Annotated in this window: 61 protein-coding genes and 1 tRNA gene (1 of these 62 running past the window's edge); 36 read left to right on the top strand and 26 right to left on the bottom strand. The window is 43.0% G+C overall.

The genetic code is table 11. From position 1 onward, the window contains the following. On the top strand, positions 1–530 hold the end of the coding sequence (speA, locus tag AC2VE5_RS04055) for a biosynthetic arginine decarboxylase (RefSeq protein ID WP_486886496.1). The gene continues 1,483 nt to the left of window position 1, outside the view; only the last 530 of its 2,013 coding nucleotides appear in the window; its start codon lies beyond the left edge, outside the window; its stop codon occupies positions 528–530. 56 nt (positions 531–586) lie between these two features. Here the strand turns inward: speA and AC2VE5_RS04050 are convergent, their stop codons facing one another. The 3 genes from AC2VE5_RS04050 to AC2VE5_RS04040 form a co-directional block, all read right to left on the bottom strand. After that, a complete protein-coding gene (locus AC2VE5_RS04050; protein ID WP_486886495.1) occupies positions 587–1,747 on the bottom strand; it encodes a nucleotidyltransferase family protein in 1,161 nt (386 codons plus the stop codon). A 285-nt stretch (positions 1,748–2,032) separates the two neighbouring features. Beyond that, the gene (locus tag AC2VE5_RS04045; protein WP_486886494.1) at positions 2,033–2,902 is read right to left on the bottom strand and encodes a segregation/condensation protein A; all 870 of its coding nucleotides are present in this window, start codon (positions 2,900–2,902) and stop codon (positions 2,033–2,035) included. 98 nt (positions 2,903–3,000) lie between these two features. Beyond that, entirely contained in the window at positions 3,001–4,098 is a 1,098-nt protein-coding gene (locus tag AC2VE5_RS04040) for an AI-2E family transporter (protein WP_486886493.1), read from the bottom strand. Between the two features lie 46 nt (positions 4,099–4,144). Between AC2VE5_RS04040 and pdxH the strand changes: the two genes are divergently transcribed. Continuing rightward, a complete protein-coding gene (gene pdxH, locus AC2VE5_RS04035; RefSeq protein ID WP_486886492.1) occupies positions 4,145–4,789 on the top strand; it encodes a pyridoxamine 5'-phosphate oxidase in 645 nt (214 codons plus the stop codon). A 5-nt stretch (positions 4,790–4,794) separates the two neighbouring features. On the opposite strand, the gene AC2VE5_RS04030 is transcribed toward pdxH, so the two are convergent. After that, positions 4,795–5,604 carry a DUF3153 domain-containing protein gene (locus AC2VE5_RS04030; RefSeq protein ID WP_486886491.1) on the bottom strand — a complete coding sequence of 270 codons (810 nt, stop codon included), beginning with the start codon at positions 5,602–5,604 and terminating at the stop codon, positions 4,795–4,797. A 63-nt stretch (positions 5,605–5,667) separates the two neighbouring features. After that, entirely contained in the window at positions 5,668–6,186 is a 519-nt protein-coding gene (locus tag AC2VE5_RS04025) for a hypothetical protein (protein WP_486886490.1), read from the bottom strand. Between the two features lie 129 nt (positions 6,187–6,315). Here AC2VE5_RS04025 and AC2VE5_RS04020 point away from each other — a divergent pair, with 129 nt between their 5' ends. After that, a complete protein-coding gene (locus AC2VE5_RS04020; RefSeq protein WP_486886489.1) occupies positions 6,316–6,804 on the top strand; it encodes a hypothetical protein in 489 nt (162 codons plus the stop codon). An 11-nt stretch (positions 6,805–6,815) separates the two neighbouring features. On the opposite strand, the gene argB is transcribed toward AC2VE5_RS04020, so the two are convergent. Both argB and AC2VE5_RS04010 read right to left on the bottom strand, forming a co-directional pair. Then, positions 6,816–7,709, bottom strand: a complete 894-nt coding sequence (gene argB / locus AC2VE5_RS04015; RefSeq protein ID WP_486886488.1) for an acetylglutamate kinase — start codon at positions 7,707–7,709, stop codon at positions 6,816–6,818. 110 nt (positions 7,710–7,819) lie between these two features. Beyond that, on the bottom strand, positions 7,820–8,386 hold the full coding sequence (locus tag AC2VE5_RS04010; protein ID WP_486886487.1) for a shikimate kinase: 567 nt from the start codon (positions 8,384–8,386) through the stop codon (positions 7,820–7,822). A 320-nt stretch (positions 8,387–8,706) separates the two neighbouring features. Between AC2VE5_RS04010 and AC2VE5_RS04005 the strand changes: the two genes are divergently transcribed. After that, positions 8,707–8,961 carry a hypothetical protein gene (locus AC2VE5_RS04005; RefSeq protein WP_486886486.1) on the top strand — a complete coding sequence of 85 codons (255 nt, stop codon included), beginning with the start codon at positions 8,707–8,709 and terminating at the stop codon, positions 8,959–8,961. Between the two features lie 176 nt (positions 8,962–9,137). Here AC2VE5_RS04005 and sigC read toward each other — a convergent pair whose 3' ends face one another. After that, positions 9,138–10,481, bottom strand: a complete 1,344-nt coding sequence (sigC, locus tag AC2VE5_RS04000) for an RNA polymerase sigma factor SigC (protein WP_486886485.1) — start codon at positions 10,479–10,481, stop codon at positions 9,138–9,140. Between the two features lie 1,044 nt (positions 10,482–11,525). Here sigC and AC2VE5_RS03995 point away from each other — a divergent pair. The 3 genes from AC2VE5_RS03995 (at position 11,526) to AC2VE5_RS03985 (ending at position 12,304) form a co-directional block, all read left to right on the top strand. Further along, positions 11,526–11,900 carry a c-type cytochrome gene (locus AC2VE5_RS03995; protein ID WP_486886484.1) on the top strand — a complete coding sequence of 125 codons (375 nt, stop codon included), beginning with the start codon at positions 11,526–11,528 and terminating at the stop codon, positions 11,898–11,900. Positions 11,901–12,044: 144 nt separating this feature from the next. Further along, positions 12,045–12,134, top strand: a complete 90-nt coding sequence (gene petN / locus AC2VE5_RS03990) for a cytochrome b6-f complex subunit PetN (protein ID WP_106368834.1) — start codon at positions 12,045–12,047, stop codon at positions 12,132–12,134. 5 nt (positions 12,135–12,139) lie between these two features. After that, positions 12,140–12,304: a hypothetical protein gene (locus AC2VE5_RS03985; protein ID WP_486886483.1), complete on the top strand. Its 165-nt coding sequence runs from the start codon at positions 12,140–12,142 to the stop codon at positions 12,302–12,304. Between the two features lie 76 nt (positions 12,305–12,380). Here the strand turns inward: AC2VE5_RS03985 and glgB are convergent, their stop codons facing one another. The 4 genes from glgB to AC2VE5_RS03965 all read right to left on the bottom strand — a co-directional run bounded on the left by glgB (position 12,381) and on the right by AC2VE5_RS03965 (position 16,234). Further along, positions 12,381–14,666, bottom strand: a complete 2,286-nt coding sequence (glgB, locus tag AC2VE5_RS03980; protein ID WP_486886482.1) for a 1,4-alpha-glucan branching enzyme — start codon at positions 14,664–14,666, stop codon at positions 12,381–12,383. 110 nt (positions 14,667–14,776) lie between these two features. After that, entirely contained in the window at positions 14,777–15,100 is a 324-nt protein-coding gene (locus AC2VE5_RS03975; RefSeq protein ID WP_486886481.1) for a hypothetical protein, read from the bottom strand. 45 nt (positions 15,101–15,145) lie between these two features. Continuing rightward, a complete protein-coding gene (locus AC2VE5_RS03970; RefSeq protein ID WP_486886480.1) occupies positions 15,146–15,820 on the bottom strand; it encodes a glutathione S-transferase family protein in 675 nt (224 codons plus the stop codon). 156 nt (positions 15,821–15,976) lie between these two features. Then, the gene (locus AC2VE5_RS03965; RefSeq protein WP_486886479.1) at positions 15,977–16,234 is read right to left on the bottom strand and encodes a hypothetical protein; all 258 of its coding nucleotides are present in this window, start codon (positions 16,232–16,234) and stop codon (positions 15,977–15,979) included. 365 nt (positions 16,235–16,599) lie between these two features. On the opposite strand from AC2VE5_RS03965, the gene AC2VE5_RS03960 reads away from it, so the two are divergent. The 3 genes from AC2VE5_RS03960 to clpP all read left to right on the top strand — a co-directional run bounded on the left by AC2VE5_RS03960 (position 16,600) and on the right by clpP (position 19,747). Then, a complete protein-coding gene (locus tag AC2VE5_RS03960; protein WP_486886478.1) occupies positions 16,600–17,094 on the top strand; it encodes a hypothetical protein in 495 nt (164 codons plus the stop codon). A 94-nt stretch (positions 17,095–17,188) separates the two neighbouring features. Further along, complete coding sequence (locus AC2VE5_RS03955; RefSeq protein ID WP_486886477.1) at positions 17,189–19,045, top strand: peptidoglycan D,D-transpeptidase FtsI family protein; 1,857 nt, start codon at positions 17,189–17,191, stop codon at positions 19,043–19,045. Positions 19,046–19,138: 93 nt separating this feature from the next. Next, positions 19,139–19,747: an ATP-dependent Clp endopeptidase proteolytic subunit ClpP gene (gene clpP / locus AC2VE5_RS03950; RefSeq protein WP_486886476.1), complete on the top strand. Its 609-nt coding sequence runs from the start codon at positions 19,139–19,141 to the stop codon at positions 19,745–19,747. Positions 19,748–19,806: 59 nt separating this feature from the next. On the opposite strand, the gene AC2VE5_RS03945 is transcribed toward clpP, so the two are convergent. Beyond that, positions 19,807–20,658 carry a hypothetical protein gene (locus AC2VE5_RS03945; RefSeq protein WP_486886475.1) on the bottom strand — a complete coding sequence of 284 codons (852 nt, stop codon included), beginning with the start codon at positions 20,656–20,658 and terminating at the stop codon, positions 19,807–19,809. A 463-nt stretch (positions 20,659–21,121) separates the two neighbouring features. Here AC2VE5_RS03945 and AC2VE5_RS03940 point away from each other — a divergent pair, with 463 nt between their 5' ends. From AC2VE5_RS03940 to AC2VE5_RS03915, 6 genes are all read left to right on the top strand, one after another. Beyond that, the gene (locus tag AC2VE5_RS03940; protein ID WP_486886474.1) at positions 21,122–23,467 is read left to right on the top strand and encodes a ribonuclease R family protein; all 2,346 of its coding nucleotides are present in this window, start codon (positions 21,122–21,124) and stop codon (positions 23,465–23,467) included. A 20-nt stretch (positions 23,468–23,487) separates the two neighbouring features. Further along, entirely contained in the window at positions 23,488–24,138 is a 651-nt protein-coding gene (locus AC2VE5_RS03935) for a flavin prenyltransferase UbiX (RefSeq protein WP_486886473.1), read from the top strand. A gap of 34 nt (positions 24,139–24,172) precedes the next feature. After that, on the top strand, positions 24,173–24,862 hold the full coding sequence (locus tag AC2VE5_RS03930; protein ID WP_486886472.1) for a LapA family protein: 690 nt from the start codon (positions 24,173–24,175) through the stop codon (positions 24,860–24,862). A 295-nt stretch (positions 24,863–25,157) separates the two neighbouring features. After that, complete coding sequence (locus AC2VE5_RS03925) at positions 25,158–25,658, top strand: GNAT family N-acetyltransferase (protein WP_486886471.1); 501 nt, start codon at positions 25,158–25,160, stop codon at positions 25,656–25,658. A gap of 334 nt (positions 25,659–25,992) precedes the next feature. After that, positions 25,993–26,985 (top strand): methyltransferase domain-containing protein, encoded by a 993-nt coding sequence (locus tag AC2VE5_RS03920; RefSeq protein WP_486886470.1) that lies wholly within the window; start codon positions 25,993–25,995, stop codon positions 26,983–26,985. A gap of 91 nt (positions 26,986–27,076) precedes the next feature. Next, positions 27,077–28,276, top strand: a complete 1,200-nt coding sequence (locus AC2VE5_RS03915) for an FAD-dependent monooxygenase (protein WP_486886469.1) — start codon at positions 27,077–27,079, stop codon at positions 28,274–28,276. Between the two features lie 119 nt (positions 28,277–28,395). On the opposite strand, the gene trxA is transcribed toward AC2VE5_RS03915, so the two are convergent. Continuing rightward, positions 28,396–28,713 (bottom strand): thioredoxin, encoded by a 318-nt coding sequence (gene trxA / locus AC2VE5_RS03910; RefSeq protein WP_486886468.1) that lies wholly within the window; start codon positions 28,711–28,713, stop codon positions 28,396–28,398. Positions 28,714–28,888: 175 nt separating this feature from the next. On the opposite strand from trxA, the gene fabG reads away from it, so the two are divergent. Next, complete coding sequence (gene fabG / locus AC2VE5_RS03905) at positions 28,889–29,653, top strand: 3-oxoacyl-[acyl-carrier-protein] reductase (protein WP_486886542.1); 765 nt, start codon at positions 28,889–28,891, stop codon at positions 29,651–29,653. Here fabG and AC2VE5_RS03900 read toward each other — a convergent pair. From AC2VE5_RS03900 to AC2VE5_RS03890, 3 genes are all read right to left on the bottom strand, one after another. Continuing rightward, on the bottom strand, positions 29,650–30,741 hold the full coding sequence (locus AC2VE5_RS03900) for an MraY family glycosyltransferase (protein WP_486886467.1): 1,092 nt from the start codon (positions 30,739–30,741) through the stop codon (positions 29,650–29,652). The two genes, fabG and AC2VE5_RS03900, sit on opposite strands and share 4 nt — an antisense overlap. Positions 30,742–30,862: 121 nt before the next feature. Continuing rightward, complete coding sequence (locus AC2VE5_RS03895; protein WP_486886466.1) at positions 30,863–31,729, bottom strand: methylated-DNA--[protein]-cysteine S-methyltransferase; 867 nt, start codon at positions 31,727–31,729, stop codon at positions 30,863–30,865. Between the two features lie 266 nt (positions 31,730–31,995). Next, positions 31,996–32,925, bottom strand: a complete 930-nt coding sequence (locus AC2VE5_RS03890) for a serine hydrolase (RefSeq protein ID WP_486886465.1) — start codon at positions 32,923–32,925, stop codon at positions 31,996–31,998. 52 nt (positions 32,926–32,977) lie between these two features. Here AC2VE5_RS03890 and AC2VE5_RS03885 point away from each other — a divergent pair, with 52 nt between their 5' ends. From AC2VE5_RS03885 to AC2VE5_RS03875, 3 genes are read left to right on the top strand one after another with little or no spacing between them, the layout of a single operon-like run. Beyond that, positions 32,978–33,661 (top strand): C40 family peptidase, encoded by a 684-nt coding sequence (locus AC2VE5_RS03885; protein ID WP_486886464.1) that lies wholly within the window; start codon positions 32,978–32,980, stop codon positions 33,659–33,661. Position 33,662: 1 nt separating this feature from the next. Continuing rightward, positions 33,663–34,670: a glycosyltransferase family 2 protein gene (locus AC2VE5_RS03880; protein WP_486886463.1), complete on the top strand. Its 1,008-nt coding sequence runs from the start codon at positions 33,663–33,665 to the stop codon at positions 34,668–34,670. A 45-nt stretch (positions 34,671–34,715) separates the two neighbouring features. Beyond that, positions 34,716–35,948, top strand: a complete 1,233-nt coding sequence (locus tag AC2VE5_RS03875) for an MFS transporter (RefSeq protein ID WP_486886462.1) — start codon at positions 34,716–34,718, stop codon at positions 35,946–35,948. A 33-nt stretch (positions 35,949–35,981) separates the two neighbouring features. Here the strand turns inward: AC2VE5_RS03875 and AC2VE5_RS03870 are convergent. Then, positions 35,982–36,055, bottom strand: a tRNA-Arg gene (locus tag AC2VE5_RS03870). Positions 36,056–36,091: 36 nt separating this feature from the next. On the opposite strand from AC2VE5_RS03870, the gene moaC reads away from it, so the two are divergent. The 3 genes from moaC to AC2VE5_RS03855 all read left to right on the top strand — a co-directional run bounded on the left by moaC (position 36,092) and on the right by AC2VE5_RS03855 (position 37,277). After that, positions 36,092–36,580: a cyclic pyranopterin monophosphate synthase MoaC gene (moaC, locus tag AC2VE5_RS03865; RefSeq protein ID WP_486886461.1), complete on the top strand. Its 489-nt coding sequence runs from the start codon at positions 36,092–36,094 to the stop codon at positions 36,578–36,580. 53 nt (positions 36,581–36,633) lie between these two features. Next, positions 36,634–36,894, top strand: a complete 261-nt coding sequence (locus AC2VE5_RS03860) for a 2TM domain-containing protein (RefSeq protein WP_486886460.1) — start codon at positions 36,634–36,636, stop codon at positions 36,892–36,894. A 74-nt stretch (positions 36,895–36,968) separates the two neighbouring features. After that, the gene (locus AC2VE5_RS03855; protein ID WP_486886541.1) at positions 36,969–37,277 is read left to right on the top strand and encodes a DUF3181 family protein; all 309 of its coding nucleotides are present in this window, start codon (positions 36,969–36,971) and stop codon (positions 37,275–37,277) included. A gap of 238 nt (positions 37,278–37,515) precedes the next feature. On the opposite strand, the gene murJ is transcribed toward AC2VE5_RS03855, so the two are convergent. Then, positions 37,516–39,162, bottom strand: coding sequence for a murein biosynthesis integral membrane protein MurJ (gene murJ, locus AC2VE5_RS03850; protein ID WP_486886459.1), 1,647 nt, complete (start codon positions 39,160–39,162; stop codon positions 37,516–37,518). A gap of 206 nt (positions 39,163–39,368) precedes the next feature. On the opposite strand from murJ, the gene ccmS reads away from it, so the two are divergent. From ccmS to AC2VE5_RS03835, 3 genes are all read left to right on the top strand, one after another. Next, positions 39,369–39,797 (top strand): beta-carboxysome assembly chaperone CcmS, encoded by a 429-nt coding sequence (ccmS, locus tag AC2VE5_RS03845; RefSeq protein WP_486886458.1) that lies wholly within the window; start codon positions 39,369–39,371, stop codon positions 39,795–39,797. 179 nt (positions 39,798–39,976) lie between these two features. Continuing rightward, entirely contained in the window at positions 39,977–40,147 is a 171-nt protein-coding gene (locus AC2VE5_RS03840) for a hypothetical protein (RefSeq protein ID WP_486886457.1), read from the top strand. A 45-nt stretch (positions 40,148–40,192) separates the two neighbouring features. After that, positions 40,193–40,339 carry a hypothetical protein gene (locus AC2VE5_RS03835; RefSeq protein ID WP_486886456.1) on the top strand — a complete coding sequence of 49 codons (147 nt, stop codon included), beginning with the start codon at positions 40,193–40,195 and terminating at the stop codon, positions 40,337–40,339. 49 nt (positions 40,340–40,388) lie between these two features. Here the strand turns inward: AC2VE5_RS03835 and cysE are convergent, their stop codons facing one another. Then, a complete protein-coding gene (cysE, locus tag AC2VE5_RS03830; protein ID WP_486886455.1) occupies positions 40,389–41,138 on the bottom strand; it encodes a serine O-acetyltransferase in 750 nt (249 codons plus the stop codon). Positions 41,139–41,194: 56 nt separating this feature from the next. Continuing rightward, the gene (locus tag AC2VE5_RS03825; protein WP_486886454.1) at positions 41,195–41,704 is read right to left on the bottom strand and encodes a hypothetical protein; all 510 of its coding nucleotides are present in this window, start codon (positions 41,702–41,704) and stop codon (positions 41,195–41,197) included. 175 nt (positions 41,705–41,879) lie between these two features. On the opposite strand from AC2VE5_RS03825, the gene AC2VE5_RS03820 reads away from it, so the two are divergent. Continuing rightward, the gene (locus tag AC2VE5_RS03820) at positions 41,880–42,041 is read left to right on the top strand and encodes a hypothetical protein (protein ID WP_486886453.1); all 162 of its coding nucleotides are present in this window, start codon (positions 41,880–41,882) and stop codon (positions 42,039–42,041) included. 1 nt (position 42,042) lies between these two features. Here AC2VE5_RS03820 and AC2VE5_RS03815 read toward each other — a convergent pair whose 3' ends face one another. Next, a complete protein-coding gene (locus AC2VE5_RS03815) occupies positions 42,043–43,713 on the bottom strand; it encodes a DUF3352 domain-containing protein (RefSeq protein WP_486886452.1) in 1,671 nt (556 codons plus the stop codon). Between the two features lie 121 nt (positions 43,714–43,834). On the opposite strand from AC2VE5_RS03815, the gene AC2VE5_RS03810 reads away from it, so the two are divergent. From AC2VE5_RS03810 to AC2VE5_RS03785, 6 genes are all read left to right on the top strand, one after another. Continuing rightward, positions 43,835–44,194: a rhodanese-like domain-containing protein gene (locus tag AC2VE5_RS03810; protein WP_486886451.1), complete on the top strand. Its 360-nt coding sequence runs from the start codon at positions 43,835–43,837 to the stop codon at positions 44,192–44,194. Between the two features lie 150 nt (positions 44,195–44,344). Then, the gene (gene hrcA / locus AC2VE5_RS03805) at positions 44,345–45,412 is read left to right on the top strand and encodes a heat-inducible transcriptional repressor HrcA (RefSeq protein ID WP_486886450.1); all 1,068 of its coding nucleotides are present in this window, start codon (positions 44,345–44,347) and stop codon (positions 45,410–45,412) included. A 105-nt stretch (positions 45,413–45,517) separates the two neighbouring features. Then, entirely contained in the window at positions 45,518–46,192 is a 675-nt protein-coding gene (locus AC2VE5_RS03800; RefSeq protein WP_486886449.1) for a DUF2834 domain-containing protein, read from the top strand. A 33-nt stretch (positions 46,193–46,225) separates the two neighbouring features. Continuing rightward, entirely contained in the window at positions 46,226–46,402 is a 177-nt protein-coding gene (locus tag AC2VE5_RS03795) for a hypothetical protein (protein WP_486886448.1), read from the top strand. A 51-nt stretch (positions 46,403–46,453) separates the two neighbouring features. Continuing rightward, positions 46,454–47,107, top strand: coding sequence for a hypothetical protein (locus tag AC2VE5_RS03790; RefSeq protein ID WP_486886447.1), 654 nt, complete (start codon positions 46,454–46,456; stop codon positions 47,105–47,107). Positions 47,108–47,137: 30 nt separating this feature from the next. Next, the gene (locus AC2VE5_RS03785; protein WP_486886446.1) at positions 47,138–48,964 is read left to right on the top strand and encodes an ABC transporter ATP-binding protein; all 1,827 of its coding nucleotides are present in this window, start codon (positions 47,138–47,140) and stop codon (positions 48,962–48,964) included. Positions 48,965–48,969: 5 nt separating this feature from the next. Here AC2VE5_RS03785 and AC2VE5_RS03780 read toward each other — a convergent pair whose 3' ends face one another. The 4 genes from AC2VE5_RS03780 to AC2VE5_RS03765 form a co-directional block, all read right to left on the bottom strand. Next, positions 48,970–50,205 carry a glycosyltransferase gene (locus tag AC2VE5_RS03780; protein ID WP_486886445.1) on the bottom strand — a complete coding sequence of 412 codons (1,236 nt, stop codon included), beginning with the start codon at positions 50,203–50,205 and terminating at the stop codon, positions 48,970–48,972. Between the two features lie 316 nt (positions 50,206–50,521). Beyond that, positions 50,522–51,517 (bottom strand): DUF1517 domain-containing protein, encoded by a 996-nt coding sequence (locus AC2VE5_RS03775; RefSeq protein WP_486886444.1) that lies wholly within the window; start codon positions 51,515–51,517, stop codon positions 50,522–50,524. 247 nt (positions 51,518–51,764) lie between these two features. After that, positions 51,765–51,977 (bottom strand): sulfur carrier protein ThiS, encoded by a 213-nt coding sequence (thiS, locus tag AC2VE5_RS03770; protein ID WP_486886443.1) that lies wholly within the window; start codon positions 51,975–51,977, stop codon positions 51,765–51,767. Further along, positions 51,970–53,067, bottom strand: coding sequence for a thiamine phosphate synthase (locus tag AC2VE5_RS03765; protein WP_486886540.1), 1,098 nt, complete (start codon positions 53,065–53,067; stop codon positions 51,970–51,972). The genes thiS and AC2VE5_RS03765 overlap by 8 nt, the downstream gene beginning before the upstream one ends. Before the next feature lie 422 nt (positions 53,068–53,489). Here AC2VE5_RS03765 and AC2VE5_RS03760 point away from each other — a divergent pair, with 422 nt between their 5' ends. The 3 genes from AC2VE5_RS03760 to AC2VE5_RS03750 all read left to right on the top strand — a co-directional run bounded on the left by AC2VE5_RS03760 (position 53,490) and on the right by AC2VE5_RS03750 (position 56,021). Further along, positions 53,490–55,202, top strand: coding sequence for a DUF1565 domain-containing protein (locus tag AC2VE5_RS03760; protein WP_486886442.1), 1,713 nt, complete (start codon positions 53,490–53,492; stop codon positions 55,200–55,202). Between the two features lie 70 nt (positions 55,203–55,272). Next, entirely contained in the window at positions 55,273–55,704 is a 432-nt protein-coding gene (locus AC2VE5_RS03755) for an AAA family ATPase (protein ID WP_486886441.1), read from the top strand. Positions 55,705–55,796: 92 nt separating this feature from the next. Then, the gene (locus AC2VE5_RS03750) at positions 55,797–56,021 is read left to right on the top strand and encodes a tRNA(His) guanylyltransferase Thg1 family protein (RefSeq protein ID WP_486886539.1); all 225 of its coding nucleotides are present in this window, start codon (positions 55,797–55,799) and stop codon (positions 56,019–56,021) included. The last annotated feature ends 99 nt before the right edge of the window (positions 56,022–56,120 follow it).

Raw genomic sequence — 56,120 nt, 5'->3', positions numbered from 1 at the left:
ATTACATCAATCTGTCGGTTTTTCAGTCAGCGCCAGATTGTTGGGCGATAGATCAGCTATTTCCAATTATGCCAATTCATCGTTTGGGAGAAGAACCAACTAGACGCGGGATATTAGCCGATTTGACTTGCGATAGCGATGGCAAAATTGACCGCTTTATCGATCTAAGAGATGTGAAGTCAGTTTTAGAATTACATTCTTTCCAGCCATCGGAGCCTTACTATTTGGGAATGTTTCTAAGTGGTGCTTACCAGGAAATTATGGGGAACTTACATAACCTGTTTGGCGACACTAATGCCGTACATATCCAATTAACGCCCAAAGGTTACGAAATTGAACACGTAGTCAAAGGCGATACGATGACGGAAGTTGTCGGTTATGTTCAATACGATGCAGAGGATTTGGTTGAAAGTATCCGTAAGCGCACCGAGCAAGCCTTGCAAGACAAGCGAATTACTCTGCTCGAAGCCCAAAGATTGCTGCAAACCTACGAACAGAGCTTAAGTCGATATACTTATTTGAGCAACTAAGCAATTTTTTATCCGGGCAGGAGAAGCGCAAATATTCTTTTTCCTGCTCGTAATTGCTAGTGACTATCTAATAAGTCGGCGATCGCTTGACGCTCCGATGGTGGCTCGGATGGTGGTGCTTGCCGAGTATCGGTAATTAGCCAATCTAAAGCCGCCGCTTGTACGTCAATGGTGGCTCCAGTCTTGTCTACGCAATAACGTCCAAATACTAGCTTATCTACCAAGCGCACCCCAGGTCCAAGGCGGGCATATTCAAAAATTACGCTATTTTCGACTGTAGCATTCCCACAAATCCAGCAGTTGGGACCAATCATCGTTGGTCCGACTATTTTGGCTCCATCTTCAATATGAGTCATACCACCAATATAAACGGGCCCTGTAATATCTACTTTGTCCCAATTTACAGCAACATTTAACCCTGTATAAATGCCTTCTTTGACTTGATGACCGGGAATTTTGACATTTTTAACTTTGCCCATCAGCACATCTTGAATGGCTTGCCAATAGTCGGGAACTTTGCCAATATCTACCCATTGGAAATCCATAGAGATGCCGTAAAAAGGTGCGGCGATTTCAACTAACTTGGGAAACAGTTGGCTGCCGATGTCGTATTCTTGACCAGAAGGAATGTAATTTAATACCTCCGGTTCAAAGATATAAATTCCCGTATTAATATTTGTGCTTAAAGCTTCTTCCACCGATGGCTTTTCTTGAAAAGCTTTAATCCGGCCTTCTTCGTCTGTGACGACTACGCCGTAGCTAGATACTTCCTCTTTTGGGACAGATTTCATTACAACGGTGGCGATCGCCCCTTTTGCTTTATGCCATTTGACGGCGGCGGTCAAATCTAGGTCAATTAAAGCGTCGCCGCATAGAACGACAAAAGTATCGTCAAAAAACGGCGAAAAGTCCTGAATTCGGCGCATTCCTCCCGCCGAGCCAATCGCTTCGCCGACAAGTTCCCCGTCTACAATTCGTCCTTCAAAAGAGTAGGCAATTTGCACGCCAAAATGTTGCCCATCGCGGAAATAACTTTCAATTTCGTTAGCTAGGTGACTGACATTGACCACAATTTGGTCAAAACCGTGCTGGCGCAGTAGTTCCAGTAGAAATTCCATCACTGGCTTTTGCAGGATGGGAATCATTGGTTTGGGCATTGTATAAGTAATCGGGCGTATGCGAGTACCTTTACCAGCCGCTAAAATCATGGCTTTCATAAAGTTTCACTCCTCCGTTAATGCCATTTCACTATGGTTACTTGAGAATTCCATCATCTGTCAATTTCAGCCTTGGATGGTGATTAGAGGGCGATCGCACCCTAGAGAAAAGTACCATCTTACAAAATCGGCACTTTTTGGCAGGCTAGTTAGTTGTACGCAATTGAAGAAAAAATTGCAATTACCAAAGGGTAGATAGATATTTTTTACCTTAATTGCTGCGTTCTAGTTATTTACCTGTATATTAATCTACTCGGATTTTGGGATTTTACTAAAACTTTACATTTACAACCCTTCAGGGCGATCGCTAACTACTGGTACGGTTATAGCCCGAATTTTTATTTCTTGATAAAATTCCTCTTGCTCTAACTCTACTTTGGATTGAGCAGATAGCAGCAGCAAAGCCCAAAATACACCAATGCGATCGCCTACTGCTTCCGTTGCAGTTGTTTCTTTCGCCTCAGCTTGCAACTCTACACTGTCTGACGGCAAAAGTAAGGATAGGGAGTGGCTAGTTTCTTGATGCCACAAATATACAAGCTGATCTAAATTCAGCCAACTTTGGTGGGGTAGCTGTTGAGAGTAACTTGTCAAAAATTGGTCTAATTTGCCCGCTACTTCCGTCAAATTTTCTTGATGAGCAAGTTCTAAAGTGGCACGAGTAATTTGAGCGCGAGAGGCTGGGCGCACATGACGGCGGCGATTGGGTAAGGCATGAATTTCTTGCTCGGTAAGGCAAGTTTGAGTTGCCATTAGCTGCAACTGGGCAATTAATTCAGAGAGAGTTACGGCTCGTTTTTGGGGTGGTAAAGCTGCCGTGCGACGGCGGATGTGTTGCTCTAAATGCTCTCTAGATTTGCCAACAGTTGCCTCTGCAAAGGCTAACAAGTCACAATCTTCTTCTACTGGGTTCAATTCTAAAGCGCTCAGAGTGTTGGCTTTAAATAGCACTAGCATTGATGCTGACAAAAAAGCTTGCCCCGACTGTGACAAGTCTGTTTCGTAGGCAGAGGGTGCAGTTTCTTGATTGGCAAGGAGTTTGACTAAATAGCGATCGATGACTTCAATTACCTGCACGTCCCATGGATCGATTTCACCTTTTTGGGCAAGGTCAATTAATAGGGCAATACTTGCAAACAGTGTATCGGCATCCATAAAGGTATTTATTTAGTAAAAGTGCGATTTCTTAGAGCTAATACTCAGACTGGTCGATAAAAGTTGATAGTTTAGCTTTAAGTTATAGAGCATTTTGTCTAAACTTTATTGCCGTTAGGTGAATTGTCGGCAATAGTTATGGCGGAGACAACTTTACTAGCTTGCTCGGTGCGAATTGCCTCAATAGTCCCATTAATCGTGCCAGCAATGGGTACAGTTACAAGCGCCCCCAAAAACCCAGCTATTTCTGCCCCTATTAATAAAGCTACAAAAATCCAGATGGGATTAAGCCCAGTAAAATTTCCCATTAGTCTAGGTGCGAGAACATTGTCTTTAAACTGTTGGACAACGATCGCAAATATGGCTGTTTGAACAGCTAACCACCAATTTTGAAACAAAACTAAAAGTGTCACTAATCCGATGCCTAAAGTTGCGCCAATAAATGGAATCAATTCCGCACCTCCAATCAGCAACGCAAACAGTAAAGCAAAAGGTAGTCTCAAAGCTAAAAATATCGGCGTTAAAGTCATAAACATGAATAGTCCGAGTATTAGCTGCGTAATGAAAAAATTGTGAAAATTTAGCTGTAAGGAGGTATTAAAAGCCGAGCCAAAGGGAGCAGGAATTAAGTCAATTAAACCCCTCCAGACAACTTTGCCATACAGCAGCATATAAAAAGCTAGGACTATCACAAGCACAGTATCAACTAGCCCAGACAGAGTACCTAATGCAAAGCCAAAGGCTTCTCCGGCAAATACTTGGGCTTGGCTCTCGATGCGGGCGGTAATGCGGCTGCTAAAGCCCGTTAAATCTAAAGGTAAGCGTCTAGCTCTTGCCCATTTATCTACTAGCCCTGCCAAATTGTCTTGACTCATCTCCAGCCAAGCGGGGATACCTTGTAATAGTTCTTGCAGTTGGTTAAAAATTAACGGCACAATTGTGAAAGCCAGAACTACCAATAGCGCTAAACTGACAAGCAACACAATAATTACGGCTTGGGTGCGCGTGATGCCGATTCGTTCAAAAAATTTGACTGGGTAATTTAACAAAAAAGCTAAAATTGCTGCAACAGTCAATACCGTAAACAAATGATCGAAATAGCTAAAAGCTTGGGATAGTACCCAAACATTTAGAGCAACTACCGGAGCGCCGAAACCAATAATAATTAAACGTTGAAAAGAGGCTGAACGGCGCATTTCAAGTAACCTATACTATTGAGACTCCCATTTCAAGCAGCCCAAGATGGATATAAGCGTAGCCGCTCTTCGCAAAGATTACACGAAAGAAGGATTAAGGGAAATAGATTTAGATCCCAATCCCTTTAAACAATTTAAAAAATGGTTTGATGAAGCCTTGGGTGCCCAATTGCCCGAACCAAATGCTATGACCCTTGGTACAGCTACAGTAGAGGGCAAACCGTCAGCTAGAATGGTCTTACTTAAAGACTATGATGATCGCGGTTTTGTATTTTATACCAATTATCTCAGCCACAAAGGGCAAGAACTAGCAACTAATCCTCAAGCGGCTTTGGTTTTTTGGTGGGCGCAGTTAGAGCGCCAAGTCCGAATTGAGGGGAAAGTTTGGCAAGTTTCCCCCCAAGAATCTGATGAGTATTTCCAGCAACGCCCAATTAATAGTCAATTGGGCGCGTGGGTATCAAACCAAAGTCAAAAAGTCGCAAGTCGTGAGGTTTTGGAACAACGCCAAGCGCAATTACAAGCTCAATACGAACAGCAAACTATTCCTCGTCCCCAGCATTGGGGAGGCTTTCGAGTCGTACCGACAGAAATTGAGTTTTGGCAAGGAAGAACTAGCCGCTTGCACGATCGCTTGCTTTATCGCCGTCTTGAAGATAATAGCTGGCTAATTGAGCGTTTGGCTCCCTAGTTTTGCTATTGGTTTTGAGGAACGGGGGGAGCTAGAAGGGTTTGGGGATCGGGCATAAAACTATATCTTAAGAAAATTCCTAGGGCGACAAATAAACAAATAAATACTGTAGCAATGCCCAAAAAGTCAGGCAGCCAAAAAACTACTTCTATGTGGTTTATTTGCCCTGGTTGCAGTTTCCACAACATTTGTCGTCCCTTCGAGTAAATTTCTGGATGGATAGCGTTTTCTGCCTTTTCGATGCTCCGACCCCCCCAAGGAGTATTGAGACTAAACTCTAAATCAAAGACTGAACCTGGACTAACTAGCACATTACCGTTATTGGCAATTAAAGATAGACTCCGCAAATCTAAGTCATAAATTAAGCGATTGCGTAATAGCAGCAACAAGTTGTTTTGATGCAACTGTAGTTTAGAGTCGATTTTTGGCAGTTCTTCGGCAGTTTCAACGGAGTTTTTTGGCTCTACAGGATTAAAAAATTGATTAAATTTTTCTTCTAGGTCAGCGCCATTATCAAAGGGAATAGTTACAGTAATTTCTTCTGTCGAAAGGCGCTTGACTTTGCCTTGCAATTGTTTGGCACGCTGTTCGAGACTACTTAGCCACTGAGTCGCCGAGTCGCCGCTAAAACTTGTTAGACGCTCGCCTAGCTTAATATGTTGGACTATTTCCCCATGATTGGGACGGTCAAAAGCCACGCCCAGGTCGTATTTAACGCAACCAGAAAGTAAGAGCGATGCAAGGAGCATCAACCAAACTATTCGACTGCGCTTAATCAAACTCTTAATTTTCTGCTTCAAGAATTTATTACTCATTTTTTTAGCCTTGGCGAGCGAATTGTTATCATCGTAGTCTTTACAAGAGAGAATTCATGCTATTTACGAATTTGCCCAAAAAAGCCAGCCCACTGTCAAGCCAGTGAAAATTAGCGATACCCAAATAAATTGATTGTCTTTAGTATTTACTTGACTCAAATCTATTGGTTCTGGCTTTTGGGGTGGTTTGGGTTTAGTACGGGGTAGATTAGTATTGCTCAGACGAGTTTGGCTAGTATTATCGGCGATCGTTGTTAAATCGGGAATTTGGGTCAGCCATTCGCTTGGTCTTTTTAGCTGGGGTGCTTGCATAATATACAGCAATCGTTTTCCCTGTTTGCTAGTTTCAGCGTCGGGATGCTGTTTGATTTGTTCGCATAAAGCGATCGCTTCTGCGGTTTGTCCGGTGGCTTCATAAGCTGTTACTAACCAAATTAGGACTTTGCCCCCAAAGTCCGAATTGCGTTTAACTAGAGCGCTGGCCCTCTCTAATCGCTTTACAGACTCAGGGTACTGTCCGCGCTCAAAAGCTGCTACTCCAGCGAGGTATTCTTTCGTCGCAATTTCTAAACTTTCTGTCACTTTTTGCGTTGATTAAAACTGATCTTTCTTGATGTTGCCATTTTCTCCGGCTACTTTGCCAATAGAGAAATGATTAGAATTGAATTAAGGCTTGGTTCTTGCTAGTGCTATTAACTTAGGACAAAACTTATGAATACTCTGGGTTGGCGATTCGACTTAAATATTTTCAAGAATATAGGGGCGATCGCGCCAAGGGCAGCGCGTAAAGTGATCGAACCCATAACGATAATCCTCGTCGGGGCTGCCACAGCGCCACTTTCTGCCCAAGTTATCAGTATTGAAAACCAAGGTTTTGATGCGGATCCAACATCAGCTAATAATTCAATTATTTACACTAACCCAATTCCTACACCAAATAATTCAATTATCTACGGTAGCCCCATTCCTAGCCCGTCAATTACTTATCCTCATAACTCCTATTTTTACCCTAGTTATTATCCAGGCTCGGTAACTAAGGTAAGAGATTCTAGAAGGACGACGCTGACTAATCCAGTATTAGTTAATCCGACAATTCGCGATTCTACGTTAATTAATCCGACAATTATTGAAATTCAAACACAAAGGCGCTACCGGGTACGGGAGCGCAATACTACGATTTTAAGACCGATGAATTACTAATAGCAGTCCTTCTAGTTCAAAAACTCCGAAGCGACAATCATTGAGCCGATCCCGCTATCGGTAAAAATTTCTAACAGTAAGGCGTGAGGAATGCGTCCATCTATAATGTGGGCGGCTTTTACTCCTTGAGCCAAACTCCGCACGCAACAATTTACTTTCGGAATCATGCCTCCACCTACGACTCCTGTAGCAATTAATTCGCGGGCTTGTTGGATGTCCAATTTATAAAGCAAACTTGCAGGATCTTTATAGTCTTGCAAAATTCCGGCGGTATCGGTGAGCAAAATTAATTTTTCTGCGCCCAAAGCGGCGGCTATTTCTCCAGCTACGGTATCGGCGTTGATGTTGTAAGCTTGTCCTGATTCGTCCGCCGCTACGCTAGAAACTACGGGAATATAGCCATCTTTGAGCAAAGATTCTAAAATTCGCACGTCCATAGTGCTGACTTCTCCTACAAACCCGATTCCTTGACGACCTTCTGGGCGAGCTTTGATCAAATTGCCATCTTTGCCGCATAAACCTACTGCCGAGCCTCCAGCTTGGTTAATTAAAGACACAATTTCTTTATTAACTCGCCCGACTAAGACCATTTCTACTACATCCATTGTCGGCGCATCGGTGACTCGCAGCCCGTTATTGAATTGGGGTTCAATTCCTAGCTTGTCTAGCCAGCTATTAATTTCTGGTCCCCCGCCATGAACTATTACTGGGCGCAAGCCTACGCAAGCTAAAAATACTACGTCCCTAACTACTCGATCTTTGAGGGTGCTGTCTTTCATGGCTGCGCCGCCATACTTGACGACAACAATTCGACCAGAAAATTGTTGGATATAAGGTAAGGCTTCGCTTAGTACGCGGACGCGCGTAGCGTCAACTTCCCTAATGTATTCGCGATCGTTGTCCATAATCTGCTTTAAAGTATCCCATGCAGTTTAATTGAGGAAGCGATCGCACTTCAATCTCACAAGTTACAGTTTTCTATCCCGTCTGCTGGTAGGAAAAAATAGGATTTTTGCTAGTCGGGTGGGGATAAATCTGGTTTAAGTACGCTGGGAATAAGTTCAATTACTCGGCTGGCTATCTGGGCGGCGGTTTCGCCATCGCTGACGCGGACGTGTAAATCGGCTTGTTTGTATAGGGGTTGGCGTTGCTGAAAAATGCTTTGCAGTTGTCCCAAAGGATCGGTTGCTTGTAATAAAGGTCTTGTGCTGTCGTCTTTTAAACGCTCGTAAAGCACTTCTACAGGCACATCTAGCCAGACAATTAAGCCGTAGTGCAAATAACTCCAGTTTTTCTGCTGGGTAACAATTCCGCCACCCGTGGCGATCGCTAAATTCGTATAAGCACAGACTTGAGCTAATACTTTAGTTTCTATCTGCCTAAATTCTGCCTCTCCAACTTCTGTAAATAGTTGATTAATTGATTGCTTCGTTACTTGCGTAACGACTGCATCCGTATCCAAAAATCCGTAGCCCAACTCTGTAGCAATTAAACTCCCTATCGTTGTTTTCCCCGTTCCCATCATGCCAACGAGGTATAAATTTACTCCTTTCAATAGATTATTTTGTGTTTTTGTTCGCATATTCTCAATCCATAGTGCCTTAGATTATTTGCCTAGTTAAAAGCTTACGTCACAAGGATACTAACAATCGAGTCATAGTTTTTGCGAACAATATGAGTAGCTTTGCCTTTACGCTATTTTTATATAAAATTTACAGAAACTTTATTAATTGCTTTAACGTCAAATCAGAAGATGCCAAATATAATTCAGATTTAGCTCATCTGACTATGTTTCCCAATCCCATAGTGCCAATAGCACTTAACCCTTACAGGTGAAGAAGTTTGATAGCTCTTAGGTTCCAAAATTCTCAAGCGCTCAATGTATTTTCTGAGGTTTAAAGCATGGCTTCGATTAGTGACCTCGTACAAAATACTCTGAAGGCTGGTTATCTGACAATTGAAGCAGAAGAACAACTGCGAAAATTGCTCGGTACTCAGTATAATTTGGAAGACTTAAATGCTTTTGTTACATTGCAAGAAGCAGCGATGACGGGTCAAGTTAAGCAAGAATCCCGCGAACGCCTGATTAAAAATAATCCAGGAAAAAGGTCTAGTTGCCATTCTTTCTGCCACTACACAAGTATCAGACAGTATTAGAGACAATGTACCTGACAATACGGAACATTGGCAAAAATGATTATAAATATTGAGAGTAGGGCTAGTTTGGTTAATCTAGTCGCCGTTTGGATAAAAAATTAAGTGCGATCGCCTTTAAGGTTAATTTTTTGCCAAACGGCGAAAGCACGGGAGCCGTCCCCGTGCTTATTTGCGCTTTAGCTTAGAGAATCGAAATAATCCCGAACGCGGTTACGTCGCTTGGGTTGACGTAACTTCTGGAGTGCCTTTGATTCAATTTGCCGCACTCGTTCTCGTGAAAGGTCTAAAGCCCGTCCAATTTCTGCTAAAGAGTAAGCGCGACCGTCGCCCAAACCAAAACGCATTAAAATCACATCCCGTTCGCGATCGGTTAAATCGGTGAGTAGATACTGCAAGTCGCGCTGTAATGATTCGCGCATCAGCATTTCTTCTGGCGATACAGTATCAGTTTCTAGTAAGTCTCCAAGTTCTGTATCTTTATCCTTACCTACTTTGGTTTCTAAAGACACCGAGCGAGGGACGCGCAATAAAACATCGCGCAACTGCTTTGGTGTCATGTCCAACTCGGTAGCAATTTCCTCAATTGTTGGGGTGCGACCTTTTTCTTGGGCAATTTTGCGTTGAGCCTTCTTAATTTTGTTTAGCTTTTCGGTAATGTGGACGGGTAAGCGGATTGTCCGACTTTGAGTTGCGATCGCTCTAGTTATTCCTTGGCGAATCCACCAGTAAGCGTAAGTGCTGAAACGATAGCCTTTAGTAGGATCGAACTTTTCTACGGCTCTTTCCAATCCTAAAGTTCCTTCTTGGACTAAATCTAAAAGTTCTAAGCCCCGATTTTGATATTTTTTGGCGACAGACACTACCAAGCGGAGATTGGCTTGGATCATGTGTTCTTTGGCGCGAACACCTTGGGTTTGAATTTGCTCCAATTCTTCTACTGTCAAGCCAGCAATTTCTGCCCAGCGCCGTTTACCTGCGGACAAAGTTGGCTTGAGTTCAGAGACATCTATATCAGCATTTTTAGCCCAACGCTCTAGAGACGGGCGGTGTCCGAGTTCGGAAGTCAACCGCTCTTGCACTTCTATTAAGCGCGTGAAAGAGATCAGAATTTCATCGCCGCTACCCGCCGCTTTTGAGCAAAGCAATCGCATTTTTAAGTGACGTTGAACTTTTTGAGCTTCGGCGACTTCTTCATCTCGCGCTAATAAATCAACCCGACCAATTTCTTGCAAATAAAGCCGTACTAAGTCTGTCGAGCGGCGATTGACGCTTTGCTGAGAATTACTGGCAGTTTGTTCAATAGATGTATCAAGCAGGTCATTTACCAGGGAATCAGCCTCAAGGAGGCTGTCCTCGTCTTGAAAAGTTTCTGGGACGGAGAATCCGCCCCCAGAACTTTCCGTCTCTTGAAAAGTTTCTGGGATGGAGAATCCGCCCCCAGAACTTTCCGTTGGGACAAGTTCCAAGGACGATGGGCGATCGCCCTTAGTAGTGTCTGCGTAAAAAGATAGTGCTGGCATAAGATAGTCTCAATGGCTCTGGCGTGACAATAGACTGAATCAGTGGTGCTTGTTGTTGCTATTGTTCCCGTCATTTAGCAAGAAATAACACCGCCGCGAAAATTTCTTTGCTGAATTTAACTAAACAGGAAATTTGAATAGCAATTTTTCCCTGCAAGCCATCTACATGGTTAGTTGAGCAGTTAAGTCGATCTACAGCGCCGTAGACAGATATTCCTGAATAATTAGCCTTTTTACTTGGTTGGCTGATCTTTTGAAAAGTTTTGTGAAGGGAAAATCGCCGTCAAGACTGGGCTACGCTCGTTTCAAATTGCCCGAAAATTTGACCGTCCCCGACTTCAACGCACTTTTTGGCAATAGCCACTAAACCTGTACCAGGGATATGGTCAGGATTTTCTGCTCTAAGACTACTTTGAACCTCCGCAAAGATCCTTTTTGCCAGGCGCGAGTATCGATTTTTATGAAAATTTTGCTATTTTGTCAAAAGCGATCGCAATTACTATTGATGATAGTGTCACAGTGTTTTTGCAAAATTGATACTTAAGCATTGCTTTTTTAGCAATCTAATACTTAGCAATTAGTTGCTTCAAGCTTGCGCTCAATAGCTTATCGCCACAAACTAGGTATTATTTTGCCAAGGTATATTCACAATTTATTTGGCTGTTCACTTATTAATATTTTCGATGATGAAGTTCAAAAACATTGACATTTAGGTAATTTATTTTGCTTTGTTTTTATAGCAAGATAATCCAAAAGTTCAGCTAAGCTATTGGATTGAAAGTTTAGTTTTGTTGTGAATTTGTAGCAAAACAACAATTTTTTTTTAATAAATCTACTGAGTCTACTTACGAAAAAATCTGCCTAAGCAAGGATAAATTGCTACTTAACAGCGCGTTGTAGTACGGCTAACCTATGCCAGGAAGTAGTTTAGAGTTAGAAGTTATTTAGGCAAAACAACCATTTTACTTGCCGACATTTACAAGAACTTTTAAGCTATGTGTAGGGAGATCAAACATTTTTGTAATTCTGATTCAAATTGTAAACTTGGACAAACAGCTTTCCAAACCTGACGCAATTATTCAGCAGCTAGTGTTGTTAGCTATAGCGGTGCTGCTGACACTGCTACTATGGGCTTTTGGTATTCATCGAATCCAAGTATCCGATCCATACATTAAAAGCGTTCTAGCGCTTCCAGGGAACTCTATTCAAGGTAAGGCAATTTTTCAGATGAATTGTGCAGGCTGTCATGGTTGGCAGGGAGATGGCAGCGTCGGACCAAGCTTGCAGGGAGTTTCTAAGCACAAATCTCGTTATGGTTTAATTCATCAAGTTGTGAGCGGTGATACTCCACCAATGCCCCAGTTTCAGCCTAATACTAAGGAGATGGCAGATTTGCTCAGTTATTTGGAAACTTTATAGAGGTTCAATTGGTGCTTAGTTAGGGTATAAAGTCTCTAGTTATCGGTTCTTAAGCGCGATCGCACTTAGTAGCCGATCGGTACTCTGTTGGAAGTATCATAAAATTTAGAGTTGTTTTGTAATTTTAGTTTCGAGCCTACTGGTATGGAAATTTTGACATTGGGTTGGGTTTCATTATTAGTCTTGTTTACATGGTCGATTGCAATGGTAGTTTGGGGTCGTAATGGACTGTAAGTGACGTGGAAACAACTATTTTACCGATCTTGGCGGCATCAGCTTTTGGCTTGCTAGTAGTTGTGAGTGGGGGAATCATTTATTTGACCGCCGCATCTTGGCGCGATCGCCGCCGCCAAGAAACTGAACTTCGTACCAATAGACGCAGTGTACGCCCCAATAAAAAGTAAGGTAGCTCAATGCTGCCAACAAACAAATAATGGTACAGGCAGATTACCTGTACCATAAAAATTAATTATTTTCCTATTACTGCATTGTTGCGGTTTTCTGGCGATCGAGTTTCAACATTAAAACCCCCAACGGTGGCAAGCACAAGTCTAGGGAGTAAGACCGACTATGGCACGACCATTCATCTGCCCACTTACCGCCCAAATTACCCATATTGCTACCGCCATACTCCCGCGCATCGCTATTGAGTAACTCAGTATAAAACCCTGGCTCTGGTACGCCAATACGGTAGTGAGAGTGCGGCTGAGGAGTAAAGTTGCAAACAACAATCAAAAATTCATCTGAATCTTTAGCACGACGGATAAACGCCACCACGCTATGACGGTTATCGCTGCAATCTATCCACTCAAAACCTGGTTCGGCAAAATCTTGAGTGTACAAAGCGCTTTCTTGCCGATAAATTCGGTTGAGATCGCCCATAAATTGCTTTAACTGCTGGTGCGGCGGATGTTGCAACAAATGCCACTCCAAATCGCCCCACACATTCCACTCGCTCCATTGCCCAAACTCCATACCCATAAATAGAGTTTTCTTACCAGGATGGGCAAACATATAGCTAAACAAACAGCGCATATTCGCTAGTTTTTGCCAGGTGTCGCCGGGAATTTTGCCGATAATATGACTTTTGCCATGCACAACCTCATCGTGAGACAACGCCAGCATAAAGTTCTCGCTGTGGTTGTACCACATACTAAAAGTGATGTTGTTTTGATGAAATTGACGGAACCAAGGGTCCATGCTGAAGTAGTCCAGCATATCGTGCATCCAGCCCATATTCCACTTTAAATTAAAGCCCAACCCACCCATGTAGGTAGGCCAAGATACCATTGGCCAAGAGGTTGATTCTTCAGCAATAGACAGCGCACCCGGAAAGTAGCTAAAAATTACGTGATTAGTTTGCCGGAGAAAATCCGCCGCCTCCAAGTTTTCTCTACCGCCATATTGATTGGGCAGCCATTCCCCAGGTTTGCGACAGTAATCGAGGTAAAGCATAGATGCAACGGCATCTACGCGAATTCCGTCAATATGATATTTATCGAACCAAAACAAGGCATTAGCAACTAAAAAGTTTCTAACTTCGTGGCGATTGTAGTTGAAAACTAAAGTACCCCATTCTTTATGTTCGCCTTTGAGGGGATCGGCGTGTTCGTAAAGGTGAGAACCATCAAAAAAGGCTAATCCATGCCCATCTTTAGGAAAGTGACCGGGAACCCAATCGACTAACACGCCAATGTTGTTTTTGTGGCACTGGTCGATGAAATACATAAAGTCTTCCGGGCTGCCATAGCGCGAGGTAGGCGCGTAGTAACCCGTTACTTGATACCCCCAAGAACCGTCAAAAGGATGTTCGGCAATGGGTAGCATTTCTATATGGGTGTATCCTAGTTCGACAACGTAGGGGATCAAGCGATCGGCAAGTTCTCGATAGGTAAGGAATCTTGCCCCTGGTTTAAGTTCAGAAACCGTAACTACTGGCGCGCTTTTGCCATTAGATGCGATCGCGGGTGTCTCTGAAGCCCCATGCAGCCAAGAACCTAAATGAACTTCGTAAACGGAAATTGGCTGCGTTAAAGGGTCGCTATGGCGACGCTCTTCCATCCACTGCGAATCAGTCCATTGATAAGTATCTAGATCGGCAACTATCGAGGCAGTTTTGGGGCGAATTTCTTGCTGAAAACCGTAAGGATCGGATTTTTCGTAGATATGACCGTCTTGGTTTTTAATTTCGTATTTGTAACTATCGCCTACTTTGACTTCAGAAATAAATAATTCCCAAACTCCGGTAGCACCTTTACGCATCTGATCTTTGCGTCCATCCCAATAGTTGAAGTCTCCCAACAAGGAGACATTACGAGCGTTGGGAGCCCAAACTGCAAAATATACGCCTTTAACGCCATTAATTTCTGTAGCGTGAGCGCCTAACTTTTCATAGATGCGGTGATGATTGCCTTCGGAAAACAAATGTAGGTCAAAATCTGTGATTCTTGGCGATCGAAAAGCGTAGGGATCGTAAATCACTCGATCGCGATCGCCTTCGAGGACGCGCAGTTGATAATTTGTTAGTTCTAAGCTATCAATCGTGCATTCAAAAAAGTGGGGGTTATGCACCGAATACATTTGGTATTCTATTCGTTCTTCTGGCAGTACAACCCATGCACTGTCTGCATTAGGTAAGTAAGCTCTCACTACCCAAACCGTTTTGCCATCTTGCTCGTTGGCGTGAGCGCCCAACACTTCAAAGGGATCTTGGTGCTGGTTCCAAACAATCCGCTCTACCTGTTCGGGGGCTATGGTTATAGACATGGAGCTACCTACTTGCATATAAATTTACTTCTTGTCGTCATATTTATACATATATGTTTGATCGCCTGTCAAAGTAATTGAACCTAGTTTTTGTCCAGAACTTGTGGCGCTTAGATCGGCAGGAATGGGGCAAAAGTACGAATTAGCTGGCGCAAACGCAGAAGAAAAACAGTTTCCCTAACTTTGGGACTTAGTTTTGGCGTTGGAGAGTCTTGGAGTTGAGCTTGCAGTTCGACATACTGAGCAGCAGTGAGCGGTTTGCCGTCAATAGGCGAATTTGCTGCTGTAATAATTTCCGTCCGCAATACTTCCTCTGGAATCTCTGTTTGTGGTGGTAGTGAAAGGGCAATCTGTTTAGGGACAAATAGAGTTGAACCCACAATTAGGCTTGTACCTATGCCAAAAATAAATAATTGTTGGCGTTTGCCTAACATACCTTAATTTCTTATTTTGCGTAAGAGTAAATTTAATAGATATTACTATTTGGTTATTCCTGGCGGTAATGGTTCAGAGCAAACTAAGTGAATTTGCTTAATTTGCTCAAACAACCAGGGATATTGTTGATGATAGGTGGGAATTAACGCTAAAGGACTAAGCAAGGCGGCGGCGGTTAGATCGGCAATACTTAAGAAGTCACCAACCAAATAATTGCTTTTCTCCCAACGCCGCGATAATTGCGCTAGAGCAATTTCTATTCTCTGGGTTGCAAGTTTTGCTGTAGCATCAGTAATGCCATATTGTTTTTGTACGACTTGAATTAATAATCGGCTAAATACTGAGGGGTCAATTGCTAACCCCTCTCTAGCGCGGAAGTGGTAATACACAAACCTAGTTGCCGTACCAATGCTTTCATCTAACCAATCTTCCAACATATCTGCTTCGCTTTGCTGGGTGCGATCGGGCAAAAATAGCGCGGGTTTTGGGCAGTAATTTTCTAAAAATTTAAAAATATTAGTAGAGTCAGCAACCGCTCCTGGTTGCCCTGGTTCTTGAGGCAACAATACAGGTACTGTTGTTAATCCTGTCAATGGCTTGAGCTTCAGGATGTGCAAGCCTGGGGTTAGATTGCTGACTTGATAAGAAATTTTTTTGTAACCTAATGCAAGTCTTGCTTTACGGCAATAATGAGAAGTACTAAATTGTAGTAGCAGCATAGCGCGAACTTGCGTCTAGATAAAATAATTCTCCTACAAATATATGGCGCAAGCTTTTTGAATTTAGGACTATTTACCTTTATTCAAATAGCTACAGCAGATTTTTCTTTGTAGGAGAATACTTCGCCAACTTTAAAGAAGCTGTTTTCCTAGCTTCTAGGGCGTAGTTGTGGGAGATATAGTGGGAGATTCTGCTGGTGACGGGGTAACACCGTCGTCAGCTGGAGTGCAAGCTCCTAAACCGCCTGCGAATAGACCGAATACCAAAGCAATACCGATGATTTTTGTTTTCATAACTCCTCTTTCACCAATTGCGGCATAACACAAATGAGCCGCTTGTTGATTAAGATACCGCATTTGTTGACTTTTATTAAACAAGTATAAACATACTTGCTTGAATTTTTGCTGACTCATAACTTTAAGAAAAATTAGCGAGAGCAAAGAGTTAATCAACTGAAATCGGCAATGATTACAACGCATTGCCGCCTTCAATATCTGTTGAAAAGATAACATCTTTTTGTTTTTCAGCCTACGTCCTTAGGTATAGATTGGATTAAAAAATGCTGCAACAAGGCAAAAAACTTATAATTTGTGGAGATTTTTCCGAATAATTGCGTTTTGCTTCTCAGGCACTTAAATTTTTGCCAAAAGATAAAATTACCAATTTAACAAGCCAAAAAATAAAAAATTTCCTTCAATTAGCTCTTTGCCATTGATTAAACTTCTAAAATAACCGAGAGTAAATGACTAATAGCTCAATCAACTTTGAGAACCTGTTTATGAGTGTTGTTTCCAATTCCTCAGCCGTTTCTAACCGTAAGCCCCTTTCTTCTGGCAAAAATCAAACTGATTTAAAGCGCGATCGCCAAATAATCATCTCTCCTGGCAAACAAACAGTACCAGCTTCATGGCGATCGCGCTCAGTTCCAAGGTGGTTGTTACCCCTGCACTTGTGGCAGCGTCGTTTTGGGATCGCAACTTATATCTTAATTACCGGAATGTTAGCAGTCTACGGCTCAACCGTTTATTCGCAACAAAAGTGGAGTCAGGAATATCGCAAGTTAGAAAATTTGCAGCGTTACGAAAGGGAACTAATAACAAAGAATGAAGTGCTGAAAAATCATTTGGCAAAAGAAGCCGAACAGCCAGCTACAGACTTGGTTGCACCAAATCCGGCGGACGCAATTATTTTGCACTCATCTAGCCGCCAAAGCGATTTGTTGAGGAGCAAACCAAATACTCAACCAAAAATCGATATTCCTACTGGGTACTAAAAGTAAATTAATATTGCTTTTTGGTAACATCGATAGCTAACCCGTGCTAGATAAATGCTCGATTGACGCTAACCTACTCGCTATTTGTTAACCAATGCCAACTTCGGTTCCTCCATCTAGTTTTAAGCGCGATCGCCACCCACCGCATCGCCAAAGCCCTAAGCGGCAGAAAATATCGTCGCGATCGCACTTCAAGCGTGGAAGCTCATCAAAACCGCAATTGCTCTACTTAAGGCTATTGCTAGTTTGGGGAGTTTTATTTGCCGCAGTTATTGGGTTAGGAGTACAGTTGTATCGGCTGCAAATCTTGCAGGGAGCGGAGTTATCAAGTAAGGCAAAAAAGCAGCAAGTAGTTTCTTTGCAACCATTTATTCCCCGTCGCCCGGTGGTAGATAAGTCTAATAATGTTTTGGCAATCGATCGACCAGTTTATACTCTGTACGCCCATCCTAAATTATTTAAAAAACCTCCAAAAGTAGTCGCAGAGGTATTAAGTAGCATATTAAATCGCCCCACTTTAGAGTTGGTAAACCAATTTAGCACTCGCCCAACGGGTATTCGGGTTGCTCCGGTATTAGCTGAGGACGTTGCTAAAAAAATTGCCAAACTCAGAGTTGATGGGTTAGAACTAACCGAGCAATACTCGCGGTTTTACCCCCAACAAGACTTAGTGGGTGATGTAGTAGGTTATGTTAATCTCGATCGTAGCGGTCAAGCAGGAGTAGAGTACAGTCAACAAAAATGGCTAGAACGCTCTGTAGGAGCAGTGAAGCTCAACCGCCGGGGCGATGGAGCATTGATGAGCGATCGCCTACCGCCAGGATTTCTGCACGTAGACGACTTGCGACTACAGTTGACCATCGATACTCGTTTGCAAAGAGCTTCCCGCCTCCGGCTTAAAGAACAATTGCAAAAGTTTGGTGCTAAACGCGGCAGCGTGATAGTGATGGATGCCAGAGATGGGGCGATTTTGACCATGGTTTCCTATCCTTCCTACGACCCCAATGCTTATGCCAAAGCCGACTTTAAGTTATTTAAAAATTGGGCGCTATCAGACCTCTACGAACCAGGATCGACTTTTAAACCAATAAATGTAGCGATCGCTCTTGAAAGTGGCGTAATTCAACCCGATACTGTATTTGGCGATCCAGATGTGATTAAAGTCGGCGGTTGGCCAATTAAAAATGCTGAAAAAGAAAGCAATTACTCGCTCTCTATCGCCGGAATTTTGCAATATTCCAGCAATGTAGGCATGGTACAAATTATGCAACGGATGAAGCCCGTAGACTACTACAAATGGTTGCAAAAACTGAACTTAAACAAACCTGTAGGTATAGACTTGCCCTTTGAAGCCACAGGTCAAATTAAAGACCGCCATCAGTTTATTACTTATCCCATTGAACCCGCTACTACTTCCTTTGGGCAAGGGTTTTCCCTTACACCAATTAAGCTAGTTCAACTCCACGCAGCTTTAGCTAATGGCGGCAAATTAGTTACTCCTCACGTCGTACGCGGACTTGTAGACGCGAAAGGCGAAAGTCACTGGCAACCAACTCTACCACCGTCGCGGCAGCTTTTTTCGCCCAAAACTACCCAACAGGTAGTAAAAATGATGGAAAAGGTGGTCAAAGAAGGTACGGGCAAAGCTGCCCAAATTCCCGGCTATCGACTGGCAGGAAAAACTGGCACCGCTCAAAAAGCAAGCCCTACTGGTGGTTATTACAGTGGGGCGAAAATTACTAGCTTTGTGAGTATTTTTCCTGTAGAGTCGCCTCGCTATGTGGTGTTAGCCGTAGTTGATGAGCCAAAAGGCATTGCTTTTGGTTCTACTACTGCTGCCCCCGTGGTCAAATCGGTAATAGAATCGTTAATTGCGATTGAAAGAATACCACCTAGTCAACCAATCGTCGTGAAAGCAAGTCCCAGCCCTCAAGTTAGTGGCAATCAATAGCAAAAATCGTCTTTGACGCATTAAATTGAAGACAATTCTAGATAATCGCTAAAATTAAAGAACATTCTTAAAAATAAGCAGGACTAGATTTAAGTGATTCCTATTGTAATTGAGCAATCCGGTCGCGGGGAACGCGCTTTTGATATTTATTCTCGCCTTTTGAGAGAGCGGATAGTGTTTTTAGGGCAAAAAGTTGATTCCAACTTAGCCAACTTGATCGTTGCTCAACTGCTGTTTTTGGATGCTGAGGACGCAGAAAAAGATATTTTCTTATATATCAATTCTCCTGGCGGCTCGGTAAGTGCGGGCATGGGCATTTTCGACACGATCAAGCATATTCGCCCAGATGTTTGTACGATTTGTACTGGACTTGCTGCAAGTATGGGTGCTTTTTTGCTGAGTGCGGGTACCCCTGGCAAGCGGATGAGCTTACCTAATTCGCGAATTATGATCCACCAACCCCTTGGTGGAGCGCAAGGACAAGCTACAGATATCGAAATTCAGGCTAAAGAAATTCTCTACCACAAAAACAAGCTGAACCAGCATTTAGCCGAACATACGGGTCAACCCATTGAAAAGATTGCAGAAGACACAGAACGAGACTTTTTTATGTCTCCAGCAGAGGCTAAAGATTACGGTCTAATCGATCAAGTAATCAACCGTCACGCGGCGGGTAGCCGACCGATGGCAGTTGTTAGCTAAAATCTTTGGTTGATAAAAGAGAATCCTCTTTGCAAAGAGGATTCTCTTTTTGTTACTGCTTAGCTGCTTGCTTGTAAATGCTGCAAAAATTCTGATAATTCTTGATAGCTCAAGTATTGGCGCGATTGTTTGCTATAGTTTTCTATTAGATATTCTTTACCCTGTTGATTAGTCCACCCCAAACGTTCGAGTTCTTTGCTAGTTTGGGCAAACACTTGTAAGTAATTTAAAAATTCATATAGTTGTTGCGTACTTAGCAAATCGCGGGATTCTTTGTTGTATATGCGTTTGATATATTTACGCTCTTGCTCGGCGGTCCAACGCAGGTTTCTTAATTCTGTCTCGATCGCAATCAATGTATCGGATAAATCTACTGGCTCAGTAACGGCTACAAAATCAAGTAATTGAGCATCTTCTTTGGAGGTACGCGGGATAAAAGGCGTGACATTGCTAAATGAAGGAACTGGATTGTTACTAATTGGTGCAATTGGCTCAATTCCAAAATCTTCATCCACTACCAATTCAGAACTAGGCTCGGCGATCGCTAAGTAATCTTTTAAATTGGGAGTAAAGTCTGGGTAATTCTCTTTAGGAACGACCGTAGGTGGATCTTGCGTGGAGTTACTTAAATTTGTAGTATCACTTGTGTCAACCAATTCTGGAATAGAAGTAAGGCGATCGCTTTCTTTGGGTACAGCCGGAGTAATCTCTTGCGCCGCAACTACAGAAATCGCTCTTAATCTTGCCTGGTCTTCAGCAAGTTCTATTGTTTCTGCTGCTGCCATGCCTGTAGCACGGACTACACCTTCTATCTGGACGGAGACTTGAACTACAAATTTACCTTGATAAATAGTCAGTAACTCAGATAAGAGACTGGCGGTGGGATAGCGTTCTTGGAATTGAGCCAACATATAACAATTTGCAAAAATAATTTTCTTTACTTATCACTCACCGTAAAGCTGGCGATCGCACTTCTTGGGTCTAATATTAAACAGTCTATAAAATTTCCCTAACTAACTTTCTCAAACTAGACCCTAATTGCGTTACTTTCTTATCCTAAATGCTTATCGATCTAAATAGCTATTTTATATAAGTCCGCTCGATCTTAGAATAAATATAAGAATAGTCCGTAACTACAGAGCTAGTTAACCAAAGCTACCCATTTTAAAGACTGATCGGGCGATCGCACTATTACCGTTGCGGCAATTAAACAAGTGCCGATCGCACAAAACTTGCTTTTGAAAGTAACGCAGGTGCGATCACACGTATTGAACGCCCCTGCTAGTCGGAGCTTCTACTGGGTAGCATTATGGTTATATCGCTACATTGAGATCGCAACAATAACAATTTTTCGACCGGAGGGCGGTTCGCTACATGGAATTTTTTTCAATCGCTACACTACTGGCAAATTTTACCGATGACAAACTACTTGCTGCCAAGGTATTAGAAAAGAAACTTGATTGCTCTGACGAACAGTCTATCGGCAAACTCCACATTGCCTTAGATGTTTTAGAAAAAGTTGGCATTGTTGCCAAAGATCGCGGCAAATACCGCCGAGTATACGAAGAAGATTTGATTGAGGCAAAATTGCGCTGTTCCAGTAAAGGATTTTGCTTTGCAATTCAACAAGGGGAAGGAGTAGAAGATATATATATTCGCGAAAGTCACCTGAGTACAGGTTGGAATGGCGATCGCGTTTTAGTCAAACTGACCAAGGAAGGCAGCCGCCGTCGTAGTCCTGAAGGAGAAGTAAAGCTAATTGTCGAGCGTTCAAATCACAGTTTACTGGCACGAATTAAGCAAGCTAGTAACGGCGCAATGCGTGCCGTACCCTTAGACGATCGCTTGCTATTTGAAATTGAACTCCAACCAGATAGCGAACACGATCTGACGCAAGCAATAAATCACCTCGTTCACGTTGAAATTCAACGCTACCCACTCGCGCAGTTTCCACCGATTGGCAAAGTAGTCCAAATTCTCGGTAGCGACGCTGAAGCTGCCGCCGATATTGATTTGGTTTGCTGCAAGCACGATTTACCAAGAGTTTTTCCCTCGGCTGTAGAGCTTGCCGCTCAAAGCTTACCTAAAACTGTAAGTAAAAACGATCTTAAAGCTAGGCTTGATCTGCGATCGCTATTTACTTTGACAATTAGCGAAGATACGGGTATGGAGGCAATGCTGAACGAGAATGCTTTTTCTTTGGAACAAACCCCCGCAGGAAAATGGCAGCTTGGAGTTCATATTGCCGATGTTGCCCACTACATTACACCAGAATTAGTCGCTTTAGACCGAGAGGGTTTGAAGCGAGGTAGTGCGGTCTATTTAGGCGAAACCGTGCTACCAATGTTACCGGAAGCTGTTCTAGAAAGTTGTGCTTTGTTGCCGGGACGCGATCGCAATTGCATCTCTGTGCTGATTACTATCGATCCTGCAAGCGGGCAGATAATTGAATTTGAAATTCAACCTAGCGTCATCAATGTCGATCGCCAATTGACCGAACAAGAGGCTCTTAGCCCTGGGGAGGACGTAAAAAGTAAGCTAGAACAGCTTTCGACCTTAAGCGAGTTAATTAGAGGGCAGCGCTTGCAACGAGGTAGTTTTGAACTTCAGTTACCACCCCGTCTCAACCATTACAAAGACGAAGGCATGTTAGGAGCGGTAGTAATTACCTCTGCTGAGAACGAACAGCCATCGCCAGCGATTGGGTTAATGGTGACAGAATTTATCTTAATTGCCAATCAAGTAGTCGCAAGTCACTTGCAAGCCCTTGGCGTTCCGGCAATTTATCGCTCCCAATCGGCTCCTGACCTGGAAGATGTGGAAGAAATGATCAAACTAGCGAGTAATTTGGGAGCGCAGTTAGCACTTACCGACAATGTAGTTACACCGATGGATTTTCAACGATTTTTGGAGCAATTTGCGACATTGCCATCCCAGCAAGTACTAAATTATTTGCTCCAAGCAACGCTCAAAAACGCTACCTATACACTGCAACCTCAACCTCACTTTGGTTTAGCTTTAGAGCAAGGTTACACCCATTGTACTTTTCCTTTGCGACGTTATGCTGATTTGCTGATTCAAAGGGTATTGCACAGCATATTTGAACAAGGACGCGATCGCCGGACAACTCGTGCCAAAGAAAGCGTGAATCTCCGGCATAGTTCAGCGAGAGGTAATATTAGCTGGAATGTATTGCCTACAGAAATCCATCAAGAACTAGAAGCAGATTTAGGCAGGATGATTGTCCCTCTAGGCGATCGCGAAAAAGAAGTGCTTGATGCCCAAGAAGATTTGCTAGGGCTGCAAAAAGCGCAAATTATGAAGCAGCGCACTGGTGATGTGTTTCAAGGATTAATTACTGGCGTTCAGTCTTACGGCTTTTTCGTCGAAATTGCCCTAGAAGCCGAAAATGGCAAACAACTCCAAGTTGAAGGCTTAGTTCACGTTAGTTCCCTCAAGGATGATTGGTATGAGTACAGAGCAAGACTACAAGCGTTGTTTGGGCGCAAAAATCGGGCTTCTTACCGTTTGGGCGATCGCGTAGAAGTCCAAGTAAAAAGTGTGGACTATTACCGCCAGCAAATAGATTTAGTTACGGTAAATAGTAATAATGGCGATCGTCAAACAACCACTGCCAACCCCAACGGTTTTAATGCGGCGGATGGTAGCGACCAATTGAGTGAAGAGGACTTAGAACCTTATACTGACGATGAGCTATAATTCTCTATTTATAAATTTGCGTGTCTAATTCTATTCAATTAAATTCTTTGCCTGTGCCAGCATCACCTTTAATTTTGGGCGTTTCTGGCGCATCGGGGCTAATTTATGCTGTCCGCGCCGTCAAGTTTCTGTTGGCGGCGGGGTACAATATCGAGCTTGTTGCCTCCAAATCTACATACATGGTTTGGCAATCAGAGCAAAATATAAAAATGCCTGTAGAACCAATCGCGCAAGAGCAATTTTGGCGAGAGCAAGCTGGAGTCGAAACGTCGTCGGGTAAGCTAAATTGTCATCCTTGGGGAGATGTGGGTGCGAATATTGCTAGTGGTTCTTTCCGCACCCTGGGAATGGTAGTTATACCCTGTAGTATGAGTACCGCCGCCAAACTAGCGGCGGGCTTAAGCTCAGACTTACTAGAACGAGCGGCGGATGTGCAGTTGAAGGAGGGGCGTAAATTGGTTATAGTACCGCGCGAAACTCCCTTTAGCCTCATTCATCTCCAAAACTTGACTACCTTAGCCCAAGCCGGAGTCAAAATTGTGCCAGCAATTCCAGCTTGGTATCATCATCCTCAAACTATTGAAGACTTGGTAGATTTTGTGGTGGTTCGCACTTTAGATCAGTTAGAGATTGACTGTATTCCGATCGAGCGGTGGCAAGGACGTACTTAAAGGCACAATAGAAAGTAGTTTTAGGTTGTAATTTTTGCAGCTTAAAACTACTTTTGTTCTATTCAACCTGTGGCTATTTATGCAAATCATCTTGCTATTGGTAATCTTAGGAGGACTAGCACTATTATTGGTGCAAAATTGGTCTCCAGTTCTTCCCCTGGTGTTTTTAGGCTTAACAACCCCAGCTTTACCCCTAGCAGTATGGATTTTAATTAGTTTAGCTGCGGGTGGGGGTACATCGCTGGCGATCGCTAGTTTGTTTAAACTAACAAATTATTTTGCTCAACCCAAACGCAGTCAAAAGCGTCAAGTTAAACCGCCATCTCGTCCTCAACCACCATCCAATAGTTATAGGGAGCAAGCGACCCAACAGGCAAATAAAAACGATAATAGTAGCGCCGATGACTGGCTAGACGAGCCTATCAATGATGACGATTGGCACCTAGAAGAAAATCCTCCAGAGGATAAGACCGAAAAATCCTCTTATCCTCAAGACTCTAGAAGCTATGAAGTAAATAACGAACCCAAAAGTAGCAAACGTCAAGGATCGGTTTATTCTTATAGTTACCGGGAGCCTGAAAGTTCTGGAGTCGGCAAAAGCGAGTCTGTATACGATGCTGACTATCGAGTGCTGACACCGCCTTACAAGTCGCCTAATCCAGTTGAAGAAGATGATGATTGGGGGTTTGATGAAGATGAAGATGATTTGCCGCCACGTCAATAGTTGTTGATAAAATCACTAAGCGAACTATAAACCCGTCAAACCTTGATGGCATGGAGTAGTCTGAGCAGAGCTTTCTGGCTACTCGTCCGTTGAGTATTGACTGTAGAAATCGTTGCGAGCTAAGACACCTTAAAGCCAAGAGCTAGAAGTCTTAGGATTTGGATATATTTATGCTCCTTCTCGATCGTCAGTGTGGCGATCGCTTCATGAAAACCAGATCGGAACATAGTAGGATATTTTGTGGAGTTCCCTGCGTCCGATGAATGCCAACAGTTGAAGATTCAAAAATTAATAGATGATTGAAATTGTTGAAGCAGATCTTAATCTGCCTACTCATGCGGAAGCTATGATTCAGTTAATGGATGAGTATGCGCTTGACCCGATGGGTGGTGGAAAAGGGCTGTCTGACTACGTTAAAACCAATCTGTCAGCACAATTGGCAAAAAGAATAGCCGCTCATGTCATCCTCGCGTTTGTTGATGCCGAACCCGCAGGGCTTGTTGTCTGCTTAGAAGGATTCTCTACCTTCGCGTGCAAGCCGTTACTTAATATTCACGATGTCATTGTTGCTTTACCCCACCGTGGTAAAGGCTTGTCCAAACTGCTGCTACAAAAAGCAGAAGAAATCGCGATCGCTTTGGGCTGCTGCAAACTCACTCTAGAGGTGCTGGAAGGGAACCATGTTGCTCAGTCAGCATACAAGGCGTGTGGATTCAGTGGCTATGAGCTAAATCCCCAAATGGGGAAAGCATTATTCTGGGAAAAGAAATTAGTCGCAGTCAAACAGGTGGAATAACGGTGATGAAGTAAGAGCCATTAGATCGGGTTAGGAATTCTCAGAGACAAACCGTTAGCCTGCTGGCGTTGCAAGTTGTGGCAGTAGTCTCAAGTGATCTATTGATGTTCAAAATCAAGCTATTTGCAAGAGTGTCTGTGCAGCAATGTGTTCAAGTCATTAGTCAGATTTAAAGTTGGGCGATGCCGTCGTCTACAGCAGCCTATGCCGTTGTTTCGCGATCGCTTTTGAGAGCAAGTCACCAAGGGGCTTTACCCTTACCCCTGTTCCGAACAAGCTGGAGTTTGCGATCTAGCAATAGAATAAAGTTGTCAAGAAATATTAAGGTATCTTAATGAGTTTGTTTTTTTCAGCGCTTGGGCTTCTTCTTTTCCTGCTGACACTAGGCGTTGCATTCTATCTAATTACAGCCCGTCGTTATCAATCATCCAACTCTGTAGCCAATTCCTATGACCAATGGACTGAAGACGGTATTTTGGAATTTTACTGGGGCGAACATATCCACCTCGGTCACTATGGTTCGCCGCCACAACGGAAAGATTTTTTGACTGCCAAATCTGACTTCGTGCATGAAATGGTGCGTTGGGGAGGCTTAGACAAATTACCCCCTAACACTACCGTCTTAGATGTTGGCTGTGGAATTGGAGGCAGCAGCCGCATTTTGGCAAGAGATTACGGGTTTGCAGTTACAGGTATTACCATTAGTCCCCAACAGGTCGAACGCGCCCAGCAGTTAACGTCCAAGAACCTTAACGTGCAGTTTTTGGTGGATGATGCGATGGCACTTTCGTTTCCAGATGCGAGTTTTGATGTCGTTTGGTCAATTGAAGCTGGACCCCATATGCCAGACAAAGCCGTTTTCGCCACAGAGTTAATGCGGGTGCTAAAACCAGGTGGTGTATTGGTAGTAGCGGACTGGAATCAGAGAGACGATCGCACTAAGCCACTCAATTTTTGGGAAAAACCTGTCATGCAGCAACTCCTCGATCAGTGGTCTCATCCTGCGTTCTCAAGCATCGAAGGCTTTTCCGAGCTTTTGGCAGCAACGGGATTTGTGGAGGGGGAAGTGGTAACAGCAGACTGGACAAAGCAAACGCTACCCTCTTGGCTAGATTCTATCTGGCAGGGAGTGGCTCGACCCCAGGGATTGGTGCGTTTTGGTCTATCTGGTTTGATTAAATCGCTGCGAGAAGTACCGACCCTGCTACTAATGCGGTTGGCATTCGGTACAGGTCTGTGCCGATTCGGGATGTTTCGCGCCTTGCGAACCAAATCGCTGTCACCTCTGCCCCAGACTGTTGCAACCCAATCGGCTCAAGTTAGATAAAGAAGGGCTATATCTCACTCATCTACACCTCTGAAAATATAAATAATTGTTCGCATTCTACACAGGCAAGGATCTTTGCCTGCAACAAAAAATGACTCAGGTTGTAATTATTGGTGCAGGACCTACGGGGTTAACCCTAGCATTGCTTCTAGCAAAACGAGGCATTGCCGTCAAGTTGATTGAAGCCTCGCGCAGCTTTCGGCGGATCTTTCGGGGAGAGGCGCTGATGCCCAGTGGTCTAGAAGCGATCGCACACCTAGGACTTGCAGACATAGTAGAACAGATACCGCACCGCTCGATTGATGCTTGGGAGTTTTATATTGAAAATCGTCCCCTCTTTCGGGTCAACGAACCGATGGAACCTGGTGGTAAGCCCTGTACGCTAATTTCCCAGCCTGCTTTTCTTGAAGCCGTAGGTAAAAAAGCCAATGAGTGCGAAAGTTTTGAACTGCTCCAGGGTACTGCGGTTCAGGATTTGTTGTGGCAAAACGATCGCGTGTCTGGTGTCAAACTAGGCGACGGTAGAGCGATCGCGGCAGATATTGTTATTGGCGCTGATGGGCGCAACTCGAGCGTGCGACAAAAAGCAAACTTGTCCCTAGAAAAAGAGGCTCAAAGCTTTGATATCCTCTGGTTTAAGCTGCCAACAAGTCCGCAGTTTGCCTCGGAAAATGTGTTTTATTCGCTGGTACGCGATTGCCATGGGTTTGGGGTATTCCAAGGGTCAGAAGGCAATCTTCAGGTGGGATGGTCGCTGCATAAGGACGATCCGATTGAATGGCAGAGTATAGATTGGGCAGAGAAACTTGCCTCTGCTTCTCCCGATTGGTTAGCCGCGCATTTTCGCCAACAGGCAGGCTCGATTGAGCGACCGTTGTTGCTGTCGATTGTAGTCGGGCGTTGCCTGAGTTGGCAGATCCCAGGATTGCTACTATTGGGTGATGCGGCTCATCCCATGTCACCAATCCGCGCCCAAGGAATCAACATGGCATTACGAGATGTTGTAGTTGCAGCCAACTATCTCGTTCCACTATTGCAGCAGCAGCCCAATCTTGCCGCAATTGATGCTGTTCTCCCCCGAATTCAAGCCCAACGAGAACCGGAAATTATTCAGATCCAAAAGCTTCAACGAGCCGAAGTTGCTCAAGCTGAACTACTGCGAAACAACGCCCTCCTGCGATATGGTGTGAGCCGCCTAGCACCACTGCTTAGGAGCAAGATTCGCCAATCTTGGCTCAAGCGACAACTCCAGTTACGTCAAGGATTCGCTCAAGTAGATTTAAAGGTGTGAGTAAGTTTTCTGGCTCTGCTTGAATTACTACAAATAAACCAAAACCAATTAAATTCAGAGTAGCCAAGATGAGCAAAGATTTTATTTTCCTCTCCACTCATCAGGTGACTCGGCATTTTTTAAAGTAGAGGCTGTAAGCGCTCAATTAAAGCATCAGCAGGCATTACGCCTTCAAAGCGTTCTACAGGCTTACCTTGCTTGAAAACTACCAATGTGGGTAAAGCGTGAATATGATGCGTACTCGCTAGTTGGGGATATTTGTCGGTGTTAATTTTTACTACGCGCAACCGATCTTTGAGTTGGTTATTTACCTGCTCTAAAATTGGAGCCATCATTTGGCACGGTCCGCACCAATCAGCGTAAAAGTCAACTAATACGGGTAAATCTGACTGGGCAATTAATTCCTCAAAGCTGTTGAACTGCTGTTTAGTAGCCATAGGACACAATAAGTTTGATTTAGCTAAATTCAGGCGAATAATTCAGTAGATTCACAAATTTAATGAACTATTCCCTCTCTAATTTTAACGGGTTGATTTTGGGGTTTCTAAAACTAGACCCATATTTGCGTAAAATCGTTAAACAGTTTTACAACCGATGATTAGAGGAATTTTGATGGAAGCACTGCCAGAACAATTACAAAAGTTGAAGTCGCAAGTAGCGTTAGTTACAGGAGCATCACGGGGAATAGGTCGCGCGATCGCCCTTAGTTTAGCAACAGAAGGCGCAAGTGTAGTTGTAAATTATGCAAGTTCTAGCGCTGCTGCGGAGGAAGTAGTCGCAGAAATTGTTGCTGGGGGCGGAAATGCGATCGCGCTTCAAGCTGATGTCTCTAAATCCGAGCAAGTGGAGAGTTTATTTAAAGCGGTAATAGATAAGTGGCAGCGTGTAGATATTTTGGTTAATAATGCTGGAATTACCCGCGATGGGTTGTTATTACGCATGAAGCCGGAAGATTGGCAGGCGGTAATTGACCTCAACTTAACGGGAGTATTTTTGTGTACCCGCGCTGCGAGTAAAATCATGCTCAAGCAACGTTCTGGACGCATTATTAATATTGCTTCGGTTTCGGGACAAATGGGCAACCCCGGACAAGCCAATTACAGCGCCGCTAAAGCTGGAGTTATTGGTTTTACCAAAACTGTCGCCAAGGAACTTGCGGTACGCGGAATCACTGCTAATGCGGTCGCTCCGGGCTTTATTACTACAGATATGACTAGCGGCGTACAAGCTGATGAAATTTTAAAATATATTCCCTTGGGGCGTTACGGTCAACCCGAAGAAGTTGCTGGAATGGTACGCTTTTTAGCTGCTGACCCGGCGGCGGCTTATATTACTGGGCAAGTATTTAACGTTGATGGCGGGATGGTAATGGCTTAGGCACCTTTCAACACTGCCCGGAGTCTTTGCCAGACCGTAAAGCTTAAAAGTAGGACAATTGCGATCGCGGTTGCAACAATTACACCTATATTCATGCCTTGGGTTCTCATTGCAACTAAATTAGAAACCAAAGTTACAACCCAAAGAGTAAGAGCAGTACGGCGTTGAGATAAACCCAGCGCCAGCAAGCGATGATGCAGATGGTCTTTGCCGGGAGTGCTGAGAGGATTTTTGCCAACCATTAACCGCCGCACAAATACTTGAGTTGTATCTAATACAGGCAAAAGCAAAAATAGCGCCGTAGGAACGATCGCAAATACAGTATTTACTTTCAAGTTGCCCAAAATACTCGCGGCTGCCAGCACGTAGCCAAAAAAGTAAGCTCCCGCATCGCCCATAATTATATGAGAAGGATGGAAATTGTGGCGTAAAAACCCTAAGGCTGCACCGCCAAGAGCAGCTAATAGAAAGGTAGCGGCAGCACGACTTTCAAACTGAGCGGAGACTGCCAAAAGGCTCATAGCGGTAATAAAACTAATTCCTCCGGCTAAACCATCCATTCCATCCATTAAATTGATGGCGTTGGTAATTCCTACTACCCACAACAAAGTAATTAGTGTTGATAATAAGGGGTCGATGGGCGTACCTAAAGTAATCTGAATGTGAATGCCATTAGCAATCAGCAACATTGATGCCAAAATCTGGGCGAGTAGGCGAATGTAGGGAGGTAAACCATATTGGTCATCAATAAAACCGACTAGCACCAAAATTGAACCACCTAGCAGGATTGTTAGGACTTCCGCCAGCACATTCTCTAGGACAATTGGGCGCAAAAATGTAGCGAGAATTAGCGCCGCCACTACCCCCGCATAGATAGCCAATCCGCCAGCATTGGGCAAAGGCTCGTGGTTGAGTCTCCGGGCGTTAGGCTGATCTGCCCAACCTACACGCAAGGCAAAAGATCGCACTGCTGGAATAAAACGGTAAGTTGTCACCCAAGCTAATAAAAAAGTGAATATCACCGCCAGCCACCCTGTACCTCCAGGGTTGGCAATGCCAAGGGATTGAAGCAATCCGTACAGGTTCATGAGCAATTCCATCACTACTATCAAAGCTGATTATCAGCATCAACAGTATACTAATCAATATTTTTAGATTTCACTCAGATTTAGTAAAACTTACCCTAGTTAGTCGAGTGGAGAGGAAATATTAATTTCCTTGATGCTGATTTTGGCTTGCTTCCCAACCTAGCAGCACTTTCTTACGCTCTAACCCCCAACGAAAACCACCCAATTCGCCAGTTTCTCGAAGTACGCGATGACAGGGAATTAAGTAGCCAACGGGATTGTTACCCAGCGCATTACCAACGGCTCTAGCGGCTGTCGGACGACCGATCGCATTTGCTAAACTTTGGTAGGTTGCAAGTCCTGCAAACGGTACTCTTAATAGCGCCCGCCAAACTTGAATTTGAAAATTAGTGCCTTTGACAAAAAGAACTAAAGGCTGATTGGTAGCAATGGGGGCGAAAATGCGATCGCAAATCTCTTTAGTTGCTTGCTCATTCTGCACAATCTCAGCCTTTGACCACTCTAAGCGCAGCAGCTTTTCAGCATCTATGCTCGTTTTATCCAAAAAACGCAAATTACAAATACCACGCGCAGTCATAGCAATTAAACATTCCCCAAAAGGGCTTTGGTGAACTCCATAACTAATCTGTAACCCTGTACCGCCTGCTTTAAATTCACCGGGAGACATAGCTTCCAATTTCACAAACAGATCGTGCAAACGCCCCGGACTTGATAACCCCACATCGCCAGTAAGATTTAATAAGCTTTTTGTCTCAGCAATTTTTGCTTTGGCATATTCCACTGTCAGGTATTGCAAGAAACGTTTGGGACTAATACCCGCCCATCTAGTAAATAGCCTTTGAAAGTGATATTCGCTCAAGTTTACGTGTTCTGCAACCGTTGCTAAATCTGGTTGAAGTAAATAATTTTCACCCATAAACGCGATCGCTTTAGCAATGAGTTCATAGGTTTGGCGATCGCAATTAATAGTTTTTTCTAAGGAAATCATATATATAGTTCCATCCCACGTCTATCACTGTATTGATAGCCGAGGCTTTAAACCACCCGTTTCTTGCGGAAGTTAAAAGCAGCAAAAGTTCTTCTATTTAGAATCCAATAGTTCAGATCCCCCTAAATCCCCCTTTTTAAGGGGTAGTAATATATATTTTCCCCCTTTTTTAAGGGGAAGCAAAAAGCGGATGAGCTTCCGCTTCCCGCTTTATTGCCGTGGGCTAGGGGGGATCTCATCGTGTGGCAACTAACAGACATACTTTCTTAAGCCAAATTATCGCCCGATTCAGCGATTTTTGCCGAAATATAAGGCAATATTGCTTTATCTTGACTAGCAGCGCCTTCAATAAATACTACTAATAAATAAGGTTGCTTACCCGGAATCTCAATATAAGCCGCATCATGACGCACCTTGCTAGTCCAACCTGCTTTAGACCAAAGCTGGACATTATTGGGTAAACCACCGCCTAAAAAACCTGTAACTTGATTTTCATCTTCATTACCTAGCGCTGTGAGGCTGCGCTTGAGTAATGCCATCATTGCTTGACTTTGCAACGCCGACACTGCCACCCCGCCAACAATACTATGCAATAATCGCGCTGTAGCGTTTGTAGTTAGCATATTGCGGTTGTCCATCAATTCACCTACAAACATTCTTTCGCGTCCATAAGGACCATCACCCCAAGTTTTTTGATTTACATTAATAGTCTGCAACTCCTCCCAGCCCAAAGATTGAAAATAACGATTAACAATATTGCGCTGCATTTTCCAAGTTTCAAAGGGTGCTGGGGGCAATTCGGGGCCGCTAGTAGTACCGCTCAAGATGTCCACAATTAGGCTAGTCGCATCATTGCTAGAATCAACAACCATGTCTCTAATTGCGCGTTCCAACTCTCTAGAAGTCTGACTCATACCTTTTTCTATCCATTCAGAGATTGCAACTAGATAAAACAATTTAACTACACTAGCTGGATAAATCCGCTCATCGCCTCGGTAGCTAAAACCGCGCACCTCATGATCCCAAAACGCTAGAGGACTAAGCGCACCCCCAGTATTTACAGGTACGGGAGCGTCGTAAACAATCCATGTCAAAGCAATAGAGTTTCGGGCAAGAGAAGGAAATTCTGCCCAAGTTTCGGCTAAAATGCGATCGCCTAAAGTTTCAAATTGCGGCTCTTTGCGGAAAAATGTCATAAATGGCTTAAATAATGGGATAAAGTTTTGAGATATCAAAAGATTACTGCGTATGGTATCCCTTCAGGAATTTCTTGCAAATGAATATATTTGCCAGACGAACCTAAATATTTATGACACTCCAAGGGGTGAAGCTTTGGTAACTCAAGCCGCTACTGGAAGACATTTGCAAGTTGTCTCTGTACGCGCAGATACAGCAATTGAGGTGTGTTTGTGCGAAGACAATTACCCAGGATGGTTGTTAGCTAAGGATTTGGGCAATTTACAATTAGCCAGCAGCAAGTATAGCGAGATCGCACTTTCATACTCACAAATCAAATCCCAGCTTCCAGCAGTAATTGACTTTACACTCCAAGCAATGCAACAGCCCAATTATTACCTCTGGGGGGGAACTGTCTCGCCCAATTATGATTGTTCGGGATTGATGCAAGCAGCGTTTAAGTCGGTGGGGGTTTGGCTACCTAGAGATGCTTATCAACAAGAAGCTTTTACCCAAGAAATCGGCTTTGACGAATTATTAGCTGGAGATTTAATATTTTTTGGTTCTGTCGAAAAAGCAACTCATGTAGGCTTGTATTTAGGCGAAGGCTGTTATATTCATAGTTCTGGGCAAAAACAGGGACGGAATGGCATTGGTATTGACAAGCTTTCGGAACAAGGCGATGAAGTTAGTCAGTCGTATTATAAGCAACTGCGCGGTTATGGCAGAGTGATGAGCAGTTACGGGGCGCAATAGAATGAGAGTATTAGTTGAAGAAGGTATCGGACGCAGACTTCTAGAAAGAGATGAAAGTCTCGCAGTGTCGGTAATTGTGCCTGTTTATAATGAGGTGGAAAGCTTGCCTCATTTAATTGCAGAAATTGCTAGAAGCCTTACAGAAAGCGGGTTAAGTTATGAAATTATTTGCATTGATGATGGCTCAAAAGACGGTTCGGCGCAGTTATTAAAACTAGAAGCCCAAAAACGCCCAGATTTAAAAGCAGTGTTGTTGCGGCGCAACTATGGACAAACCGCAGCAATGGCAGCAGGATTTTATTATGCGCGATCGCATTCTATCGTAACTTTAGATGGCGATTTGCAAAACGATCCCGCAGATATCCCTTTATTGCTAGCAAAATTAGCCGAAGGTTACGATTTAGTTAGTGGTTGGCGACAGCAAAGGCAAGATGCGGCGTTAACTCGCTTACTTCCTTCCAAACTTGCTAATTTGCTCATCGGGCGAGTAACGGGTGTAAAGCTGCACGATTATGGTTGTTCCCTCAAAGCCTACCGCGCTGAAGTTGTAGCTGACATGAATTTGTACGGCGAATTGCACCGTTTTTTACCTGCTTTGGCATACATTGAAGGGGCAAATATTACTGAAATTCCGGTACGCCACCACGCGCGGCGTTTTGGTCAAAGTAAGTACGGATTGGGTCGCACTTTTCGGGTAGTAATGGATTTATTGACCATCTACTTTATGAAATCATTTCTGACTCGTCCTATGCACGTTTTTGGACTATTCGGCTTGCTTTCTACTGCTTTAGGTACACTTTTAGGTTTGTACTTGACCTTTTTAAAGCTAGGTTTGGGTCAAAGCATTGGCAATCGCCCTTTGCTGATTTTGGCTGTGTTGCTTGTGGTGGCTGGAGTTCAGCTATTTAGTTTTGGGCTATTAGCAGAATTGCTGATGCGTACCTATCATGAATCTCAAGGGCGACCTATCTATCGCGTGCGAGAGGTCGTGGGAAAAAATGTTAATTAAAGTAACAATAGAAAAGATTAGTGTACTAAATATTTAATTTTTACTTTGAACGTTTTTTCGGATCTCGATCCCCAACTGCGACGAAATTTAACAATCTTATTTGCCGCAGGGCTGTTGTTTTGGTCTAGCTTGACGGCTTTACTACCTACTTTACCGTTATATGTAGAAGAATTAGGCGCATCTGAGCAGCAAATTGGTTTTGTAATGGGCTGTTTTGCAATTGGTTTATTGCTATTTCGTTCCGTATTAGGACGTTTGGCAGACGAACACAGCCGCAAAATTGTACTGATAATTGGGATGTCGGTAGTAGCCAGCGCTCCTTTGGGCTATTTGGTAGTAAAGTCAATTCCGCTACTAATGGTAATTCGAGCGTTTCACGGTATTAGTATCGCGGCTTTTACGACAGGTTACGCGGCTTTGGTTGCAGATATTGCACCGCCTCACAAGCGGGGCGAAGTCATTGGTTATATGAGTTTGGTAAATCCGATAGGGTTGGCTATTGGACCTGCTTTAGGTGGTTTTCTCCAAGCTTACGCGGGTTATATTCCTTTGTTTCTCTTATCTTCGGGATTGGGAATGTTGGGGCTAATTTTTACAAGCCAAGTAGTCAATCCCCAAATAATTGCTGAATCACGCAGTAATACTAAAGAGAGTGTATTTTGGAAATTGCTTTTTAGTCCCCGCGTCCGGGTTCCAGCTTTGGTGCTGTTGATGGTGGGTTTGGCTTTTGGGACTTTGAGTACGTTTGTGCCACTATTTATTAGATCGGCAAATGTAGACTTAAATGCTGGACTATTTTACACTGCTGCCGCGATCGCAAGTTTTAGCGTGAGATTAGTTGCCGGACGTGCCAGCGATCGCTATGGACGCGGTTTGTTTATTACTATTAGCTTAGTCTTCTACACTGCATCCATGCTGTTGCTGTGGGTTGCCAATAGTCCTAGTAGTTTCTTAATGGCGGCGGTAATTGAAGGCGCGGGTGCAGGGACGCTTATTCCCATGATTGCCGCAATGATGGCTGACCGAGCGATGCCCACCGAGCGCGGTAAAATTTTTGGTGTATGTATGATAGGTTTTGATGTAGGAATTGCGATCGCAGGTCCCGTTCTTGGTTCAGTAGCCCAGCAAGTCGGCTATCGCCATATCTTTGGCTTTGCTAGTGCTTTGACGTTTCTGGGCATGATTATTTTCCTCACCCAATGTAGTAAGGATTTACCTCATTCTTTACGGTTTGCCTTGGGTAAAGGTAGAGATGTTTATGCTACAAAAATGCAATAGAGACGCTGCATACAACAACGTCTCTATTAATAACGGGCGAGGAGGGATTCGAACCCCCGACACCGTGGTCCGTAGCCACGTGCTCTAGTCCACTGAGCTACACGCCCTCGCAGACTTCCTATGCTAACACATCTATTTAGACAATGCAAGAATTTTTAAATGACCCTAATTTGACTCATTTGGATGCCCAAGGACAAGCCCAAATGGTCGATGTGTCTGGCAAAGTGCCGACTAGCCGCCAAGCGGTAGCCGAAGCCAAGGTAAGAATGCTGCAAACAACTTTTCAAGCAATTCAAGCAGGAAATTTGCCCAAAGGCGACGTACTGGGGACAGCGCGAATAGCGGGAATTATGGCAGCAAAGCAAACATCGGCGTTGATTCCCTTATGCCATCCTTTACCAATCCAAAAAATAGCAGTACAAATTACTCCCGATGTGTCATTACCAGGTTATGTAATTCAAGCCACAGTTAAAACTAAAGCAGAAACTGGGGTAGAAATGGAAGCTTTAACTGCTGTATCTGTTGCCGCGCTTACTTTGTACGACATGGCAAAAGCCTTAGAAAAATCTATAGTAATCGAATCAATTTGCTTAGTTAGCAAAACGGGCGGCAAATCTGGCGACTATAGCTAGTATTTGCTACGCGATCGCATTTAAAATTAGTGTAGTATCTATAACTCTACTCCATGCCTCCTCGTTGGCCCCGCAAACCAGACCGCAAAGACCCAGCTTTTCGCAAGCTAGACGACAGAATGACTTTTGCTACTCATGTAGCAACTTTTGCTGCAATCAATTCTGGCTTGTGGTTTTTTCACAACTTCAAATCTGCTACTTGGGAGTGGTTGCCTTGGGTAACAGCTAGTTGGCTTGTCGTGCTAATATCCCATTTAATTTATATCAGTGCGATCGCCAATTACTCCTCAGATACACCGTCTAAATCCACCTAAAGACAGACTAAGACAAGTGGAACAACGTTAAACAAATAAGCGATAGTAGAAGGTAGAACTATTATTTACTACCTATCATGGCTCTTAACACTACAGAAGTAATAGAAGAACTAGCTTCAGAAATTGGCGAAAATGTCTACTTAGATATTGCTAAATGGCATTTGTATCTATCCAATGCTCATTTACACACCCTGCTTGCCGAGCAACTTTATCCGATATTAAGCGCCAAATCTTTGGATGAAGATCGCGTTTTGCACATTTTGCAATCCATACCAGTCAAAATTGGTGGTGGCAAAAAAGAAGTACCATTAATAGACTTTATGCCCATGCAATGCCAAGTTACCTTGATGGATATTTTAGAAAAATATCAGCGTAATTTGTAAGCACTAAGTAATATATAAAGTGCGATTACTTTTCTTACCCTTGAAATTGAAACAGTTTACATCCTGCCTAGGGTTAAAGCCCTAGGCTAATAGCTTAAGTCTACTAAAGTAGACTGAAATGCTTTTCTAGTGCAGTACATAATCTAAGTAGTCGGCCGGAGCCGACTTTATTTATTAGCCTGGGGTTTCAACCCTAGGCGGGCTATCTACCTACCAAACATTAGCCGCATCCTCGATTTTACCTACCAAACTTTTGCCGGATTCTAGACACAAAAATCTCAACTTCTGGCAACTTCATCTGCATCGCAATGAGGGCAAAAATACCAATTCCCACCCCTCCAGCCAAACTAAGTTGCAACAATTGCGCTAACAACCCCTCACCAATCCAAAACTGCTGTACTCCCCAAAGAGTTCCCCAACTAGCCAAACCTGCCAAAAAGCTGCTACCAGTCAAAGCCAAAATCGGCAAACTCCATTCTTGCCAAGGTAAACCGTGCAGTTTGCGATCGAGCATCCAAAATAACAGCAGCATTGAAATTAAATTTACTACCACCGTTGCCAAAACTAAGCCTGGTGCGCCAAGTATATTGAAAAATATATAAGCAAAAATAATATTAAAAAAGATGCTGACCATGCTGATGCGGAAAGGTGTATCGCCATCACCCAAAGCATAAAATACCCGAACTAAAACATCGCGTCCTAAATAAACAAACATCCCAATCCCATAAACCACCAATAGAGAAGATACTAATTGAGACGCATTGCGATCGAAAGCTCCCCGCTCGTATACTACGCGAACAATTGGTACGGCAAGTGCGATTGTAATTGCCCCCAAAGGCAGCATTGTAATTGCTGTCAGTAATAATCCCTGACGGATTCGCCCTTTCAATTCATCCCAGTCTTGAGGATCGGCAAGCCGGGAAAAAATCGGTAGCATTGGCACTAATATCACATTAGAAAGAATGCCCAAAGGCGTTTGAATCAATAACCCCGCGTATTGTAAAGCTGAAGCCGCTTGAGGAATGTAGGAAGCTAAAATCAAAATCACGTATAGATTAATATGGGTCATGCCGGACGAAAACGTTGCCGGAGCCATAATTTTCGTAACTTCTTTGACTCCCGGCTGATTGAAATTAAAGCGCAGGCGCAAAGTACCCATGCCTGACTTCCACTGCGCTGGAACTTGGATTAGCCACTGCAAAACGGCTCCAGCTAACGTTCCCCACGCTAAAACCGCTCCACCCAGCATTGCGTATTGGGGAGTAGTAACTTTTTCACCTAGCTGCAACGCCAAAACACCCAGTCCAATAATTACAGTAATGCTAGAGAATATTGGGCTAACTGATGGTAGCCAATACAGATTAGCTGCATTGAGAGTACCAAACCCAATGCCAATTAACCCCGCTAGTAACGCCATCGGAGCCATAATTTGCATTTGTCCGATCGCAATTCTCCGGACTTCCAATCCGTGAGGCGTTGTATTTAACCCTGGTGCTACTAAATCAATAATTCCTGGAGCGAAGAAAATTAAGGCGATCGTTACAAGCAACAGCAACCCACCGACAAAAGTTGTCACTGTTTCCACTAAGGGAGCAGCTTCCGACTTGGGACGTTTGGCTAAAACGCTGACAATTGCACTATGAAATGGCCCATTAATGCCGCCTAGTAAGACTAAAAGAAAGCCAGGAATAACGTAAGCATAGTTAAAAGCATCTGCCACTACACCCACACCAAACACCGCCGCGATCGCTTGAGTGCGTACCAAACCAAAAACTTTACTAATTAACGTTGCCGCAGCAACAATTCCAGCAATTCCAGCTAGAGAGCGAGACGGGGTTGATTTTGACACAAATATATTTAAAAATACCTTAACTTCAATCCCCATTGGGATTTATAAATGATACCGCTCTCTAGCACTGTAGTTTGAGAAGGTCGCTCGATGTTTTGGTATCCCACTAAAATACTAAAAAACATCGCTGTTTTAGTTTGAGTCTGTAATCCCAGTAACAAAAGCATCGCCACAGTGTATTTATGTTAATCTGTGGCGGGTGCAGTAAGGTTTGATATTAGTAAGTAGTAACGGAATAATAGATGATGTTTGGCAACCCCCAGCTTGACGGTAAAGAAAATAACTGGCGATACCAATTAAATAAGTTTGTTAAAGCCAATCAGCGAGAATTGGCTGCTTTGGCTTGGGGTTTTTGGCTGGCAAATGGTGAAAGTCAAGATACGTTGGGTATAGATCTCAAACCCACACCGCATTTTATTTCTTGCCCAAAAGCAGAGTTAGAAAAGCTCAATCAAAATCTTGATAACCATATCCAAGAAATTTTGGGTGTAATTGATGGATATCAACCAGATAAAGAAGTAGTTATTATTGCTATTGGCAATAGTCAAATTAAGCTCATTCAATTTCAAAGCGAACCGCCGCCACCCATTTGTTACGCAGAAATTGCCACCGACGTTGATACTTTAGTTCAGTTATTAGAGCAGCAAATGATTGAGCAAATAAAAGAATAATTTTACAAGTGTTGCGTCTAATTAGTTAACAAGCTGTTGAGTAATTGAATACATATTCAATTTACACTTTACTAATCTTTTTGACGATAGACAAAGTTAAAGCTTTGACTAAAATTGTTGCAGGATAGATTTATCACCGCTCCGCGTATACCCAGATATTATGGGGGGAAAGGAAAATTGTGCATAAAATATCGTCAGAAAGATTGCAGCAAGCAGAACAACACGGAAAGATATCCGAACAACACGGTAAGTTGGTTGAGAAGTTAGGTAAAAAATTAAAAAATTCTAGCTTTAATGCCGAACAACAAAGCAATTTAATCGAGCAGTTTGGTAAAAATACTCAGCAATAGGCCAAAGCCTCACAAAACTATGCGAAATCTGCTCAAAAGCAAAGCATGGATTCAACAGCAGAGTACACGAGGGCGGGTGAAGAACATATAAAAGCTACTTGGGAACACGTAAAAGCTGTAAATGAGTATCTGAAGATAGTTCAACAAAGGCTACAAGATTTTAAAGCAGCTTATGGAAAGCACTTAGAGTAAGCTAACGATACATAACTTCCCTTAAAAAATTCGCCCTACTATCTAACAATTAAATACCCGATCCATCAAAAAACTCTTGAATTGCTTTATCCCTAATTTGACAGCTAGAAACAATGGCTGCGGAAACATCTTTTGCCTCTAAAATCGCCTCATGAGAAGACAATTGTTGATGATGCAGGCTATCTACTTGTTGCTCCAATGCTTCAATGCGATCTAATAAAGCCCGAATTACCTCCGCTTCTGAGTCTGGCAAACTACCGTGTTCTAGCGGATCTACCCTCACTCCCGCACGATAAATAATTCTACCAGGTACGCCTACTACGGTGCAGTTAGAAGGTACATTTCGCAGCACAACCGAACCTGCGCCAATTCTTACATTGCTGCCAACTTCTATATTGCCTAAGACTTTAGAGCCAGCGCCGACTACGACATTATCGCCTAAAGTCGGGTGACGTTTGCCGCTTTCTTTGCCTGTACCACCGAGGGTGACACCTTGATAAATTAGCGCGTAATCGCCCACAATAGCTGTTTCACCAATCACAACGCCCATACCGTGATCGATAAAGAAGCTTCTGCCGATGACAGCACCAGGGTGAATTTCAATTCCCGTCACAAACCGAGCAATAAACGAAATTAAGCGGGGAATAAAGGGAATGCCAAGGCGGTAAAGCCAGTGGGAAAAACGATGCAAGACAATCGCCTGCAAACCAGGGTAGAAAAATAAGACTTCCAACCAGTTGCGGGCAGCAGGATCGCGCTCAAATATAATGCGAAAATCACTTAGCAGTGTAGATAGCACGCTATTGTACCCACCTTGGGTAAAGACTCCATTTTTTATTTTAGCGTCAAGTGTAACTACTCTTGTACGGAAAGAGTGTATTTATACTTGGCTCCTGCCTCGATCGCACCTACCCAAACTTGATAAGACCCAGCTTGCCAGTTGACACTCTCAATACTGGCATCTTGATTACTACCATCATCATCACCACACATAATCATGCCTTTTGGACCTTTGATGACTAAAGTAGTGTCGTTTCTGCCGCTATCTACTTGTACTTTTAAGCGCTCAAAGTCTTTGTCTAGTACCAATATATGGTCAGGATTGGTATCGCCAAAGCCAATACAAGGGCTATTATTGCGATCGCGGTTAGATATAGTAGACAGAGAATAGGAGCCGCCAGTAAAGCCTGTTGCTGTTCCTTGGGCGGGTTTAAAACCAGGCGATAAAGACAGAGAACCAAAATTAGCTGGTTGTGCAGCTACAGGTAACGCACTCATAGCTGCAAGCAGCGCTAAAAAATAGCTGTTTTTAAGTCTAACTAAGGGACGAATAAACTTCATCATAGCCCTGGGAATATTTCCCATAAATTATCTATCTATGCCTACTCTAGCCAATAGAACTAGCAATTAATTTTTTATGTGCCACAGTTTAGGCTGGCATACAATCGCTTAGGGTTGAAATTAATATTTTTCTCTGTTTAATTTCAAACAAAAAGCTAACATTTACCTATTGGGTGTGTACACAACCTCTAATTTAGCCATGCCTCCATTTATCTTAATTATTTTTTTGGCAGTTACGGGAACTTTTTTCACTCAACTATTTATACTATCTCCACTTCATGTATTAGAAAGCTTTAATCTCCCTGGAGGGATATTTTTAGGTTTGTTAGCTCTAGTGCTAGTGTGGTGTTTTGGCGAGTAACTTATTTGGCATTAAATTTGAAGAATATACCGCCAGTCAGTAAGTCTTCTTTATTGTCGTAGCTGCTAATAGTTAGCGATCGCAAATTACTAAAAAATGGTTTGCCTGCTACTTCCAGCAAGCTAATAATTGGCAATTGACGTTTTACTATTGCTTGATTTGCTTGCCAATCGACATATACGTAGCCATCATTTGGCTGGGGAATAGCATTTGTACTAGCTAAAAATTGCGAATCATCTGCCAAAGAGCCATTTTTGTTGATTTTTAAAACTTGTTCCATGGCAGAGATTGAGGTTGCAAAAATTTCGTAGTTGTCTACGGTAGTATGTACCCCTTGGACTTTGGCATTGAGGGTAATAGATGGATCTGATGAATTTTTCTCTTGCTTGGCTACAGGGGTTAATTGCGTCCATGCAGAGACTTTTTGATTGGCTAAGGGTAAGGAAGTAATGCTTAATTCCTTAGTAGACGCGATCGCATTTAACTTCTCTATTCCTTCTACAGCGCGATCGCTTCTTTCTACGGCAAAAATCCAATCATTGTTTGGCAGCTTTCCTAGGGCGTATTCTCCCTCTACCCAACTAAAAACATCATCTAATAAATTTATTCCCCAATTTGCTTGAAGCTCGGCTATTGGCTTTTCAACCAACTTCGTTATCGATAATCCTGGAGAAACTTGCGCCCAAAATTGCTGCAAATTACTATCGGGTAACTTACTTAAATCTACTCCAGAAATTGCCAAGCTTACAGTAGAAGGAATGTACCGTAAAGCTTTTGCTGGTTGCGATAAGGTAGAAATCGGCGGCAATATTTCTTGATCTAATCCTGCTACTACTGTCGTTTCTGCAAGTAACCCTTGGGGGTTCAATTCAAGAGCGACAATTTGACTTTCGTAGGTTGGCGGTGATTCTACTTTTCCCCCAGCCAAACTAGGGTAATTTAGAAAAGCTAAACCTACTTTGCGCGCAGGTAATTGAGTAAGTGCTTGCTGGTATTGACTAGAAGTTGTGAGATTGAGATCGGGCGCTTGAACGTTATTTATTGCTTCTTTCAACACTTGGGCATGATTGGCAAATAGGACAAAATCATCGCCTACTACTGCCCCAGATAAACCACCTTCAGCTTTGGTTAATATATTTTCTGGTTGCAAACGAGCAGTGTTACTTAGTAACCTAATACCGTTGTATTCTTCGATAACTAAATTAGCTCCCGCGATCGCCTTTCTTGCAAACAGTAACTCGACAAAATCCCGGCTTTTAGCTGCGTCTTTAGTCTCAACAGCGATCAAATACCCCGGTTGTTGTCCATTACTAGGATCGCGATCGCGATCTACGCTAGTTACGGCTACAGTAATTTCATCTCCTACCCAAGGCTTGATATCTTGCTCGTAGTCAACGCCAGTATTGGCTAGTACGCTAGTTTTGAGTTGGTTTAGTTCTTCTTTAGTTTTGCGTCTTTCTTTGGGGCTTGCTACTACTTGCGCCAAATCTTCTAAGCGATCGGGATTTACTAACATTGACACCATAATTGGCGCAAGCTTGGGTACAAATATCGCTGCTGTAGGCGTTTTTTGGCTGCCAATTAGGGCGTTGCTTCCCACGTTACAACCGCTAAGCCCGGTTAAGACTAAAATTACAACGGTTAATATAGAAAAAAATGACTTTTGATTCATGTCCTAAAACCACTTGCAAAGATTAATATTGACAAAACATCAACATTATGATTTCCCTTAAAGAGTGAAATAAATTCTTTTGGGAATGCTAAAACTAAGTTTAATACCCAGCAAGAGCAAGATGTCAGCCCAATTTCAACCGCCGATCGCCTCCGTTAGTGTAGAAGAACTTGCCCAACGCCTCAAAAGTGGTGCAACAGAAGGATTGCAGTTGATAGACGTGCGGGAATTAGAGGAAATTGTGATCGCATCTATTCCTAGTTTTGTTGTCTTACCTTTGAGCCAATTTAACCAATGGGCAGAGCAAATAACTACTCGTTTCGATCCTCATCAGGAAACCTTGGTACTTTGTCATCATGGCATTCGTTCTGCCCAAATGTGTCAGTGGTTGGTTAGCCAAGGATTTACCAATGTCAAAAATATTACTGGTGGAATTGATGCTTACGCCAACCAGTGCGATCGGGGCATTGCCCTGTACTAAATCGTCATGATTGAAATACTGACGAATAATTGCGTCTAACCTCTACAATTTATTTGTTATCTTGTATAAATAGATTCAAATGTTTAACGAATTTTTGGGCAAAATCTTTGCAAGCTCATAACAAAATTGTGCGTCACGTCCGCTTCAGCTATGCAAGTCCAGCTTACTAATAGACAACAACACATACTTTGGGCAACAGTCCGCCACTATATCGCTACAGCCGAGCCTGTAGGTTCAAAAGCTTTAGTAGATGGGTATAAGCTGCGTGTCAGCCCCGCGACAATTCGCAACGCAATGGGGGTACTCGAAAAAGCTGGATTGCTCTATCAACCCCACACATCGGCGGGTAGAGTCCCTTCAGATTCTGGCTACCGAATTTATGTAGATGAATTAATTACTCCTTCAGAAGTTGCGACGCGCCAATTAGAGCAAGTATTGCAATTGCCCAAGGAAGATTGGAGTTTGGAAGCTTTATTGCAAGGTGCGGCACAAATACTCGCAACGGTTAGCGGCTGTATTACGTTAATTACTATGCCGCAAACAAGTACGGCTAGTCTGCGGCATCTCCAGCTAGTACAGGTAGATCCGGGACGAGTAATGGTAATTGTCGTTACCGATGGCTACGAGACCCAATCGGCGTTGATGGAGTTACCTAGCGCAGAAGATAGCCAAATTGATGTTGAAGTAGTAGAAAGAGAGTTGCAAATTCTTTCTAATTTTTTAAATAGTCAACTGCGGGGGCAAAGTCTAGCCCAGTTAGCAGTATTAGATTGGAGTGAGTTGGACTTAGAGTTTCAACGCTACGGTGATTTTCTGACAAATTTCTTAGCCGATTTGCATCGTCGCGCCAAGCCACCCGCCGCTACCCAAATTATGATTCGCGGCGTATCGGAAGTATTGCGTCAGCCAGAATTTTCCCAATTGCAGCAAGTAAAAACAATCATCCATCTGTTGGAAGAAGAACAAGAACAACTTTGGCAGTTAATATTTACTGAACCAGAGGTTGTAGGATTGGGCAGACAGCGAGTAACAGTACGAATTGGCGCAGAAAACCCCCTAGAACCAATTCGCAGTTGTACGTTGATTTCGTCTACTTATCGTCGGGGTAGCGTACCTGTAGGTAGTGTAGGGGTACTAGGTCCTACGCGGATGGATTACGAAACTGCGATCGCGGTAGTAGAAGCGGCGGCAGATTATTTATCTGATGGGTTGAGTTAATCAGTAAAATAAAACCACTTTTTGTTGCAATAAAACGATAATAGTAAACATACCAAATGATAATAATGTTTGGAGCGGGAAGTTAATCTAAAACCTAAGATACTTATGAGTAAAAAAATTGCTTTTGTAGCTTTGTGGCTGAGTTTTGTAACTTATGCTTTTTTTCTCGCGCCTCCAGAACAACCGGGAACTTTTGAATTAATTAAAAATCTTTCTACAGGTGTTTGGGATGGTATTAATCCCTTAATTATATCTTTATTTAATATTATGGGCATTTTGCCAATGATATATAGTTGCTTACTATTTATTGATGGTAGAGGACAAAAAATATCTGCCGGGCCTTTTGCTTTGGTTTCTTTTGGAGTTGGGGCTTTTGCACTTTTACCTTATTTATTTTTACGTCAACCAAATCCAGAGTTTCCGGGTAAAAAAAATTGGTTTATTAAACTACTAGATTCTCGAATTACAGGAATTTTTCTATTTGTTAGTGCTGCAATTTTAGTTGCTTATGGGTTAGTAAATGGCGATTGGGCAGATTTTGTACAGCAATGGCAAACCAATCGTTTTATTAATGTAATGAGTTTAGATTTTTGCTTACTTTGCTTGTTACCGTCGGTACTCATTGGCGATGATATGGCGCGTCGTAACATGGATAACCCTACACTATTTTGGATTACAGCATTACTACCGTTATTTGGAAGTTTGATTTATTTATCTTTGCGATCGCCTTTACCGGAAAAGAGCGAACAATTATCTAAGGCGCAAGCAATATCTATATAATAGACTCCCTATTTGATTTGTAAGGGACAATTTATGAATCTCAAAGACTTGAAGACAGAACAAATTAAGGATTATATTCGAGACGAGCAAACAAAAGGACGTTCTTTAAGAGAAATTGTCAAAGAAGTTGCACTAGAGCGTCAGGATGTGACCATTCTAAGCCACGAGTCAAAAGCAGCAAAGCAGCAAATATTAGAAGTATTAAAATAAAGCTCGTGAAATATTAAATCTCTTTAAAATTTGCAAAGGATAGCTTGTGCAATGCAAAAACATAACTGGTCACTATGGTTAGTATGGGCAGGATTTATTGCCTACATTTTACTATTAGCACCACCTTTACATTTGCCAGAAACAATCGCGTTACTAACAAAGATATTGACTTTCCAATGGGGAGAAGTTAATCCAATTATTTTGTCAATATTTTCTCTAGTGGGAATTTGGCTAATAATCTATAGTTGCTTGCTATTTATTGATGGCAGAATGCAAAAAATCCCTTTTTGGATTTTTGCTTTAGCTGCCGTAGGTTCGGGTGTAATTGGGTTGATACCGTACTTAGCATTGCGAGAATCAAATCAAGAATTTATAGGGAAAAAAGATAGCTTTCTAAACTTACTAGATTCTCATTCCACAGGCGTTATTTTGACAGTATTTACAATATTCGTGCTAGGTTATGGCGTATTTGCAGGAAATTGGACAGATTATATTCAACAATTTCAAAGCGATCGCTTTATCAATGGCATGAGCTTAGCATTTTGCCTATTTGCTGTGCTATTTCCGACAGTTTTGGGCGATGATATGGCAAGACGCGGCTGGCTGCGAGACTCTCAGCTATTTTGGGTAATAGCGCTAGTACCGTTATTTGGGGCGTTATTGTATTTGTGTTTGCGCCCGCCATTAATTGAATCTACAAGCTAGGGTGGAGATGCGCCTATTTTTTAGCTGGAAATGATTAGTCGAAGAAAAAATATTGTTAGATTAATTAGACAAATATTTGCAGTATTTCAATATAGTGGACGGGCGCTGGAATTAGTTTGGAACACCAGCCGCACTCTAACAATAATTTTGGCAGTTTTGACAGTAATCGCTGGTTTGCTGCCCGCCGCGATCGCCTATATTGGGAAATTAATTGTTGATAGCGTCATTCTTGCTTCCCAATCGGGACTAAATAGCGATCGCAATTGGGCTTTTATTTATCTGGGAATAGAAGCTATTGTAGTTGCAATTCTTGCCGGAAGCCAAAGAGGGCTAAGTATTTCGCAATCTTTGCTGCGGGTACTATTAGGGCAAAAAGTTAATGTTTTAATCCTCGAAAAAGCGCTAACTTTAGATTTAGCTCACTTTGAAGACTCAGAATTTTATGACAAAATGAGTCGGGCGCGGCGAGAAGCTTCTAGTCGTCCTTTGAGCTTAGTGAGCGGTACTTTTAAATTAGTCCAAGATAGTATTTCTTTGGCTACTTACGGCGGTTTGCTGCTGAAGTTTTCCGGCTGGGTGTTAGTGGTACTAATCCTCGCGGCTGTACCTGCTTTTATTGCTGAAACTAAATTTGCTGGCGTAGCTTTTCGGTTATTTCGCTGGCGTGCGCCAGAAACGCGAGAACAAACCTATTTAGAAACTTTAATTGCTAGAGAAGACTTTGCCAAAGAAGTGCAGTTGTACCAATTAGGTGCAATGCTACTCCAGCGCTACCGCGATATTTTTAATCGATTGTACTCAGAAGATCGCAACTTAACCCTCAAACGGGGAATATGGGGTTATTTGCTGGGGTTAGTTAGTACATCGGCTTTTTACATTGCTTATTTGTGGATTGTGACTGAAGCTGTCGCATCGCGCATCTCTCTAGGGGATATGACGATGTATTTAGTCGTATTTCGCCAAGCACAAACTACTTTTGCAAGTTTTCTTAGTTCCATTGGCGGAATGTACGAAGATAACTTATATCTTTCTAATTTGTATGAGTTTTTAGAGCAAGAGATTCCGCAACCATTAGGTAAACGTACCAAAGGTTTAATTCCTGGGGATGGCTTGCGGTTTGAAAATGTTTCCTTTACTTACGCCGGAAGCCAGCAAAGCGCCTTAAAAAACGTCTCCTTGCACCTAAAACCAGGGGAAAAGTTAGCAATTGTAGGCGCTAATGGTTCGGGCAAAACTACGCTAATTAAGCTGTTAACGCGGCTATATACCCCCAGTAGCGGGCGAATTGTCTTAGATGGGGTAGATTTGCAGGAATGGGATATGGACGCATTACACAAGCGGATTGGGGTAATATTTCAAAACTTCGTGCGCTACCAATTTACTGTTGGTGAAAACGTAGGCGTTGGCGATGTAGAACACTTTGAAGACGCGGCGAAGTGGAAAACCGCCGCCGAAAAAGGAATGGCTTTACCTTTTGTGGAAAAAATGCCCGACAAATTTCAAACTCAGTTAGGGCGCTGGTTTAAAGATGGACAAGAATTATCGGGAGGTGAGTGGCAAAAAATCGCTTTATCTCGCGCATTTATGCGCACTAAAGCCGATATTTTAGTCTTAGACGAACCCACCGCCGCCATGGATGCAGAGGCGGAAGTACAGATATTTGACCGTTTTCGCAGCTTGGCAAAACATCAAATGGCAATATTAATTTCTCACCGTTTTTCTACCGTCAGAATGGCAGATGCGATCGCAGTTTTAGCTGATGGCGAATTAATCGAACAAGGAACCCATGAGGAGTTATTAGCCGCCAATGGTCGCTATGCAAGGCTTTTTACGCTCCAAGCTGCGGGGTATCACTAAAATATCTAAGTTAATAGCTGTTTATACATTTCGACTAATTTATTGTTTAAATTGGTAATGTTATATCGATTTTCTACATATTGACGACCTGCTTTACCCATTTGAAGCCATGCTTCCGGGTGTTCGACAAGATAATTTAATTTTTCAGCTAATGCTTCTACATCTTTTTCTGGAACTAAAAAACCTGATTTTCCATCTAATAAACCTTCAGGAATGCCGTTATGCAGTGTAGATACAACTGGTAATCCCATCGCTTGAGCCTCTTGTAACACTAATGCTTGACCTTCTCGATCTCCATTAGCCGCAGTCACGCTAGGTAGCATAAATATATGAGAAGCAGCATAAAGCTGGCGCACTTGCTCTTGCGTCATCCATCCTACTAACTTAATATTTTCTGAGATCTCCAACTCTAAAATTAGGTTTTCTAAAGATTTTCGTAATATACCATCTCCAACAATTGTATAGATAATTTTTGGGTTTTTCTCTACAACTTTTGCGATGGCTTTGATGCCATATTCAATTCCTTTTTTTTCTACTAATCTACCAATGGTAATAATTTTTACTACTTCCCCAACAATGAGTTTTCTTTCGCAAAAAGCATACTGAGAAATTTCCAACCCTACGGGTAGTTTAACTATTTTATTTTGAGGGCAGCCCAAGCCTATAGTCTGTTTTTTTGTAAAATCTGTATTAACTGTATATAAATCCCCTTTTTGAAAAAGCCGTAGGTAATAATCTTTCCCACTCTGTTGAGGTATTGCATTTACATCTACACCGTGGAATGTTGTAACTAGCTTTCCCTGGATCGCACCAACATCTTTTAAGGCAACGCCTTTTAACCCATTCCAACCAAAGTGACAATGCAAAATATCATAGGACAAACCCTGATTAAGCCACGGTATTACCTCATACAAAAGTGTTAATAAGCTTAATTGTTGTTTATGCTTGAAAATGCTTACTAAAATCCGTAGCATGATTAGCGGAGCTTTAGGAAAATTACTTAAAAACAAGCGGATTGCTTTTAATATGCGTGCCGAGCGAATATTGGGTATAGAAGCTGCATAGTAGGTACGTGATGAGAGACGATATTTCTCTACATCTGGATGTACTTTGGAGTCGTTTCTATTTATTGAGGCATAGATATCAACTTCGTATCCCAACTTAATCAGTTCGACTATTTGGTTCAAAATAAATGTTTCAGACAAAGCTGGAAATTCACTAACGATAAAAGCAATTTTCATTTAATTTCTCTTACTAGACTTTTTGATATCCAATCAATAAGAGGGGGCTAAAGACATATAAGTCAGATCCATTGCGATCACTTTACTATAGTCTTGAGCAAAAGTTATCCAAATGCTGCGGATGGCTAAACTCAACAGCATTGAGAAAAACAATATCCAATTTAGCCATAGTTTCTCTTGAAAATCTAGAAATATTCTGTAAAAGTTTTAAATTCTTTAGAATTGCCGCCTTAGCTATTGGTACAGACAATAAAAAGCCCATAAAAAAAAAGAGGCATAGTGCCTCCTTTTTGATTACGTCAGTATTTTTAGTAACTTACACGAGCTTGAGATCGGAATACTCAGCTAACAAATCATCTGCCGTCAACGTATCTCCTTCAGCCTGGGGTGTCCAAAGCACTTCAATGGCTAGTAAGCGATCGCTAGATACTCCGCCCAAAACTCGCAGTGCTTGACGCAAATCTTCTGCACTATTTATTTGCGGCATTTCTAGATTACCCAAAGTTGCCGCCAGCAAGGTAACAACAATATACTCTCCAGGTCCTTCCGTAATTAAACGAGTTGGGTTATCTAACGCGCCACCTGCGGCAGGTAAAGTAGCTCTGGGAGGTGCAGCTTTTAGCTGGTTGTTGAAATTAGACAGAGTTTCTTCTGTAAACTTACTGCGTTCTGCCAGCGACAAACGATTGAACTGAGATTCTGCCGCACCTAATAGCGCTTTTTGGCTATTTCCCGCCGCGTAAGACCAGTATTCGGGGTGGCGAAGCAACGCTAGAGAAGTTTCTTGCAATACTTCGGCGCGTCCTTCAGGGGAATTGGTATCAGCCGTTTCTGCTATCCGGTTAAGCTCTGCTTGCAATTCGCGGGCATTTGCCAGCATACCTACTTGCAAGCGATTGATCGAAACAGTGGGATTGCTGCTGTACTGGGCTTCGTCTTCGCCGCCACTAGCGCGACGGAAGCTCTGCAAAAGGAAATTGCCGATCGCCAGCGCAATTAAAATTGTAAATAAACCACCAAAACCGCCACCAATGCCAAAAAATGGCAAGACAAAGGGAAAGCCAAATCCACCACCGGGGTAGCCATAGCCATAGCCGCCACCGGGATATCCATAACCACCGCCAGGAGCGTAGGTACGACTAGGAGGTGCGTAGGTACGGCTAGGCGCTCTAAAAGAGCCTCCACCAATCCGCCCACCACCACGAGCCGCTAAGGCTCCATCAGCGTGTCCTAGAGCTAAAGTAACGATTAGACCAAGGACAAATAAAGGTTTTAAAAGTGGTTTAATTGCCAAAAGCAGTTTGTTACGCATAACAGATTTCCTAAAAAAACAATTGGTCGGTAGCGGAGTTCAAAAATCTGGAGACATACTTTAGCTACCGAGCTAAATAAATTCTCAACCAGTCCGCCCCGCGCCGGATGGCAAAAATTATTGGTCTAATTTTTGCTCCTACTTACCTTTAACTTAAGGCTACCTTTTTAATTTATCGTTTCTCATCCTTCTTGGGGAGCGATCTCAATAGCAGATCTCTGGGTGAGATAACCGAACACAAGCTTAATTAGCCGCCACCAACAATCGTGACGACTTCTAAGCGATCGCCTGTTTGCATTTTTGTCTCTGTCCAAAATTGCCGAGGGAGAATTTCGCCGTTGTACTCTACTACGACGAGGCGCGGGTTAAACCCTAATAGCTCCAGCACTTCGGGCAATAACGAACCTTCGTTGCAGGTAAAAGCCTCACCATTTACTTGCAGGGCGATCGCATTAGGCATGATTATCTGAGTAGTCTGGGGGTAAACTTCGCATTGCTGGACGGCGATTTAATTGCGCTAAAAAATACTGAGCTATTAAAGTGGGGTGCTGCGCTTGCATCAAACTCCGCACTACCGCCACCCGTTCGCCTCCGGCTCCGATTACGTCATTAACGTTATTTACACTAATTCCGCCGATCGCAAACCAGGGAACGGTGGAATACTGTGCGGCGTAACGCACGTAATCTAACCCGGCGGCGGCTTTACCTGGCTTAGTTGGGGTTTCGTAAACTGGTCCTACACCAATGTAATCCGCACCTTGCTCGATGGCTTGCTGCATTTCTTCGGGATTAGTTGTCGAACTACCAATAATTCTTTGCGAGCCGAGTAATTCTCTAGCTACGCTTACGGGTGTATCCTGTTGTCCCAAATGCACTCCATCGGCGTTTACTGCCATTGCTATATCTAGGCGATCGTTGACTATAAATAATGCCCCGTACTGATGGCAAAGTTGGCAGAGTTTGGCGGCGGCGGCTAGACGGGTGCGATCGTCGGTAGTTTTGTCGCGGTACTGTACTAGAGTTAATCCGCCTTGCAATGCTGCTTCGACAATATTAAATAAGCGATCGCTTGGGGATGTAACGAAATACAGCTTTGAGTCTGCAAGTATTTGTTGGCGCTGGTAGCCTAATAAGTGACTTTCGAGGGTGTAAACCCGATAGCGAATTTGCTTAAATGCACCGCCCATGGTCGGATGATAAAGCTTGCCATATTCTTCTAATACCCTTAAAGCTTCTTGGACGCGAGAGAAATTTACTTGCAATAGTTGCTCGATACTACTGCGTTGCTGCTCTTGGGGGTGGGTTAATTCTGTACCCGGATCGCCGGGAGTGTCTCGCGCTGCTCTTAGTTCGGGTGTATGCCAACTCGCCAATTCTTGGCGTAATTGCTTGCATTCATCAGTCAACTCGGCGCTATTGATACCAAAGCGACACCATTCTTCAATAATTCTTAGCCCTTCACGGGCGCGGTCTAAGTTGGCATCCAAGATGCGACAAACCGTTGCCTGCACTTGTACTCCTTGGTTATGTCTATTGACCATCAATCGCATTGGCATTAGTCTTTTTATCCTATCAGCCAATGTTACTGTTTCCACAATGTGACAGTTACTTAACAAGGAGTGGTTGTTTATTAATATAAGCTTTACCTACCTTGGAGTCATGAAACTATTGTGATGGCAAAACGGCTGGTTAATGACTAAAAATAACTACTTTTTTTAGCCATTGATTTTATTGGGCATCGGCTGTATAAACAAAGCAAATATATAAAAATGCTTGCCAGCAATTTAGAAGCTAGTAGATAGCTGAAAACAAACAGCTTGCAACTAACAGATTCTTATTACTGTCATTAAAGAATGCCACAATTGTAAATTTAGAGATTGATTAGAGGAGTGTCGTGAGTTTCTTCCATCATCCCAGATATTTTTTTAAGATAACAAAAACTTGGAATTGTTTAGTTATTCCGGTATTGGGCTTGACAGCTAGCGCTGTATTGTACTGCTCCGATCTAGTAGCTCAACCGCTCAAGATGGGAGAAGTAGTTGCTCAAGTACCTACTTCTGCAAACAAGTTATTTGTGAACCCCACAGGGAATGCGACGGGCAACGGGAGCGAAGCTGCGCCTTTTAAAACGATTACCCAAGCATTGCAAATAGCGGCAGACAATAGTGTGATTGTTTTGGCGAGTGGTACTTATAGCGCCGAATCGGGGGAGACATTTCCTTTAGTTCTCAAGAGCGGGGTATCTATTGTCGGCAATTCTCAATCGCGGGGGCGAGATATTGTCATCCAAGGCGGTGGTACTTATATGAGCCGCACTTTTGCTAGGCAAAATATTACAATTTTGGGAGCAAATAATGCCACCATTTCGGGAGTAACAGTTACAAATGCCAATCCGCGCGGTTATGGGTTGTGGATTGAATCAAGTAGCCCAACGGTGAGCAACAATACTTTTACGGGCAGTAAACACGATGGCATTTCAATTACGGGCAATAGTGCGCCAAAAATTCGCAGCAACTATTTTTACCTCAATGGCGCTAATGGGATGACTATTTATGGCACATCAGCGCCAGAAATTCAGGAAAATGTTTTTGAAAAAACTGGGTTTGGCATCAACATTAATCAAAAAGCAGCGCCAATTCTCACAAATAATCGTATAGTGCAAAATCGCTCTGGAATTGTTACCCAAGCTAGTGCTCGTCCCGTATTGCGCGGCAATATTATTGAAAATAATACTGAAGATGGATTAGTTGCAATTTCTACTAGCTGGCCAGATTTAGGCACGCAAGCCGATCCAGGGAAAAATGTGTTTCGCCAAAATGGACGCTTCGACATTAATAGCAGCGCCTCAAAGCAAGTATTGGTAGCTTTTGGCAATCAACTAGAACGCGATCGCATTAGCGGGAATTTAGACCTTAGCGGGAGAGTAAACCCAAATCAAGCCCAAATTGCCCAAAATGTCCCCAACGTTAGCAGCCAGCCAATTAAGCCTGTTGTCGCCCCGATAGCTACAACCCCAGCATCGCAGTTATCCGCATCACCTGTAGGCAATATTCAACCGCCTAGAAGGGCAGCATCGCAATTACCTACACCACCTAGAGCGATCACCCAAGTAAAGCCTAATAGTAATGCAGCTTCTACTGAAGAAATCGAGATTATTGTCCCCGCACCCGAAAACAACCAAGCAAGGGCGATCGAAGTTGCAGCAAGTGTTCCTCAAGGTAGCGATACTGCCAATGTTTCCCAAGTCGATGTTCTTCCACCGCCGATTGTATCTGGGCAAATTAACCCGCCAGCAACAATAGACAAAAATCTACCTGTACTGCAATCTGCCCAAATTGTCGAAGCAGAACTTTTACCTGTACCTAGTGGCAATATTCCTGTTGGCAACAGCCGTAAATTGCCTCAAGTACCCGTGCAGCAAAATGCGCGTCCCTCAGATGGTAGTCCTCCATTGCCACCTACCCAAGCAACCAGCCTTGGCTTGCGTTATCGAGTAACAGTAGCCGCCGATAGTAAAAGCCAACAAGAACGAGTGCGGAGTCTTGTGCCAGGAGCGTTTAGAACGTTTAATAATGGTAAGGTGCTGATGCAAGTGGGAGCTTTTAGCGATCGCGCTAAAGCTATGGAAATGCAGCAATATTTGAGCGGTCAAGGGGTAACAGGCAATATCGAGCAGCTAAATTAGAGGTTGACGTTGCTACGAAGTGCGATCGCACTTAAGTAGAAAGTAGCCTTTAATTCAAAATTAATGAAGCATGGAATTGGTAATATTTATTGGTTTGCAAGCTTCCGGAAAAACTACTTTCTATCACGCTCATTTTGCGGCAACGCACCAACATATTAGCAAAGACTTATTTCCCAATAATAAAAATAAAGATAGGAGACAGACACAATTAATTACTGCTGCATTAAATGAGGGAAAATCTGTAGTTGTTGATAATACCAACCCTACAACTGTTGTACGCGCGCCACTAATTGAAATTGGCAATAGTTACGGTTGTAAAATTATTGGCTATTACTTTGATTTGCCTATTAACTTATGTTTAGAACGCAATTCCCAACGCATTGGTAAAGCAAAAGTTCCAGAAGTAGGCATTTATGCAACGGTGAAAAAATTAACGCGTCCTAGTTATGGTGAAGGATTCCACTATTTGTTTGATATTAATACAGATTCGCTACTTGACTGAGAAAATAAATGGATAGCGATAGTTTTGAAGATGAAATGCGTGAAGGAGAATATTTCCATAATTTGCGAATTATGCCGGGTGCGTAGGTAGTAATTCGCGTTGATGGGCGAGGGTTTTCTAAGTTTACTGAATCACGTCTTGAAAAACCTTTTGACTTGAAGTTTCATGAAATGATGGCAGAAACTACGGAAGTATTGCTGCAAGAAATTAAAGGTATTTATGCTTACACAGAAAGCGATGAAATCTCAATTCTTTGTGCGCCAAACTGGGATTTTTTCGACCGCAGCTTATACCAATTCTTTATGAAGCTGCGCTAAATAAAGCTTCAAGGATGAAATTGTAAGAAGTGAGAGAAGCAATCGTCTCAGGAGTGATGGCAAGGAGTGCATCAGTTAACTTCTGCTGTAGTTGTGGGA

Source organism: Aliterella sp. E5.1, from assembly GCF_057473825.1.
This window is presented reverse-complemented; position numbering and strand designations above follow the sequence as displayed.

Bases quoted from the DNA above. Each gene is read 5' to 3' on its own strand.
- AC2VE5_RS04050 (WP_486886495.1), bottom strand. From the start codon at position 1,747: ATGAAAGCCATGATTTTAGCGGCTGGTAAAGGTACTCGCATACGCCCG.
- AC2VE5_RS04045 (WP_486886494.1), bottom strand. From the start codon at position 2,902: ATGGATGCCGATACACTGTTTGCAAGTATTGCCCTATTAATTGACCTT.
- AC2VE5_RS04040 (WP_486886493.1), bottom strand. From the start codon at position 4,098: ATGCGCCGTTCAGCCTCTTTTCAACGTTTAATTATTATTGGTTTCGGC.
- pdxH (WP_486886492.1), top strand. From the start codon at position 4,145: ATGGATATAAGCGTAGCCGCTCTTCGCAAAGATTACACGAAAGAAGGA.
- AC2VE5_RS04030 (WP_486886491.1), bottom strand. From the start codon at position 5,604: ATGAGTAATAAATTCTTGAAGCAGAAAATTAAGAGTTTGATTAAGCGC.
- AC2VE5_RS04020 (WP_486886489.1), top strand. From the start codon at position 6,316: ATGAATACTCTGGGTTGGCGATTCGACTTAAATATTTTCAAGAATATA.
- argB (WP_486886488.1), bottom strand. From the start codon at position 7,709: ATGGACAACGATCGCGAATACATTAGGGAAGTTGACGCTACGCGCGTC.
- AC2VE5_RS04010 (WP_486886487.1), bottom strand. From the start codon at position 8,386: ATGCGAACAAAAACACAAAATAATCTATTGAAAGGAGTAAATTTATAC.
- AC2VE5_RS04005 (WP_486886486.1), top strand. From the start codon at position 8,707: ATGGCTTCGATTAGTGACCTCGTACAAAATACTCTGAAGGCTGGTTAT.
- sigC (WP_486886485.1), bottom strand. From the start codon at position 10,481: ATGCCAGCACTATCTTTTTACGCAGACACTACTAAGGGCGATCGCCCA.
- petN (WP_106368834.1), top strand. From the start codon at position 12,045: ATGGAAATTTTGACATTGGGTTGGGTTTCATTATTAGTCTTGTTTACA.
- glgB (WP_486886482.1), bottom strand. From the start codon at position 14,666: ATGTCTATAACCATAGCCCCCGAACAGGTAGAGCGGATTGTTTGGAAC.
- AC2VE5_RS03975 (WP_486886481.1), bottom strand. From the start codon at position 15,100: ATGTTAGGCAAACGCCAACAATTATTTATTTTTGGCATAGGTACAAGC.
- AC2VE5_RS03970 (WP_486886480.1), bottom strand. From the start codon at position 15,820: ATGCTGCTACTACAATTTAGTACTTCTCATTATTGCCGTAAAGCAAGA.
- AC2VE5_RS03965 (WP_486886479.1), bottom strand. From the start codon at position 16,234: ATGAGTCAGCAAAAATTCAAGCAAGTATGTTTATACTTGTTTAATAAA.
- AC2VE5_RS03960 (WP_486886478.1), top strand. From the start codon at position 16,600: ATGAGTGTTGTTTCCAATTCCTCAGCCGTTTCTAACCGTAAGCCCCTT.
- AC2VE5_RS03955 (WP_486886477.1), top strand. From the start codon at position 17,189: ATGCCAACTTCGGTTCCTCCATCTAGTTTTAAGCGCGATCGCCACCCA.
- AC2VE5_RS03945 (WP_486886475.1), bottom strand. From the start codon at position 20,658: ATGTTGGCTCAATTCCAAGAACGCTATCCCACCGCCAGTCTCTTATCT.
- AC2VE5_RS03940 (WP_486886474.1), top strand. From the start codon at position 21,122: ATGGAATTTTTTTCAATCGCTACACTACTGGCAAATTTTACCGATGAC.
- AC2VE5_RS03925 (WP_486886471.1), top strand. From the start codon at position 25,158: ATGATTGAAATTGTTGAAGCAGATCTTAATCTGCCTACTCATGCGGAA.
- AC2VE5_RS03920 (WP_486886470.1), top strand. From the start codon at position 25,993: ATGAGTTTGTTTTTTTCAGCGCTTGGGCTTCTTCTTTTCCTGCTGACA.
- AC2VE5_RS03915 (WP_486886469.1), top strand. From the start codon at position 27,077: ATGACTCAGGTTGTAATTATTGGTGCAGGACCTACGGGGTTAACCCTA.
- trxA (WP_486886468.1), bottom strand. From the start codon at position 28,713: ATGGCTACTAAACAGCAGTTCAACAGCTTTGAGGAATTAATTGCCCAG.
- fabG (WP_486886542.1), top strand. From the start codon at position 28,889: ATGGAAGCACTGCCAGAACAATTACAAAAGTTGAAGTCGCAAGTAGCG.
- AC2VE5_RS03900 (WP_486886467.1), bottom strand. From the start codon at position 30,741: ATGAACCTGTACGGATTGCTTCAATCCCTTGGCATTGCCAACCCTGGA.
- AC2VE5_RS03895 (WP_486886466.1), bottom strand. From the start codon at position 31,729: ATGATTTCCTTAGAAAAAACTATTAATTGCGATCGCCAAACCTATGAA.
- AC2VE5_RS03890 (WP_486886465.1), bottom strand. From the start codon at position 32,925: ATGACATTTTTCCGCAAAGAGCCGCAATTTGAAACTTTAGGCGATCGC.
- AC2VE5_RS03885 (WP_486886464.1), top strand. From the start codon at position 32,978: ATGGTATCCCTTCAGGAATTTCTTGCAAATGAATATATTTGCCAGACG.
- AC2VE5_RS03880 (WP_486886463.1), top strand. From the start codon at position 33,663: ATGAGAGTATTAGTTGAAGAAGGTATCGGACGCAGACTTCTAGAAAGA.
- moaC (WP_486886461.1), top strand. From the start codon at position 36,092: ATGCAAGAATTTTTAAATGACCCTAATTTGACTCATTTGGATGCCCAA.
- AC2VE5_RS03860 (WP_486886460.1), top strand. From the start codon at position 36,634: ATGCCTCCTCGTTGGCCCCGCAAACCAGACCGCAAAGACCCAGCTTTT.
- murJ (WP_486886459.1), bottom strand. From the start codon at position 39,162: ATGGGGATTGAAGTTAAGGTATTTTTAAATATATTTGTGTCAAAATCA.
- ccmS (WP_486886458.1), top strand. From the start codon at position 39,369: ATGATGTTTGGCAACCCCCAGCTTGACGGTAAAGAAAATAACTGGCGA.
- AC2VE5_RS03835 (WP_486886456.1), top strand. From the start codon at position 40,193: ATGGATTCAACAGCAGAGTACACGAGGGCGGGTGAAGAACATATAAAA.
- AC2VE5_RS03825 (WP_486886454.1), bottom strand. From the start codon at position 41,704: ATGGGAAATATTCCCAGGGCTATGATGAAGTTTATTCGTCCCTTAGTT.
- AC2VE5_RS03820 (WP_486886453.1), top strand. From the start codon at position 41,880: ATGCCTCCATTTATCTTAATTATTTTTTTGGCAGTTACGGGAACTTTT.
- AC2VE5_RS03815 (WP_486886452.1), bottom strand. From the start codon at position 43,713: ATGAATCAAAAGTCATTTTTTTCTATATTAACCGTTGTAATTTTAGTC.
- AC2VE5_RS03810 (WP_486886451.1), top strand. From the start codon at position 43,835: ATGTCAGCCCAATTTCAACCGCCGATCGCCTCCGTTAGTGTAGAAGAA.
- hrcA (WP_486886450.1), top strand. From the start codon at position 44,345: ATGCAAGTCCAGCTTACTAATAGACAACAACACATACTTTGGGCAACA.
- AC2VE5_RS03800 (WP_486886449.1), top strand. From the start codon at position 45,518: ATGAGTAAAAAAATTGCTTTTGTAGCTTTGTGGCTGAGTTTTGTAACT.
- AC2VE5_RS03795 (WP_486886448.1), top strand. From the start codon at position 46,226: ATGAATCTCAAAGACTTGAAGACAGAACAAATTAAGGATTATATTCGA.
- AC2VE5_RS03790 (WP_486886447.1), top strand. From the start codon at position 46,454: ATGCAAAAACATAACTGGTCACTATGGTTAGTATGGGCAGGATTTATT.
- AC2VE5_RS03785 (WP_486886446.1), top strand. From the start codon at position 47,138: ATGATTAGTCGAAGAAAAAATATTGTTAGATTAATTAGACAAATATTT.
- AC2VE5_RS03780 (WP_486886445.1), bottom strand. From the start codon at position 50,205: ATGAAAATTGCTTTTATCGTTAGTGAATTTCCAGCTTTGTCTGAAACA.
- AC2VE5_RS03775 (WP_486886444.1), bottom strand. From the start codon at position 51,517: ATGCGTAACAAACTGCTTTTGGCAATTAAACCACTTTTAAAACCTTTA.
- thiS (WP_486886443.1), bottom strand. From the start codon at position 51,977: ATGCCTAATGCGATCGCCCTGCAAGTAAATGGTGAGGCTTTTACCTGC.
- AC2VE5_RS03765 (WP_486886540.1), bottom strand. From the start codon at position 53,067: ATGCGATTGATGGTCAATAGACATAACCAAGGAGTACAAGTGCAGGCA.
- AC2VE5_RS03755 (WP_486886441.1), top strand. From the start codon at position 55,273: ATGGAATTGGTAATATTTATTGGTTTGCAAGCTTCCGGAAAAACTACT.